We start from the raw sequence: 42,413 nt of genomic DNA, 5'->3' as shown, positions 1-42,413 counted from the left end.
CTAGCGAATTTGAAACGATGATTCTCAAACTTGGGCTGACGGCGAGTTTTTACGAGAAAGTTAAATTTATATGGAGAAGTTTGGTGGGCCGCGGAGGACTCGAACCTCCAACCTATGGATTAAGAGTCCATTGCTCTGCCAAATTGAGCTAGCGGCCCACCTCTATTTAGGCTTATTTTGGTGGCGTCCCCGAGGGGATTTGAACCCCTGTTGCCGGCGTGAAAGGCCGGTGTCCTGGACCTGGCTAGACGACGGGGACACCGAAAAAATTGGTGGGTCGGGCAGGATTCGAACCTGCGACTCTCGGCTTAAAAGGCCGATACTCTGCCAGCTGAGTTACCGACCCAGAGAGCGCGAGAAAACTAACACGAGGCCTAAGAACTGTCAAGCAATCTATAAAAAATATAACCTAAAGAGGTCTCTCTTTGAATCCCTAAAAGAACCTTAAAAAAGGGTCCCGTTCTTAAGGGAGACATAAATACCCAACAGGACTACTACTAATAGCCAGAAGACCGGAAGCCCTGAAGCCAGACTCCCCAAGGCCTCTAGCCCTATTAGGTTGGCGGGTTTATCTGGCTCAGACCTCTTTCCTGCGTGATAAGCCACCAGAATTGGATAGGCCATGATGACCAAGCCAACAACAAAGGTAAAGGCAAAAAGAGCGGTGCTTGCCCAGTCTATATTGAGTTTATATTGGTACGGATTGTAGCTGACCTGGGTCAGATAGGTCATGCGAAGGGCCTCTCTACTGTAAGACATAAGGAAGACAGTGGCCAATCCAAGGCCTGAAGCCCAATAGCTGTAAGCTAGGGGATTCCCCTGGGCAGCGACAAGAACGCCTAGGAGCCCGAGGGCCGAGACTAAAGAGGCTATAAACCAGGAATTGCTGACCAGAGATAATTCTTGTGGTCCAGCAAAAAGCCAAGTGATACCAATTCCGGCCTCAAGGGCAGAGAAAATAAGGGCTAGTTTGGCCCCCAGATCGGCCACCCAGGTCAAATAGTCCCGTCCGTAGTCTGGGCGTCCTTCAAAGTACCGGGCATAAAGCATCAGAAAAATTCCAGTTAACGCCCAAGAGGGAACAATAAAATGAAGTAGTCGGGGCAGGGAGAAGGCGTAAAGGCCCCCCCCATCACTCCTTACCTTTAGACCCTTGACCAGCCACTGTCTCCAGCTCTCGGGATGAAGTTGCTCTAGACTTAAACCGTGGATGGTTGTGGCGGCAAGGATCAGGGAGAGCAGTCCTAAAATGAGCCAAAGAGGATTTTTTTCCTTGTTTGTTCCCGTAAGATAAAAGGCATAAGCGCTATAGAAGGCCACGATAACTGCTATAAGGAAGACCCAGACCCATCTAGCCGACATAGTGTTGGCCGTGTACCAAAAAGGGTCGTATATAACCTGAACAAAAAGAAGCGGGGCTACTCCAAGGACAATAGCCAGAGAGAGATTGACAGTAGTGGCTCTAGCTAGCGAGGCAGAGAGCCTTTGCCAAAAGGCCCCTCCTTTTATCTGCCCCCAGAGGGCAAGGGTCATTCCTCCAACAACCAGGTTGACCATAACAATATGAAGGGCAAAGGTGAAAACCAAAAGGAACTGAAATATCAAGGGATAAAAAGGAAGCCCCATAGGATCACGAAGGGCATGAATATATTCGGTAACTGTCATTGTCCTACCTCCTTACTCTACCAAGGTGGCCAGATAGGTAGCCGCAGCCTCCATTTCGGCTTCTGTACCGGCAAATGGAGGCATATAAGGATAATCTCCCAAGGCCTCCAGTATGCCGTAGATGTCTTCAGCAGAACTCAAGCCCAATCGTTCAAGGAGTTTGGGGATGGGTCTTATAAGGCCGTCTTTTTCAAGACTGTGGCAATTACTGCATTGGTAAAGGATAATAATCCGACCCTGGGCCAGCTTTTCCTTCGGGGTTCCGGCCTCGGTCTGGGGACGAAAGTAGATATTTTTGAGGAAGCCATCTTTTTGGAACCTGGAGATCTCCTCGTTAACCTTTTTAGCCTCTATGGAGCGGGCAATGATCTGGTTTCCATACATGTATTTATTGATGATGTAGGGCCGCCTGACACCTTCCCGAAAGCCTTCCCCGGCCCCAATTCCTATAAAAAGGACCAACAGCATGACTAACCCTGTGGATATCCGGATCATTTGCGGACGAAACAGGCCGAAGAAGAGAAAATAAGCAAAGACTACTCCATAGACCCCGAAGGCTACTTTAAGGAGGGTCTTCAGCCCCGGCAGGGACCCGCCAAAGGCCAGCTCCTTGGCCTCAGGGGGAAGTTTCGATAGATACCAAAGGGCAAAAATGGCCCCTCCGCCGAGGCCAGCCATCCCCCAAATAGAGGCTTGGCGGATTATCTCCTGGCCGACGGTCTCGTCTTTGAGGCCAGAGGCGATTATTGTGGCGTACAGACCAGCGATGGCAAACATCAGAAAGGTCCGGGTGAAAAGCTGAGGCCAATAGGTTGAGTTGAAGAAACCGTCAAAGAAGTCGCCGGTCTTAAGCCATCGGTCTGGGGTAAGCATAAAGGCCAGGATTCCGGTAATAATGACCATGCTTATCCAGGCCGACCAAGCATAGATCCATCCGATCCTTAGATGGGTTCGATCGTCTATCTTACCCAAAGTATAGTAGTAGATGTATATGGTAATGACCTCGATGAGGAAGAAGACCCATTCGGTGGCCCAACCCCAGACATAATTGTGGATGAGGGCCGAGATAGACCTTGGGCTGGCCACCGTGGCGGCAAACCAGATCCCTACCCCCGTAAGTGAACCAATAACAAAGCAGAAGACTAAAATCAGCAAGGTATAGCGTTTAAGAAACTCCAAAAGTTCTGGCCGACCCTGGCGATAGGCCTTTTGTTCAATAGAGACATTGAACCAAAAGGCCCCGGTAGCCAGGTGGGAAGGAAGGATGTGAAAGCTGGCAATAAAGGCGATAACAAATGCTGAAGATACCGCTGGAACTTCCCAGACAGGATACATTTAACAGACCTCCACCTCCAGAATCTTTTTAAAGATTCGGCTGGTCAACAAAATTTATGAAGTCCTATCCTAATGAAGAGTTTGAGACGTTGTCCTCTCCAAAAGCTTATTTTTAATCTCTTGGGCCAGTCTTTCTGAGGCTTTCTCAATGACTAAGATCTCCTTGAGGATCGGGGTGGCCTCTGGAGGAAATTCTTCCCAGGATTTGATCTCATCAAGGACTTTGTTTCTGGCCTCCATAAGCCTCCCCAGATCCTTAAGTCTTTTTTCCCTGAGGGCCTTAAGCAAGGCTACCGAGAGCTCTTTTAGTTGGAAGAGGACTTCCAAGTGCTCTTTATTCTTGTTCTCCACGGGAAAACTCCTTTAGAAAGTTTTTTTTATTTTTAGATCGGTCAGGTTTCCAAAATGATAAGCTCTTTATGTTTTTAAATTTTTAAAAATCTTTGGTTTTCCTCAGAATATGCGGGATCCGAACTCGTAAAGAGGCCTAATAAGGCCTGGATAGAGAAGAAAAGAGAGGGTCAGGATATAAGTTAGGCCCGTAAGAAGACAGGCTTTTATCACTTCTTTTACCCCAGGAGGGTCCCCCGAGGCATTGAAGAAAGGCCTCTTTACTAGATTGCCTCCGTAGATTGTTGGCCCGGCAAGACTTACTCCTAATATCCAGGCATAGGCAGCCTCTGGGAGGCCGGCATTAGGGCTTAAGTGGTATCGGGCCTCTTTGAAAGCCCCGGTTAACCCTCTAAAGGCCCTTTGGGGGATAAGCAAGACTGCAGCCAAAGATATCAAAAGTACTCCTAGCCTAGCTGGAAGATAGTTGAAGAGATCATCAATCTTGGCCGCCGCCCAGCCAAAATCTTGATATTTCTTATCGCGATAACCAATCATCGAATCCAATGTACTGGCCATCTTAAAGATATAAAGCAGGGGAGGGCCCCCCAGGGCCAGATAAAAGAGAGGACTGATTAGTCCATCTATCAGGTTCTCGGCCACGGTTTCAATAGCTCCCCGGGCGATCCCCTCGGGTGGAAGCTTCTCCGTCTGCCGGCTGACCAGATAGGATAGCCTTTTCCGGGCCTCAGGGAGACTTCCCCTCTTTAAGGATTTGGCCACAGAGAGGACCTCTTCGATCAGACTCCGGGCACAGAGACCATAGTAAATGAGGACAGCCTCGAAGATAAACCCAAAATATGGATTAAGAGAAGAAAACAGCCAGAGGAAAAAGGCTGTAGAGAGCCCACTTAAAGATAATAATGAGATACAAAAGATCAGTCCTTGAATCCTAGGGGCCAGAGGAAGGCTTCTGGCCAGGTGTTCTCCCCTGGCTATGGCCAGTCCCATAAGTCTTACGGGATGAGGGAGATGAGGTGGATCGCCAATGATGGCATCGGCTACGGCACCAAGGAAAAGAGAAAGGGCCTTACCAGGGTAGAGTATCCAGGGGACCATCCTTAGCCGGTTTTGAGGAAGTTAAGAAGCTTTTCAGTGTCTAGATTTTTCTCGATTAGATCTGCCAGACGGTCAAATTCCTCCATTCGGAGCTCCGCATAGTTTAGTCTCTCTTTTTGAGGAGCCAGCCCCTTGGCCGATCTTAATCTGTTAATGATGGCCCTTCTTAACTGATCATTGTCAAAAAGACCATGGAGATAGGTTCCGAAGACAAAGGGCTCCTGACGCCAGCATCCAAGATCGGGCCTTTCCGGAAAAAGGGGATCGATATCCTTCAGAGGCCGGCTCCTTCCCATGTGGATCTCATATCCCCGGATGAGACCCTGGTAGCTAAAAGGGGCCATTGTTAACCGGGCTTCGAGACTGCAAAGCACTTTAGTAGGCTCAAAAAAAGTCTCCAGAGGAAGAAGGCCCAGCCCCTGGGCCTCTGGGACTTGGGCCTCAAGAGCCTCTGGATCCCGAATCCTCTCCCCCAACATCTGATAGCCCCCGCAGATGCCAATGACCATCTTTCCCGATTGGGCCGCTTGGACAATGGCTTTATCCAGCTCGTTTTCTTTGAGCCAGAGGAGGTCGCTGATGGTGGCCTTGGTCCCGGGGATGATAATTAAATCGGCCCCGGAGAGATCTTCGGGTGAGGTGACATATTCAAGGCTGACATCGGGCTCAAGGGCCAGGGGGAGAAAATCTGTAAAATTAGCTAGGCGTGGAAGCCTGATGACGACTATCCTTACTTCCGCCTCTTGGGAGACATTTCCTCGGACATAAACACCGTCTTCTTCATCGGCGATGAGGCCGTTTACATAAGGGATCACTCCGATAATAGGTACGGAGACAACTCTGGCAAACATCTCCAGGGCGGGCTCAAGTAAACTCACATCCCCCCGGAACTTGTTGATAATGAAGCCTTTTACAAGATCTCGATATCCAGTGGGGATAAGATCATAGGTGCCTTTAAGCCAGGCAAAGACACCTCCGCGGTCAATATCGCCAACAATAAAGACTGAGGCCCGGGCATAGGCTGCCATCCGCATGTTGACGATCTCGTGCTCCTGGAGGTTTATTTCCGCTGGGCTGCCAGCTCCTTCGATGACGATGACCTCATAGTCATTCTCTAGGGAGTCATAGGCCCGACGAACTAGCTCCCAGTGTTCCTGAAAACGTTGATAATAACTCCGGGCATTAAGGTTGCCAGCCGGTCTTCCCATGATGATTACCTGAGAGGTGGCGTCGGCCGTGGGCTTAAGCAGTATGGGATTCATTCGGGCCTCAGGGAGGATTCCAGCAGCTTCTGCCTGATAGGCCTGGGCCCGCCCAATTTCAAGCCCCTCTGGGGTCACTGCTGAATTCAAGGCCATATTTTGGGCCTTAAAAGGGGCCACCCGATAGCCCCGGCGGGCCAAAAGGCGACAAAGACCAGCACAGAGAAGACTTTTCCCCACTCCAGAGCCAGTGCCCTGGAGCATTATAGCTCGGGCCTTACCCATAGGATACCTACCTTGAGGATCAGATGGTCACTTTGGCTGCCTCTAGAATCTTGTCGGCGAAGTGAAAAAGGAAATCTCTCTGAGATCGATTGGCGTAGGCGATACATGAACACCTCAGGTTAACTCGACTTCGGATGAGGAGCTCAAATCTAACGAATCGCTCACCGAGCTCAATGGAAAAATAATAGGGACGACATTGGGGGTGGTGGCACTGGATCTCCGAGAGAAGGTCATCGGGGACCGGAAGCCAATAGAGACCATCCATGGGTGAGGCCTCACAATAACGCTCCAATTGTTCCCGGATACGATGGACCTCTTCGGTTTTTAGTTCATCAATCAAATATTGCCTCAAGATTGCTCTCCTTTTTCTTCAGTAGCTTCGCCTTCTTCCGACCCTTCGACTTCTCTTTTAATCTCTTTCATGAAGGTACGGACCTTTTTAGCCATATCTCGAAGGCGCATATCTGCCAGATAAAAAAGGCTTCCCTTCTCATAGGAGCCATCAGGGAGTCTTTGGCCGGCCGGCTTACCAGTGAGGATTTCCAGAGCTTCCTCTACACTTTCAACCGCCCAGATGTGGAACTGCCCTTTGGAGACGGCCTCCAAGATCTCTGACTTGAGCATCAAGTCTTTTAGGTTGGCCCGGGGGATGATCACCCCTTGTTCTCCTGTGAGGCCTCGATCCTTACAGACCCGGAAAAATCCTTCAATCTTCTCGGTGACTCCGCCCACAGGCAGAATTTCCCCCTTCTGACTTATGGCTCCGGTTACGGCAATTCCCTGTCTTATTGGGACTCCGGCCAAGGCTGAGATGATGGCAAAAAGCTCAGCCCCTGAGGCTGAGTCTCCCTCTACCAATCCGTAACTCTGCTCAAAGGTAAGCGAAGCCGTAAGGGTGAGTGGCTTGTCGTAGGCAAAACGATCCCTGAGGAAACCAGCCAGAATCATCACTCCCTTGGTGTGTATTTTCCCGGAGAGATCCGCTTCCCGTTCGATGTTGATGACTCCTTCCCGCCCAATGGCAATGTTGGCCGTTATCCTCGTTGGTCGTCCAAAGGCGTAGTCTCCAAGGTCGTAGACAGACAATCCGTTTACCTGACCTACAGCCTCTCCCTCGGTTGGGATTCGAATGAGGTCCTTAATGATGGCCTCATGAAGGTGTTCCTCAGGGAGTCGGGCTCGATTGTATCGTTCTTCGATAGCCCGATGGATGTGGGCTCTGGTGATGTAGGAGCTTTGATCTTCACGTGCCCAGAAGTCTGCTTCTTTAAGAAGATCATATATCTCCTGGATGCGGAGGGAGAGTTTATCCTGTCGGCCGGAAAGCTCGCAGGAGTACTCGATCAGCCGGGCGAGGCCAGTTTTGTCCAGGTGAAGGAGATTATCCCGGCGGACAATAGTGGCCACTGTGGCCAAAAACTGCCTAGTATGAACCTCATTGCGATCCACCCAGTGATCAAGGTGGGCCTTGACCTTGAATATCTCCCGGAAGGACTCATCAAGGAGAAAAAGTAATTGATAGATAAAAGGATCCCCCAGAAGGACTACCTTGGCCTTTAAGGGAATCGGTTCAGGTCTCAAGGTCTTGGTGGTAAAGAGACCAAATTGTTCGCCAAGGTCTTCTATCTTGATCTCTCCGGCTCGGATGGTCCTCTTAAGGCCTTCCCAAGAGAAGGGATGTTTAAGGATGTCTATGGCCTTTAGAATCAGAAAGCCACCATTGGCCCGATGAAGGGCTCCGGCCTTGATCATGGTAAAGTCCGTGACTAAGGCCCCAAAAAGGGCTCGCCTTTCAACAAAACCAAAAAGATTGGGATAGGTGGGGTTGGCCTCAAAGACCACCGGGGCCCCTTCGGTTTCGGAATTATCCACAATGACATTGACCTCATAGCGGGTAAAACTTGGACCCGGTGGAGGAAAGGGCATGGGCATGGGGATAGGGCCTGGGGGTTGGGCTGGGGGACGCGTTTTGAGTTCATCAATATGGGCCAGAAGATCGTCTTTGACCTCATCGAGATAGGTCTGAATGTCTGTTATCTCCTGATATCGCTCTTTAATATCCTGAATGAACATGCCGATGGCCTGAAGGGCTATCTCCCGGTCAAGCTCTTTGAGCCCTTGACGAAGTTCTTTTTCTAGCTCTTGGATACGCCTGGCGGTGGCGTTCAGCTCTTTTTGCAGGGCATCCCCGGTCCGTTTGATCTTCTCCCGTTCCTCTTCAGGCAGGGCCATGATCTCCTCGGGACTAAAGGGACTGCCGTCAGGCTTTATGGGAAAGATCATCATCCCCGTGGGTTCCACGCTCAGACCAAAGCCTTCGGCGCGGACTCTCTTCTCCAGTTCTTCGAAGATGCTGGCCCGTCGGCGGTTAAACTGCCGGATGATTTCTTCTTTGCGGTTGATGTAGGCCTCACCCTCAAAGAGCTCCGGGATTTTAGTCTTCAATGTCTCCACCAGTTCGGCCATATCTTTCTGAAATTCTCGCCCCCGTCCCGGGGGAAGTTCTATGGCCTTAGGGTGGTCGGGATCTTTGAAGTTGTGTACATAGCACCAGTCAGAAGGCCGAGGGAGTTGTTTGGCTGTTTCCGAAACAAGCCTTTTGGCGATATAGGCCCCTCCGGTCATGGCCGGTCCGGCCACAAAGATATTAAACTCCAGGTCTTTGATATTGAGCCCCAGATGAAGGGCCTTTACGGCTCGCTCCTGGGCCATAACCCCGTCTTCAAGGGGGGGAATATCTTCGGTTGAGGAGACTCCCAGAGAGTCTGGATCTATCTGGAGACGGAGCTGTTCCGGTGAAAGACGCAAATTTTCACCTCTGGTCATTCAAGACCTCCTTGCGGAATCTTTCAAGGATGACAAAGAAGAGCCTCTTGTGAATTCTCGGCTAATCTACCCAAGTCCCAAGGCTTTTGACAAGGAAAATAAGCTTAATTCAGAGGGGAAGACGTTTTAATCTCAGGGCATTGCTGACAACCGTTACTGAGCTGAGGGCCATGGCTAAGGCAGCAATAGCCGGAGACAATCTCAGGCCCCAGAAGGGATAAAATAGCCCGGCGGCCACGGGGATAGCCAAAATATTGTAGGCAAAGGCCCAAAAAAGATTCTCCTTAAGAATCCGAAAAGTGGCTCGGACTAATCTGATAGACCGGGGAACTCCCCGAAGATCACCCCCGAGAAGGGTTATATCTGCAGCCTCAAGGGCAATGTCTGTTCCATCACCCATGGCAATTCCTACGTCGGCCTGGACCAGGGCCGGGGCGTCGTTGACTCCATCCCCTACCATGGCCACTTGTTCTCCTCGAGCTTGAAATTCAGCGATTCTTTGGGCCTTTTCAGAGGGAAGGATCCCAGCAAAAAATCCGCTAAGGCCCAGATCCTGAGCAATGGCCCGGGCCGTGGCTTCGTTATCTCCGGTGAGCATTATCACTTTGAGCCCCAGGTCCTTAAGCTCAGAGACCACCTCTTTGGCCTCGGGCTTTAGAGTGTCAGCCAGACAGACAAAGCCCAGGGCCTTTTTGTCTTGAGCAACAAAGACCACTGTGCGGCCGACGAGGGCCTCTTTTGGGGCCCTGGAGAGAAGGGGCAGGAGGTCTACCCCTTGGGCCTTGAGAAAGTCTTCTTTCCCGACGAAAACGGCCTTTCCCTCAAGCTCTGCCTTTACTCCCAGGCCGGCATAAGCCCTGAAATTTTTTACCTGAGGGATATCAAGACCTTGGCTCCGGGCCTCTTCTACTATTGCCTGGGCCAAGGGGTGTTCAGAATGCTGTTCAAGGGCCGCTGCTATTTTAAGGATAATCTTTTCATCGCCTTCAGGGCAGAAGACAGCCACCACCTGAGGCTTTCCCTGGGTGAGGGTTCCGGTCTTATCAAAGACACACAAAGAGATCCTGGTGGCTCTCTCTAGGGCTTCGGCATTCTTGATGAGAATGCCCATTTCCGCTCCTCGGCCGGTCCCGACCATAATGGCTGCTGGTGTCGCTAGGCCTAAGGCGCAAGGGCAGGCAATGACCAGGACTGAGACAAATGAAAGAAGGGCGTTGGTAAGTTTAGGTTGGGGTCCCAAGAAATACCAGAGGAAAAAAGTCACTAGAGCAATAACCAAAACCGTGGGGACAAAGACCGCCGCCACTCGGTCAACAAGGCGTTGAATGCGGGCTTTTGAACCCTGAGCCTCTTGGACAACCCGGACAATATTGGCCAACATGGTCTCCCGACCGACCTTTTCGGCCTGAAAGACAACTCGGCCCCAGAGATTTAAGGTCCCTCCGATGACCCGATCTCCGGGCCCTTTTTCTACTGGTAAAGACTCTCCTGTAAGCATGGATTCATCCACAGCGGTCTGACCTTCAAGGATGAGGCCATCTACCGGAATTCTTTCCCCCGGCCGAACAACAACTAAATCCCCTTTACGGACAGAGGCCGCAGGAACTTCTAGCTCCTTTCCTTCCCTGAGTATCCGGGCCTTTTGTGGGGAGAGATCAAGAAGCTTTCTGATGGCCTCGGTGGCCTTGCCTCGGGCCTTCTGTTCAAAATAGCGCCCCAGAAGGACAAAGGAGATAATCATGGCTGCAGAGTCAAAATAGACATGAAGTGGAAGCCCAGCAGAGATAAATGGCTGAGGATAGATGGTTATTGTTGCCGAGTAGAAGAAAGCGGAGAGGGTCCCCAGGGAAACCAGGGTATTCATGTCTGCCGTCCGGTGCCTAAAGGCCAGGACCGCCTTCCGGATAAAGTCCCATCCGGCCCCAAACTGGACCGGCGCCGTCAGGAGAAGAAGCAGAAGGTAACGCCAATTCCGGGGTATTCCCTCAATCCAAGGGAAAATCCGGGGCATGGAGAGGATAAAAATCGGTACACTCAGGCCAAAGGCCAGATATAGCTGACGCTTTAGCCTTTGGAGATGAAAGGCGGCCTGTTCCTCTTCAGGTAGGCTGACCGTCTCCTCAATAAATCCTTTAAAGTGATAGCCTTCATTTTCAATGACCCTGATGATTTCTTCCAAACGAAGATCATGAGGGTTATAGATTATCTCGGCGGTTTGGGTGGCGAAGTTAACGCTGGCCTCTTTGACTCCTGGTGTTTTTTGGAGAGCCTTTTCGACCCTGGCGGCACAGGCCGCACAACTCATGCCCCCAATAGCAAAAAGCCCCTTTTTTTCTGGCAGATCATAGTCATTTATCCCCTGGGAAGGGGGCCTTTTGGGGATCATGGTCTAATCAACCAATTGATAACCGGCTTTAGATATGGCCCGGGCAATTTCTTCCCGGGGGAGGTCTTCCGGGGCCTCAAAGGTGGTCTTTCCTGACGAAAGGTCGATTTTAACGTTTTTTACCCCAGGGATTGCCTCCAAGGCCTTTTTAACCCTTTTAAGGCAGTGTTCACAACTCATTCCCGAAACCCTGATGGTCACCTGAACCAAATCTATCCTCCTTACAAAATATTTTATTCTAGACCCAAGGCCTCAAGATAGCTCCTGGTTCCCTCTTTAAGGCCATATGGCCTAGCTGCCTCTTTAAGAAATTCCGAATCTGGCGGAAAATCAAAAATTTTTAATATGGCCTGGGCCAGGGCGGAAGGATCTCTTAGCGGAACCAGGGGGCCATAGCGGCCACCGGCAAGTATCTCCCTGGGCCCGAAGGGACAATCCGTGGAGACTACCGGAGTCCCCAGGGAAAGGGCCTCAATGAGGACCGTGGGCAACCCCTCTCTTATTGATGAGAGGACCAGCAGATGGCTTTTGGCCATAAAAGAATAAGGATTTTTCCGGAAACCAGGCAGGCTGACGGTTCCGTTGAGTCCTAAAGAACCAATGAGTTCTTCAAGATGCCTTCGTTGTTTACCTTCTCCCAGGATGATCAGTCGAGCCGGGCGGCGTTCCCTTACCAGTTTGAAGGCCCGGATAAGGGTGGGAAAATCCTTTACCGCTGAAAGTCTTCCCACGGCCAGAATTACCGGTGGGCCTGGGACATCGAGCCAAGGATGTTCGGCGGGTTCTCGGGACATCCGTTCTATCCTTTCCATGACCACGGGATTGTTGACCAGACGGAGGCGATTCCGGGGGAGCCTGAAATTTTGGGCCAGATCTTCGATTACTCCCTGAGAGACCCCAAGGATGAGATCGGCTTGGTGATAGAGGGTGGCAATCTTTCGGGTCTTAAGACGCCAAGTAAGCCGTCTTAAAGGACCCTCTTTGAGACGTTGGGAGAGGACCGTCCCCACCAAGATGGCGAACCTGCAGGTTGGAGCTAGATTTTTGAGACCAAGTGCCAGACGATCATCTTTGAGCTTGGCTGTAATTAAGGCCTGTGGGGGGCGGGAACATAGATATTCCTTAAGTCCTTTTGTCGGATCCTCACCAAGCCCGATAATCTTGGCTGAATCCTCAAGTTCCTCTAAAAAAGGGCCCCTTTTTTGGACCAAAAGGTCCACGTTCCAACCCACTTCTTTGAGTCCAAAGGTCAGGTTGGAAAGTACCCGCTCTACACCGCCGTCGCCAAAATGGGTTATCATGATGGCCAGTTTTTTCTCCATAGTTTTGTCGAAGACTAGACCAGCCCAAAGGCCTGGAGATAAAGGGGTGCTGTCTGATGACTGTGGTATTTTCGGGCCCCTTTTTTGAGGATCTCTGGGGGTGGAGGGTTGATTAGTGTCTCCTTTATGGCCCGGGCCAAGGCCCGATCGTCTCCAATGGGGACAAGCTTTCCCAGGCTTCCGTCTTCAAGTATCTCCCTGGGGCCGCTTCCACAGTCAGTCGAGACCACCGGGGTTCCCAGGGCCAATGACTCAATTAAGACTGTGGGCAGGGCGTCCCAGCTGGATGAAAGAGCCAAAATAGAAGCCCTCTGAATATAGGGATAGGGATTGCTGACAAATCCCGGAAGATCAATTTGGCCAGTGATGGAAAGGCGTCGGGCAAACTCTTCTAAATCTCTGCGCAAGCTACCCTCTCCGAGGATGAGCAGACGAAAGTTTGAATCCTCAGAGACAAGACGCGAGAAGGCTCGAAGAAGGGTAAAAAAGTCCTTTTCTTGCTCCAGACGGCCCACTCCCAAAACAACCTTGGCCTGAGGATCGGCCCAAAAAGGATGAGACACGGGCTCCTGGGCCAGTTGATAGATAGTTTCATCGTAGGCAGGGTTGGGAATGGTCCAGATCTTCTCCTCTGGGATTTCCAAAAGCTTCCGGATGTCTTGGGCTGTGGCCCTAGAGATGGCAATAATTCCCTCGTTTTGGGGATAATAGATCTTTAGATCTCGAAGCCTTCTTTCCCTCTTTGGGGCCTTAAGATTTTTTAGTTTGACAGACATCGGTCCGTGAATGACGGTAAAGATTTTGGTATTGCTCCGGCTTAATTGGCGTGCCCTTAAACAGAGGACATTTTCGCGGATGCGATGGGTAAGAAGGACCTTGGGGCGTTCTTTAACCAGGTATCTGGCTATTTTTAAGATCTGAACAAGGGCGTTTGAGGTACCAAGATTGATTAACCTTGCCTCGGGCCTGAGATCTCCGATTAGATTTTTTCGGCTTCGGCGGATGAGAAGGTCAACTGTTAGGCCCTGCCTGAGAAACTCATTGGCTAGGTTGGCCGATATCCGAGCTACAGAACCACCATTTGTTGGCCCTACATAGATGGCAATCTTCATATTTCTGTCTCTCTCGGCTTTGTTAAAGATTAAAAATGACCTCTCTTTAAAAGAGACCCTGGTATAATGACATGTTATCTCAACGGCTTTCAAGGAGGCTTTCTTGGGTGACGAAGGTGTGGTCTTAGGTTGCGGGGCTCTAAACCTTGATCTTTTTTATGAGGTGGCTGACCTTTCTCTTTTCTCTTCCTTCGGGATCTCTCCCGGTGGGGAGGTCTGGGGAGGACGTAAAGAATTTCTAAGGCTCAAAGAAAGGCTCTCCCAAGCTAAGCTTATCCATAAGGATGGCGGAGGTTCTGCGGCTAATACTATCTTTACCTTAAGCCTTCTAGGGTTTAAAACGGCTTTTGTCGGTCGGGTGGGGCCTGATCCCGAAGGCCAAGAGGTCCTTCGACTTTTTGGGGAAGTGGGCAAAGAATACATCGAGAAAAGGGGCCAGACTGCCCTTTGTCTTTCTCTCATCGGGCCCCAGAGGGATCGGGCCCTCTTCGTCTGCCCCAACCCCGAGGAAGGAATTCCCGAGGATTTCCGGCCTCCCCTGGGGCTCCGGCACCTTCATCTTTCCTCTTTTGCCACTCCATCTGGGCTCTCCGGGCAACTAGACCTTATCTGTCGACTTCCCCATGGGGTGAGCCTCAGCTTTGATCCGGGAGAGATATACGCCAGCAAAGGGCTGGAGACTATATTGCCCTTGCTAAAAAGGGCCCGGATAGTCTTTATTACTCAAAGGGAGCTTGAGCTCTTGAATATTGGCCTCCAAGGACTTCATGATCTGGGGATAGAGGTGGTTGTGGTCAAGAAGGGGGCCAAGGGTGCCGAAATCTCCATTAAGGCCGGAAAGATCCCTGTCCCTCCGGCCAGGGTGGATAGAATCGTTGAGACTACCGGGGCCGGAGATGCCTTCGATGCCGGCTTTCTGGCTGGCTGGCTCAGGGGACTTGATCTCTATACCTGTGGCCAGATGGCGGCCAAGCTTGCGGCCTTAAGCCTTACCGGGTATGGAAGAGAAGGTCTAAGACGGGCCAAACGACTCAAAGAGGAGGTCTTTTCATGAAAAAAATTCTGGCAGCGGTATTGCTTTCCTTTTGGCTACTTATGGCCACAGACCTGGCTCTGGCTGGTTGCCCTAGCAAGGAGTCCATCAGTGGAGAGCTCAAACCTCTCTTCAACCACCCTATAGAGATCATCAGCGTTGAGCCCGGGCCTTTCTCGGGGCTGTGCGAGGTAGGCATTGCTGTTTCAAATGGTCCTAAACTGGTCATCTATACAGATGAGTCTGGACGCTATGTGGTTAATGGTCAGATTCTTGACATTAAGGCCAAACGCAATCTGACCAAGGAACGCTTGGCGGAGTTTAATCGTCTGGCAACCTCAGATCTCAAAGAGCTTGATAAGTTCGTAGCCTTTACTTATGGAGAAAGAGGCCCAGCGATCTACTTTTTTATTGATCCTAAGTGTCCTTACTGTCACAAAGCGGCCAAGGTCCTTAAAGAACTAGCCGATGAAGGAAAGCTCAAGATTAAGGTTCTTTTTATGCCCCTGGCCTTTCATACCGGGGCTAAAGAACAGGCCATCTCCATTATCTGTGATAACAAAGGCCTTGAGGGATTTATGGCTAACTACAAATCCAACAATCAGTGTCCAGAGGGTAAAAAACTGGTTGAAGGCAGTACCAAGCTGGCCCGGCGTTATGGGATTAGCGCAACACCGACAATTATCTTCCCTGATGGCCTGACCCAGGCAGGCTTTGTTCCTAAGGACCAACTCGAAGGACTTCTTAGGAAACACCTCCAACAGTAAAGATGGCCAGCTATCGAATCGGTTGGTTCACCACTGGCAGAGATCAGGCCGCCTATGATCTTCTAGATTGTGTTTTAAGGCGTCTGGCCGAAGGCCTCATCCCGGCCCAGTTGGTTTATATTTTTATCTCACGGGCCCCCGGAGAGGCTTCCGTTACTGATCAACTCTTTGCCCTGGCCCGGAGAACTGGGGCTGAAGTCTTTTATCTTTCGGCCAAGGAATATGCCCCAGATCTTCGTCAAAAAGACCGAGAGGCTTGGCGCCATCGCTACCACGAAGAGGTCTCCAGCCTCATCAGCCCCTATCCCGTTGACGTGGTTGTCTTGGCCGGCTACATGCTCATTGTCTCTGCCAAGATGTGCCGTGAATATCCGATGATAAACCTCCATCCGGCTGCCCCAGGTGGCCCGAGCGGGACTTGGCAGGAGGTCATCTGGAAACTTCTTGAAGAAGGGGCCTCGGAATCTGGGGTCATGATGCATCTAGTGACTCCGGAGCTTGACCAGGGTCCGCCTATTACCTATTGCACCTTTCCCATAAGGGGAGACCGTTTTGACGCCCTTGGGGAATCTTTTGAGAAGAAAAGGGCCCGCAAAGGCCTGGAAAAGATAATAGCCGAGGAAGGTGAGTCCGAACCCCTCTTTGCCGCCATAAGGCAGGAAGGTTTGAGGCGGGAGTTTCCGCTTATTGTCTATACCTTAAAGGCCTTGGCCGAAGGCAGGGTTCGTCTCAAGGACGGAGAGCTCTTTGATGAGAAGGGCAAGCCCCTCAAGGGGCCCTATTGTCTCAATGAGGAGATAGAAGAATATTTGCGGAGTGGAAAATGGTAGAGACCTCTGATCAAAGAGGCTTTGTCTGTCTTGACTGCGAAGGTCCCATAACCCAGAACGACAACGCCTTTGAACTGGCGGAGGCGTTTATTCCCCGAGGGGGAGATTTTTTCGCCCGGGTGAGCCGCTATGATGATTTTTTGGCCGATGTTGTCAGAAGGCCGGGATACAAGGCCGGTGATACCTTGAGGCTTATTCTCCCCTTCCTTAAAGCCTTTGGTCTGACCAACGAAAAAATGCGACTTTTTTCTAAAAAAAACCTCAAGCTTCTTCCCGGAGCGCGGGAACTTCTGACCTGGTTTTCTTCTAGGCAGCCGACCTTTATCATCTCTACCAGTTATCGTCCCTACCTTGAGGCCCTTTGTGAGGCCTGCAATTTTCCGTTAGAAAACGTCTTTTGTACCGAGGTTGATCTTGACGAGATCCAGTTACCAGAAGAGGAACATGATCTTCTCAAAGAGTTGGCCTGGGAGATTGTGGCCCAGCCTCTCCTTGACTGGCCTGAGGAGGCCAGGGGGCCGGAGGATCTTCCAAAAGAAATGAAGGCGACCTTTCTGCGCCTGGAGGAGATCTTCTTTGAGATTATTCCCGGCCTTTCTTCAGGAAGGTTTTTAAAGGAGGTCAACCCTATCGGAGGTCCGGAGAAAGCCCGGGCGACAAAAAAGGCCGCTCACCGCAGCAGCCTCAAACTTTCTCAGGCCCTTTATGTGGGGGACAGCATTACTGATACCCTTGCCCTTGAAGAGGTAAGGCGGGCTGGAGGTCTGGCCGTTTCTTTCAACGGGAACCGCTATGCTCTTAAGGTGGCGGAAGTGGCTGTAATTGCCGATGACGTGCGGGTCCTTGCCCTTGTGGCCGAGGCCTTCTTTAAGGAAGGGCATCGGGGAATCTTAAGGCTTATTGAAGGGAACTCTTTTTCCTTTGACCTCCCTCCGGAGATAACCGAAGGTCTAAGTGGGACATATGGAATATATCTAGTTTCCCGAGAGGAGTTTACCCGCCTTGTTGAAAGGAGCGAACAGGCCCGTCGGGCCGTGAGAGGATTAGCCATCGGGGCCCTGGGTTAACCCTTGCCTCTTTATTCGGCGGACTTATTTTTAGCCGGAGATGATTCCCATTCAAGATAGTATCCCCCGAAGATGTCCTCCAGTGGCTACCTGGACCTTGATAGGTCTCAACGCCCTTGTTTTTCTTTTGGAGATCAGCCTGCCGGAGAAGAGACTGGAGCAATTATTCTATCTCTTTGGGATAGTTCCGGCCCGATATACCCATCCGGATTGGGCGGTCTGGTTCGGTCTGCCCCTAGATGACTATTGGCCCTTCCTAACTTCGATGTTTCTCCATGGCAGCTGGGTCCATTTTATCGGCAACATGTGGACTCTTTGGATCTTTGGGGACAACGTTGAGGATCAAATGGGCCCTTGGCGTTATCTTATTTTTTATCTTCTCTGTGGCCTAGCCGCTGGCGTGGTCCATGTGATCCTTAATCCCCATTCTACAGTGCCCACCATTGGAGCCTCGGGAGCTATTTCAGGGGTGATGGGGGCCTACTATGCCCTTTTTCCTTTGGCCCGGATTATTGTCATGATTCCCATATTCATCTTTCCCTTTTTCTTCGAACTTCCGGCCATCCTTTACCTTGGCCTTTGGTTTCTCATTCAGTTTACAAGCGGCACCTTGAGCCTAGCCCTTCCCGGGGCCCACGGTGGGATTGCTTGGTGGGCTCATGTGGGAGGCTTCGTGGCCGGAATTGTTCTTTATCGTTTCTTCCTAAGCTCTGGTCGGCCCTGCCATTATTATCCTGATGAATCTATTCCTTGGGGAGTCAATTGGCCTCAAGGCCATCAAAATTACCACTAATGGTGGAGGAAAGGGATGAATGTTTTTGATATTTTCTGGCTTTTCTTTATGATTACCGCTCTTCAACCCATCTTAAGACAGCGCTTCCTCGAGGCAGCCCGCCAGAGGATGATTGCCAAGATAGAAAAGACCCGGGGCTCAAGGGTAATCCTTCTCGTTCATCGCCAGGAGACCATGAGCCTTCTGGGATTTCCTATCGTGCGCTACATTGATGTCAATGATTCCGAACAAGTCATTCGGGCCATCCATCTTACGGACAAAGACGTCCCCATAGACATCATTCTCCATACTCCGGGGGGCTTAGTTTTGGCCGCCCTCCAGATTGCTCGGGCCGTTAAAAGACACCCGGCCAAAGTAACGGCTTTTGTTCCCCATTATGCTATGAGTGGCGGAACCTTAATCGCCCTGGCTGCCGATGAAATCGTCATGGATGAACACGCTGTCCTGGGCCCAGTAGATCCCCAGCTGGGCCAATTCCCAGCGGCCTCTTTGGTCCGGGTGGTTAAAGAAAAGCCCCTTGATAAGATTGACGATCAGACCTTGATCATGGCCGATATGGCTGAAAAAGCTCTCAAACAGATGAAGACCAACCTCTCCGAGCTTCTCTCTGGGAGGTATGACCCCCAAAAGACCGAGGAGCTAGCCGAGATCCTTTCTCAAGGACGCTGGACCCATGACTACCCCATCACCTACGATGAGGCCAAACGTCTCGGCCTTCCAGTAAGCAAAGAGATGCCCACCGAGATCTATCAGCTGATGAGTCTCTTTCCTCAACCTGTAAGGCAGGCCCCTTCGGTAGAGTTTTTGCCTACCCCCCGAAAGGGTCACGAGGGAGGGCAGGGGGCTAGATTCCTTTTTTAAGGGAGTCGGCCTCAATAAAAGTCACCCGAACCGGAAGCCCTACGGTCTCAAGTATAGCAGTTTCTATCTGCGATATCTTCTCATGAAGACCGGGGATACTTTCAATGAAAACCGAAGGTATCATGGCAACTTTTATCTCTAATTCGTGGAGATGGCGCCTTTTTTTTACTTCTATCTCGAAGGGAACATTTTTGTCTCCCATAGTTTGGCAAATGATATCCGAAAGGAGGGTTCGCGATATCTTTACTCCTCGAATGACCAGAAGGTCATCGACCCGTCCAGAAATAGGGGCTATGCGGGGGCTTTTTCGGCCGCAGACACAGGTATCAAGGATGAGTTTGGTCCTATCCCCGGTACGGAAGCGTATGAGGGGATTGGCCTTAACGGAGACCGTAGTCACCACCAGTTCTCCTTCTTCTCCGGGAGGCAGGGGGGTTTGGCTTTCGGGATCGATTACCTCAGCAATGACGTGATCCACAGCTAGGTGCAGACCTTCTCGGGCCTTACATTCGTAGGCCATTCCTGGGCCAGCGGCCTCGATTATGCCGTAGCCAGACAGGGCCCTAATTCCGAAGCCTTCCTCAAGGGTTTGCCGATCCTTCTCGGTCAAGGTCTCGCCAACAAATATTCCCTGTCTTAGAAAAAGAGGTTTCTTGACCCCATTGGTCCGAAGCCAATCAAGGAGATGGAGCCCATAGGAGGGGGTGGTGATGAGGGTGCTGGTCTTAAAGTCTCCCATGACCAGGAGTTGGTTAGCCGGGGAAACAGGATCTGGGGGGATAACCACTGCTCCCAGGGCTTCGGCCCCTTCGCGGAGTTCCTCTCCCCAGACGGCCATCCCTCGATCCAGACAAATCTGGACAATATCGTCTGGTGAAACACCGCAGGCCTTGAGGAATCTGGTGACAAGATCCTTGCGAGCCAAGACGTCGGCCTTAGTGTAGCCGCGAACCACCGGTCGCTGATAGATACCCGAGAAGATGTGGATGCGGACAATATCTCTCAAGGGTACAGCAAAATGGTCATAAGGATAATTTTGGGCCAGATGTTCTCGGGTGGTAAACGGTAGCTTGCTGAGATCAGAGAGGCCTTTTATATCTTCGGGGCTTATTCCGGCCCGATCCATAAGTTTGCGATAAAATGGTACTCGTTCATAGACCCGGTTAATGGTGCTTTGGAGCAATTCGGCCTGCCATTGATTGATATCTTCCAAGCTAAGGTGTTCTATATCTCGGTCCATTATCAGACCTCCGCAAACTCTTTGTAATCCCGCCCCAAATAGGCCCGACGGACGTCTTCATCTAGGGCCAACTTTTTGGCTGAACCCTGAAGAACGATCCGTCCGGTCTCAAGGACATAGCCCCGATGGGCAATCTCTAGAGCCCGGCGGGCATTCTGTTCGACGATCAGGATGGTCACCCCCTGACGATTGAGCTCGAGGATCTTTTCCATGATGAAATCTACCAGTTTGGGGGCAAGCCCTAGGGATGGTTCATCTAATAATAGGAGCTTGGGGCGAGCCATGAAGGCCCGCCCGATGGCTAACATCTGCTGTTCCCCCCCGGAAAGGGTGCCGGCAAGCTGTCTTTCGCGCTCCTTGAGACGGGGGAAGAGATTGTAAACCTCATCCAGATCGGCCAAGACGGCCTTCTTCCCATCGCGTCGCCATCGGTGATAGGCTCCGAGCTCAAGGTTCTCGCGTACCGTAAGGGGAGCGAATATCTGCCGGCCTTCGGGTACCTGAGAGATCCCCAGACGAACGATCTGGTGTGGGGCTAGCCGATGGATGGGCTGGCCTTCAAAGAGAATCTCCCCGGATTGGGCCGCCACTAGTCCCGAGATACTCAGAAGAAGTGTGGTTTTACCGGCCCCATTGGCACCGATAAGGCAGACTATCTCACCCTTGTTAACATGGAGGGAGACATTTTTAAGAACCCTGATCTTTCCATAGGCGGTATAAAGATTGCGTATCTTAAGCATTTTTACCCTAGATAAACGGCGATGACCTCTGGGTGACGCTGGACTTCCCTAGGGCCACCTTCAGCAATTTTGCGTCCATGATCAAGGACGACCACCTCATCGGCCAGATTCATGGTCATGTTCATATCGTGTTCGACCATGAAGATGGTCACCCCCGAGCGACGGATCTCAAGGATGTGGCGGGAGAGTTCTTCCTTTTCCCGACCGTCAAGCCCGGAGGCGGCTTCATCAAGGAGGAGGATCTTCGGATCTGTGGCCAGGGCCCGGGCAATCTCTACGAAACGCTGGAGCCCAAAGGGCAGGTTGCTGACTAACTCCTGGGCCCTTTCGGCCAGACCGAAGCGCTCTAGTATCTCCAAAGCCTTTTTCCTGGCCGCCTTTTCCCTCTGCCACCAGGAAGGGATCCTAAAGACAGCTCCCCAAGTACTCACCCCGGCCCTCAGATATAGACCAATAAGGATGTTCTCTAAGACCGTCATGTTACTGAAGAGCTCCAGATTCTGGAAGGTGCGGGCAATGCCTCGCCGAGCTATCTCGTGGGGCGGAAGTCCAACTATAGACTGGCCTTCAAAGATGATCTCCCCGGCATCAGGACGATAGTGGCCTGTGATGAGATTAAAGGTCGTCGTCTTACCACTACCATTAGGCCCGATAAGGGCCTTTATCTGGCCAGGATAAAGATCAAAATCTACCCCGGCAACAGCCATAAGCCCTCCAAAGGCCTTTTCGAGCCCACGAACAGAGAGGATTACCTTGCTGGCCACAAACTCCTCCCTCTAATCATAGAAAGTAGGCCCCGAATAAGGCCTTCGGGCATGAAAATCATGACCAAGACCAAAATAAGTCCGAAAACTATGACATCGTAGTCCTCAAAAATGACCAAGATCTCCGGAAGCATGGTCAGCAGGGCAGCCCCGGCCAAGGCTCCCCAAAGGTTAGCCATACCGCCAATGACCACCATGGTGACCAGTTTGATAGAAAAAATAAAGCCAAAGGAGGCCGGAGAAATAAAAGTTACGAAATGGGCGTAGAGAATGCCTGCCAAGGCGGCCAAAACAGCACTCAAGACAAAGACGATCACCTTAAGCTTCATTGTGTCCACTCCCATGGCTTCGGCTGCGGCTTCGCTGGTGTGGATGGCTAAGAGGGAACGACCTAGGGGAGAATCGATAAGATTGACGGAAAAGAAGCAAATTAGAGTAAGAAGAGACCAAACCAAAAGAAAGTATTCTACTGACCGGGTAAACTCATGGCCAAAGAGGCGGAAGAGGGGAATTCCTACCAACCCTGAAGGGCCCCCGGTAAGATCAATCATCTCCTTAAAAAACACGTGGACGATAATTCCAAAACCAAGGGTGGCCATAGCCAGATAATGGCCCTTAAGTCTTAGGGTGGTTCTGGCAAGGACGAAGGCCACCAAGGCCGGGAAGGCGAGGGCGGCTATCCAGGCCAGGGGAGGGCTTATCCCGTAGGTGGCTGTGAGGATCCCGGCAGTATAGGCTCCCAGACCATAAAAGGCGGCGTGGCCTAGAGAGACTTGACCAGCGTAGCCCATAAGGAGAGAGAGACCGACAACGATGATTCCATTTATGCCTACTATTACCAGGACGTTGAGATGATAATCGTTTCGGACCAGCAGAGGGACCAATAGGGTAAAAATGAGCAGCCCCAAGACTCCAAGATGATGACGATTCAGCCCAGGAATCAAAGCTTTTTGACCTCCTTAGGACCGAATAGCCCTTTGGGCCTGATAAGAAGGACAATGATAAGAATGAAGAAGGCCACGGCGTCCTTGTAGGCGGAGGAAATGAGGCCCGCGGCCAGGGACTCCAGGGTTCCCAGAAGAAAACCGCCTAGCACTGAGCCAAAGCCGCTTCCCAGTCCTCCCAACACAGCGGCACAAAATCCCTTAAGCCCAAGCATGGTCCCCATGTCATAGGTGGCAAAGGTGATTGGAGAGATGACCATACCGGCAATGGCTGAGGTGGCCGCACTTAGCCCAAAAGATATAAAGACCAGCGGAGAGACGTTTATACCAATTAGGCTAGCGGCCTTCTGATTTACAGCACAGGCCCTCATGGCCTTACCCATGATGGTGGTTTGGAAGAACCACTGGACAACAGCTACAGCCACCAGACCCACCCCCAGGATCCAAAGGCCCTGAGGAACGATGGTGGCCCCGAGGATGAAGATCGGTTTTTCTCCAGTGAAAGGGGGCACGGGCAGAGGATCCTTGCCCCAGATGAACATGGCCATCCCTTTTAAGAGGATGGAGACCCCGATAGTAATAATGATTAGTACTAGAGGATTGGCTCCTCGGGCCGGCCTTATGGCCAGACGCTCCATAATAAGGCCGACCCCAGCGACAACCAACATCGTGACCAGGAAGGCCACAGGTAAGGGTAGGGGGGTGTGCTGGCAAAGGGTAGCCAGGATCATGGCCCCCAACATGACAAATTCGCCCTGGGCGAAGTTTATTACCTCCGTGGCGTTAAAGATAATAGTAAAGCCCAAGGCTATCAGGGCGTAGATAGCCCCATTGGTGAGTCCTGAAAACAGATATTGAAGAAGTTCAGTCATGAGAATTACGGCCCCGAAACCTGGTGCCGGAGTATGCCATAGGGATTGGAAGGGATCAAGAAAGGGGGAGCTCCACTCCCCCCTTTCTTGAGAGGCTAGTCTTTTAGGAGTTCCCAGTTACCGTTTTTGATTATCACCATGACAAAGGCCTCTTTTTCGTCAAGGCCGTTGTGATCCTGGGGAGACATATTGAAAATGCCGTGGATGCCCACAAAACCCTTGATATTTTCCAGGGCCTTTCTGATCTTTACCCGATCGCCCCCAGCTACCTTAAGGGCTTCTTTGAGGAGTCCAAAGGCATCGTAGGCATGGCCTCCAAAGGCCGAAGGTTCCTGACCATAACGGGCTTTATATTTAGCAATATAGTCCAAAAGGATGGGCTTCTGAGGGTCTGAGTCGGGGAGTTTGTCGGCCACCAAAATCTTGCCTGCCGGCAGGATAATGCCTTCGGCAGCCGAGCCGGCCAGCTCGATAAATTTCTTGGAGGCCACTCCATGACTCATGTAGAGGGGAACGTTGAAGCCTAGTTGGCGCATGTTTTTGGCCACAATGGCCGGGCCAGGGTTAGTCCCCCAGCAGATGACGGCTTGGGGGTTGAGAGACCTTATGCGAGTAAGTTGAGGAGTCATATCCACGTCTTTGGGGCCATAGATTTCGTCGGCAACTAATTCAATACCGTAGTCTGGGGCCAGTCTTTTAAGCTCCACTCGACCACTTTGACCAAAACCGGTAGAGACCGTGATAATGGCCACTCGAGTGAGCCCTTTTTTCTTCAGATGGTTATAGATGCGCTTTACGGCCATACGGTCTGTCTGCGGGGTCTTGAAAACCCAGGGTTTTACAGGCTCGGTGATTTTGACCCCAGCGGCACAGGAAATAAGGGGAACCTTATAACGTTCTGCAAAGGGAACTACAGCCAGGGTGGTTCCAGTTCGGCTGGGACCTATTATGGCCAGTACCTTATCCCTGGTCATGAGCTTTGTGGCCTTCTTGACAGCGTTTTTTTCCATCCCCTCGGTATCATAGATAATGACTTCTATGGGGTGGCCATTGATCCCCCCGGCTTTATTGACTTCTTCGACCAGCATCTCTAGGGTGTTCCTCTCTGGTTCCCCGATAAAAGAAGTGGGGCCGGTGATGGAAAAGAGCGCTCCAATTCGATAAGGCTCAGTAGCCTGCCCCTGGCTCCCCAAGGTCAGGAGAAAAAAGAGTGCCAGAAGGAAAAGTTTCTTCATAAGTCCCTCCTTTAAATAGATTCTAAAATTGCCGGGATGATAGCCTTCAAGGCGCTTTTATGTCAACGAAAAGGCCTTTAGGGGAGCGGACTCAAGTGATATCCTGAATTAAAGCCTTGACCAGAAGGAGGGCGGATCGTGGCTGAAGGGAGAAGAACCTTGGAGCCAGCTGCTGAAAGGTTTTCTCCCTCAGCTATTCCGGCGCCCATACTGAGAAGCCTCAGAATGATTCTCAAGGAAGAGGTGGCTCCAGAGGAGATGGTCAGCCGTTTTATTCAAGTGGCTGTCTGGTGTCTGAGATCAGGCGACCATCCTTTAAAACTAGGCATCTTCGAGCGTAGGAGGCAATTTCTGGCTCATGGGTGACCACTATTAAAGTCAGGTTCCACTCGTGGTTCATGGCCACAAAAAGATCCATAATCTCTTGGCTGGTCTTACTATCGAGGTTACCCGTAGGCTCATCAGCCAGAAGGAGGGCTGGGCGGTTGACTATGGCCCGGGCAATAGCCACCCGTTGTTGTTGGCCACCGGAGAGTTGGCCAGGGAGGCGAAAGGCTAGTTCAGCCAGACCTACAGCCTCAAGGGCCGATAGGGCCCGGGCTTGTCTGGCTCGGGAAGAAAGCCCTGCATATATCAAAGGAAGTTCTACATTTTCAAGTATACTCTGGCGGGGCAATAGATTGAAATGCTGAAAGACAAAGCCGATCTCCTGATTGCGAATCCTGGCCAGCTTATCCCTGGAGAGCCTGGAAACTTCAAGTCCCCTAAGGAAATATTGCCCCGAGCTAGGACGGTCAAGACAGCCTAGAATATACATTAAGGTGGATTTTCCAGATCCAGAAGGACCCATAATGGCTACCATCTCTCTGGGAGCAATGGAAAAACTGACCCCTTGCAGGGCTGGAATCTCTATCTCCCCTAGGCGGTATATCTTGCTCAAATCTTTGACCCTAACAATTGCTTCTGCCACGTATTAAAACCTTAGCCGTCGGTGAAGAGGGCGTCTTTTGTTTTTTGCTTTTTTTATCGATTGAATCACAACTTGATCTCCAACCTTAAGATTACCATTTAAGACCTTGAGGATTTCTGTATAGCGATCGTCAGAAAGACCAATTTTGATTACAACTGGCTTCAAACCCGAGGGGCCGAGTTTCCAGACTACAGATCCCTCCCGGCTAAGAGGAGCTGTAAGTCCTTCCGGACGGAAGTGGAGGGCTGCGTTGGGCAGGCGAAGGGCGTTTTCCTTTTTCTGGACTACAATAGAAACATTGGCGGTCATCCCCGGCCGGAGTTTGAGCTCAGGGTTGTCTACGAGGATGATTACCTCATAGGTAACTACGTTTTGGATTATTTTGGGAGCATAGCGAATCTGGGAGATAATACCTTGAAAGACTTCATCAGGATAGGCGTCTACTGTAAAGTTGGCCTGAAGCCCCTCTTTGAGCTGGCCAATATCGGCCTCGTCAATATCTGCTTGGACCTGCATGCGTGTAAGATCCTGGGCAATAACGAAAAGGCTTGGGGCCTGGAGACTGGCCACCACTGTCTGGCCGACGTCAACGTCACGGGAGATGACAATGCCGTCTACTGGTGAGGTGATAATTGTATAACTGAGGTTAGCCCGGGCCCTATCAAAGGCGGCCTTGGTCTCCAAGACCCGGGCTTTGGCTATTTTGACCTTGGCTTGGGCGGCCACAAGATCCCTATAGGCCCGATCAAGGTCGGCCTGGGAGATAAAATCCTTTTGGAGTAGAGTCTTTTGTCTTTGATAATTTCTTTCGGCCTCAAATAAAGTGGCTTGGGCCCCCTGGAGATCAGCAAGGGCGGCTTGGTGGGCAGCCTCGGTCCTTTTTACCTCGGCCTCAAAAAGGGCTGGATCAATGCGGGCAATGACCTCTCCCTTTCTCACTCGGCTGTTAAAATCAACATAGATCTCTTTTATGGTTCCCGTAACCTGGCTTCCAACTCTTACTAAGGTTACGGGGTTAACAGTGCCAGTGGCCGTTACCCGGACGACTATTGGGCCTTGGTCCACCTCTGCGGTCTGAAAACGTTTCTTCTCTGGCTCACTGTCGAGGAAGATGATCAGGGCCGCTAAGCTTGCAACCAACAAGACAGTTACTACGCTCTTTTTCATCTTTGGCCTTTTTGTTTTTCCGGTGCTGGCCGCACCGGGCAGGTTCCCGGTCAGGTGTGGGCATCGTAGGCGAAAAGGATCCGTTCCTCAAGGAGTCGGCGCTTAGGAGGCAAGGAAACGGGATCATATTTATCCAGGATCTTTTTAAGCTCTGTCCGAGAGGGGATGGTTTCCCAACCGTAGGCCAGGGCCTTCTTTTTCAAAGGATCAAGAACAGCGGCCTCATGGGCTGAGGCCTGGATGGCCAGAGGGATGATGTGGTCAGGCTCCAGGATCCTGGCTGCGGCAATCGTTCCTCGTTCCCGACTGACCACAGATCCAGGACCACAACGAATAATCATGGCTGGCTTTCCACTGATCCTTACCAAGAGATCAATTCGGGCTGTAAGGATCTTGTCTCCAAGGCGGATTTCAAGATCGACATTGGGTACAAAATCTTCCTTCTGGTAGCCCTTTTCCTTTACCAGAAAACGAAGAAGCTTCTGTTTGATCCTTTCCCGATCAAGATCAGGGACGGTCTTTCCAGTTAGAAAATCGACTATCTCTCCGGTTGGCCCCAAGCAACAATCACATTCGGACATAGCTCTTTCCTTTCAGGCAGAAAATAGCCGCCTCGGTGGCTTTAGGCAACATGACAGGAGAAATGTCCGATAAGATATATTATGTAAAATTAAGGTAAGATAAGAAGTAAGACTTCCGGGTCGTGGATCTTGTCTTTTCTTTCCGTCTAAACTAAGGGTGAAGTCCGGGATTAATTTTGAGGTCCCTAGTAGTCCTCTGGGCTATAGCCTTCTTCTGAGGAGCGATGGATATCGACCATTTTCATACCGCCAGGATATTCTTTGCTCTCATAGCGGACAATGCGGCCGATCTTCCTGGTGATGCTAGCGATCCTGAGGGCCTGCTCTTTGATAATCGAGAGCGGATTATACAGGGGGTGATTTTCGTCAAGTTCCATGAGGATGAGCTCGATTTTGCCAAGGATTATTTGCAATGGCTGGTTTAGTTCATGGGAGGCTGCTCCGGCCATCTCCAGAATCCCCTCAAGTCTGATTCTCTCCTGCTTTTCTCGTTGAAAGTCTTTTATCCGGAAGGCGACCCTGATCCTGGCAATGAGCTCTTCGTAATTTATAGGCTTCCTCAGAAAATCGTCAGCCCCGGCCTCAAGGGCATAAACCTTACCTTCCTTGGTATCAAGAGAGGTCACCACAATAAGGTAGGTATCTTTGAATTGGTCATCCTCTCGGACCTGACGACAGAACTCTATTCCATCCATCCCCGGCATCATCCAATCTACTACTACTACCGGGGGTTGAAATTGACGCAGGAGCGAAAGACCCTCCAGAGCCCCAGTGGCCGTAATAGATCTATAGCCAGCCGCCGAGAGCCTCTTCTCGAATACCTTAAGAAGCATTTCATCGTCATCGATAATGAGAACTAACTTTTCAGAGATACCCTTAGAATTGTTTTGGGCCATATTATTGGAATCCATTTTTTGACGATTAATGGCTGTGTTATGAATAATCTTTAAGATAGTTTTCTCCATCTAGATAATCATCAGGTTTAGATAGCCAGTTTTATAAGCTTAGAATCGAAAAAAAACAGGGAAACATTTAATAGTTAAGATAATTTCACAAGGGCCAAGATAATTATCCCCGCCCCCTCGTCAAGGACTGCCTTGGGAACTTCGGCAGAAAGTGAGTCTCCGGGTGGTCTCAAGAGGCCGGAAAAGGCTGCCCTGAGGCCTAAGTGATTCTTTCGGGCCATAGATAAGACCTCTTGGGGGTGATAAAAGTGGGCCAAGCTATAAAGGGGGTGCCCTTGAGATGCCTTTTTCTCATACCACCTTCCCCAGGAGGAGACTTTGTTAATGAAGGCCAGGCGAAGTTCCCCCCCCACCCTAAGTACCCGGGCCATCTCCTTGAATGATTGTTCTTCCCGTTCAAAAAAGCAGAGACTAAAGAGACAAAAAATGGTCTTTAGGACTCCGTCTTTAAAAGGAAGGGCCTCGGCCTGGCCGCAGACGACCCTTACTCCTCGATCTCTGGCCTTTTTGAGCATGGAGAATGCCGGATCAAGTCCTAGGCCAATCTTCAAGGGGCTGGCAAAACGGCCCGTTCCCACCCCAACCTCTAGGGACGGTTCCAGATGGGGGCCAAGAAGGCTTAAGGCCTTCAGCTCGAGCTGATAAAGAGGATTATCCTCATACCAGGCATCGTAGGCCTCTGCTGTAGCCTCAAAGGCTTGAGAGACTTGGCGATAGGAGATCATGGCTCATCGAGGACAGGGTCTTAATCTTTCAAGCTCCAGGACTCTCCCTTTCACCTTTTCGGCTATTTCGATAAAAATCTTCCCAATAAGACCTTGGGGGTCAAGGGCAGCAGGTCTGCCTTTATCTCCCCCTTCTCTTACGTGAGGCTCGAGGGGAATTTTTCCCAGAAAAGGCACCCTCAGCCGGGAGGCCATCTTCTCTCCACCGCCCTCACCAAAGATGTCTACCTTCTCTTCGCTGCCATCAGGACGCACTAAACGCAAGTAAGACATGTTCTCGACAAGGCCGATAATAGGAACCTTAAGATCCTCGAACATGCCCACACACCGGGCCACGTCTGAAAGAGCTACTCTTTGTGGTGTGGTCACAATTATAGCCCCCCTGAGAGGAAAGGACTGAGCCACGGTAAGAGGGGCATCTCCTGTGCCCGGGGGGAGATCGATGAAGAGAAAATCCAGGACTCCCCAAGCTACATGGGCCGCAAACTCTTTTAAGGCCTTCATGATTAGAGGGCCGCGCCAGATGATAGGCTGTCCCTCAGGGGCCAAAAGCCCCATAGAAACTATCTTAACACCGTATCTTTCCGGTGGCACCAGCATGCCATCCCGACTAAGGGGTCTCTCCCCCTCAAGACCCATGAGAATATGTACATCCGGGCCGTGGATATCTGCGTCAAGTAGACCTATTTTCAGGCCCTTTTGGGCCATGGCTACCGCCAAATTGACAGCCACCGTGGTCTTCCCCACCCCCCCTTTGCCGCTGGCCACAGCGACAATATGTCGGACATCCCTTATCCCCTGAGGCTCTTCCTCCGAAGGGCGGCCAAAGATCCTTTCTCTTTCTTCAGGGCTCATGGCGGTAAGCTCAACTTCCACCTCCCCTACCCCTTCAAGGGAGGCTATGGCCGAGCGAACCTCTTCACGGATCTGGTTTTTCAGGGGGCATCCAGCAATAGTCAAAGCTACGACAACCTTGACCTTGTCTCCCTCTAGGGTTATGTCCCTGATCATCTCCAGATCAACCAAGCTGCGTCCAAGCTCCGGATCCTTAACGGTTTTTAGCTTCTCGATAATTCTTTCCTTGCTGATCATCTACTTCTCCTCTCTTAGGTGCTATAAAGCCCCTTTTGGACCGCCTCTAACGCCTCCTTAACCGTTGGCCACCTTCCAGTAAAGATTTTTATGCCCAACCGTTTGAGAACCTCTGTGGCCTTGGGGCCAATCCGGGCACCAACCACAACTTTGGCCCCTTGTTCGGCTATCATGGTGGCCACCTTGATTCCAGACCCCTGAGCTTCAAAATAAGGATTGTCCAGGGTTTCAAACTCCCCGGTTTCTGGATCATAAAAGATAAAATAGGCGGCCCTCCCAAAACCCCCATCCATGGGGGCTGAAAGTCCTTTTCCCCGGGCTGCAAAGCAGATTTTCACCTCAGTCTCCTCACTTTTTGTGACTCATTTAAAACAAAGAAGATTAAAAGTAAAGAAGTTTTACAAGTATATTTTTCATGTGAAACAAAAGGTCGTTTCAGTTGGATTTGGCTGAGAGGGCCTTTTTCTTTTTTATGGCGTAGGTTGAAGCCTCCAGGCCAGCTATACATCCTTCTCCTAAGGCCTTGGCCACTTGGAATGGAGGGCCACAGATGTCACCGGCAGCATAGATCCCAGCTACATTAGTCTCTTGTTGGCGATTGGTGGTAATGTAGGTGAACTTTTCAGGATCAAGCATGACTCCTAAGGTGGCGGCCAGTTCCATGGCCCCTTTGGCCCCTAGCTCGATAAAAAGTCCGTCAAGCTTAAGTAGGGAGCCATCATCCAGGATGACTCCTTCAAGGCTCTCCTGGCCTTTGAATTCCTTGACCCACCGGCCCAACAAAAGCTCTACATCACTGTCTCGAAGCTCTTTTTCCAGCTCCGGAGCCACTTTGAGTTCTTTGGCTATCAGATAGACCCGAGAAGCATACTTAAGGAGGGTAAGTGCTCCAGAGACAGCGGCACTACCGTCGCCAACCACGGCCACTGTGGCCCCTCGATAAAAATTGGCATCGCAGTCCACACAATAACTGACCCCCTTACCAATAAATTCCTTTTCTTTTTTAAGCCCCAAACCCTTGCGGCTGACGCCAGTGGCAAATATAAGGGTTAAGCCGTAAAATTTACGGCCGCTTTCAGTCTCAATCAGGAAGATATCCCCCTCTTGGGTCGTTTTGACTACATCTTCAGCGACAACTTCAGCTCCAAAGTGACGGGCCTGCTCCAGACCAATGGCCAGAAGCTCGTCACCGCTTCTTTTTCCCGCCAAAAAACAGAGATTCTCCAGATGGGCCCGGTAAAGGGCACTGGCCTCGGGGCGACCCAAAAGGGCTACCCGGATCTTTTTCCGAGCGGCGTGAATGCCAGCCTGAAGTCCAGCCGGACCAACGCCAATAATAAGGACCTCATAGAGATCAGTCTCCTTCATTCTTGCCCTCCTCGGGAAAATGCACTTCTTCCACCCCTTCAGGGCTAGTAGATATCCGATAGTTCTCATCCAGCCAGCTTCCAAGATCGATAAGTTTACACCTCTCGGAGCAAAACGGACGGAAGGGATTACCCTCCCAGGGAGCCCGTTTTCCGCAGATTGGACAGCGAACCTTGTGGACCTTTAGGCTACAACCCATATAGTTCGATCCATCAGCCCGAAGATCACCTTTGTAGAGGTACTGCCCAGAATCATCTCCTTAAATCCCCCCTGACCCCGCCGTCCTAAGGCTACAGTGCCGTAGTTTCCCTTTTGGGCTTCATGGATGATGTCCCCGGCTACATTGGTGCTCCCAGTCTTAATCTTTACTCTGATCTGCCCTTCAGAAAACCGGCCTTCCTCTAGGATCTTTCTGGCCTCCTCAAAAAAACTCCTCGCTCTCTCCTCTTCTTTTTTGATGATCAATTCTTCAATCTCTGCCAAGAGCACTTCTTCTTCGTGGGCCATAAAGGGACGGAAGGAGGGGATTACGTGATAAAGAGTGATTTCGGCCTCCTGATCTCCAGCCAGGATAAAACCTACATGATCAATGACTTTTAGGCAATCCTCGCAGAGGTCAACGGCCAAAAGATAACGGCGGTTGATTACCTGGCCGTCTATTAGCCACACAGGGACATCACTCTGGGCCTGGATTAGTTTGTAGGAGACGCTTCCCATAAAGGAGGCCGCCATTCGAGAAAGACCGCGCCTGCCGACGGCAATGGCGTCATATTTGCCAACTCTGGCTTCAAACAAAAGATCCTTGGCTATATCCGAACGCTGAACCATGGCCTTAGTGTGAATCCTCTCAAGGGAAAGGCCCCTTGAGACCAGGAACTCTTTGCCCCTAGTGACTATATCTTGGGCTAGGCTGAAGTGTTTGGCCCCTATTTCTTCGACCAGCTTCCAACGTTTTACCTCATGGATGGCAGGATGGGCCTGACGAAGATGAGAAGGTACAGGAGGAGCAATAGAAATGAGGGTTATTTCAAAGTCTTCTCGACGAGCAAAGATTTCGCTTAAATAGACAAGGACTCGTTTGGCATTGGCAGAGCCATCAATAGCTACGAGAATATGTCGGGAAAGTTCATCAGTCATAAATTCAAGTATAGGTAACCTCTGCCAACAAGACAAGAGCTATTGTAACTATTAACAACAATTGACAGGATATCTCCATCTGTTACAAGCTCCCTATGGAAGGAACTCTTACCATCTTCCTTTCTCCCCATCGGCCGGAGTTTTTGCCTTTTATCGAGAGTCTTCTTGATGGTAAGGACCTAGTTATCCTTGAAGAGCCATCAAATCCCGCCTTGAAAGATTACTTTGGCGATCGTCTCGATCTTGAGGCTCTAGTCGAAGACCTTGAAGCCGGTTTCCCTGTATACACCAAACGGCTTTCTCAGACCTTGAAGGGGATCTGGCAGAGAGGGACCAAGATCTGCCAGATAGAGCCTTACTTCGAAGGTCTATTTGAGATCCAGTCTCTTATAGAAGAAGGGCTTTCTCCTCAGGAGATCCTCGTTCTGGCTCCTAAGTTAAAAGATATATATGAGACTGAACATCAAGCTACTGAGGCCCTGCTTAACTTCTATGCCGTCTTAGGAGGAAACTTTGAGACCATGGTTTCAAGGGTTAAGGAGTTTGCCAGGACTGATGCCCTTAGGATTCGCTTGCGGGATCGACTCCGGGCCCGGGCCATCTCTGCTCTTCTTAAGGTCTGCCGGCCTAAAGCGGTCTTTGTGGAGGCTGGCTATATCCATGGCTGTCTCTCTTATTTTTTAGCCTCCCAGATCAGAGATCTTAAATATAGACTTTATTCAGAAAATCTCCTTCTTAAGGGCACCCGGAGTTTGAAACAAATATATCCAAAGATTCCGGACTCCTTTCTTCCCGCGCCTGGAGACGGACTTACTGCTTCTTACCTCTTCGGGACTAACTCCGAGAAACGGGATCTCCTTGCGGCTCGGAGCCTGGTTTACATAAAGCTAATCGCCAAAGAGGAGCTCCTTCCCTCCAATGACAACCCCTTCCCCCATCTCCTCGATGAAACTCGCTGGAAGATGTTTGTCTCCAGACTTTCATATAGGCAATGTGCCCAACTTATGGCCCGGATTCGGTTCTTAGGAACACTAGAGGCCAGAGAGATAGCCTTAAAGGAGGCCCAAAGGTTAGACATAAAGGTCGACGATCTGCCCCCGCTTCTTTGAGATTACAACCAGAGCCTGGGCGTCGTAGAGTATGGGACCTTGCTTCGAAGGCCCTGAAGAGGTCCTCCTGTCCGTCTTCTGAGCTTGGTAACCGAGATTATTTTTCTCGGCCTTAAGATAACTTAGCTCAGAAGTGATGGAAAAATTGACACTTTCGACTCGCATTGTTTAAAGTCTTTGCCGACTTAACCGATAAAAGAAATGAGGACAGGGCCATGAATATATTCAATAATCACATACAGCATGTTATTCGCACCTACGGACGCCAGATGGGACGCGGCTTTCAGGCCTTGCGCCGTTCTGATTCTGCACCTAAACTAGACTTGGTTACCATCACCCCCGAGGGGAAAAGGCGTCAACTTCTTGACAGGTTGACCAATCAGATCATGGAACGCCTCCTTAAGGGAGGAGGAGAAATCCCTCAAGAGGCCCTAAACGAGGTGGCCCTTCAAGAGGGATTAGATGTAGTTTCAGGAAAAATTAAAGACGGAAAATTCATTTTCCGATTATACCATCCTGAACAAGGGGAGGTCATCAAAGAACTTGATCCTGAACAAATGGCCGAGGTGGCTAAGAGAATAGCTGGTCGAAAGTTAAAAGAGTTAGAGGAGAAGAAGATATGAAAATCGTAGATTTGTATCAAAGGTTAGGGCAGACAAATCCCTTGGAGCAGAGTCGTCAGGCTCAGGAAACCAATCAAGCCGCGGTCCAAAAGAACCGAGAGGCTCAAGGCCAGCCCCCACAAGGAGATCGGGTGGATATCTCTCAGACATCCAAAGACATCAAAAAAGTCCAGGCTGTTCTGGAAAACACCCCGGATGTTCGGGTTGATAAAGTTCGAGCCATTAAGGAACAGATAGAAGCAGGAACGTATCAGGTGGATTCCAAAAAGGTCGCCCAGGCCATGTTAACCGATCTACTCAAGGACCTAGGCTAACCCCCTGCCCTCCTAGAGACGAGAGGGGATCTTTTTCTTCCCCTCTCGTTTTTTTTCTTTTAAACGACTTTTTCGTTGGGGTAAATCTTTATGGAAGTGGATGGAGGGCACGGCGGGATTCGAACCCACGACCTCTGGCTCCGGAGGCCAACGCTCTGTCCTACTGAGCTACGTGCCCTCTAAACAAGCATTTTTAATTAACCACCTCTTTAAATCTTGTCAATCTTGGCCCACACTAGCCTTAATTTCCCGTTTGGGTTGGTATTTTTTCATGATGTAGGGGATAAGCCCTCCTTCTTTAAGGAGATTGCGCATAAATTTTGGAATCGGCTGGCATCTGTAGGTCCTGTTCTTAGTCAGGTTGCGAATCTCTCCGGCTTCAGCGTCTATCTCTATCTCGTCCCCGGCCTCGATATCTTCTGCTGCCTCGAGGCTTTCAAAGATGGGAAGCCCCATATTGAAGGCATTGCGGTAGAATATGCGGGCAAAACTTTTGGCGATCACACAGGAGACGCCCGCAGCCTTAATGGCAATGGGAGCATGCTCTCTGGAAGATCCGCAACCAAAATTGGTTCCAGCGACAATAATATCTCCCGGACGCACCTTCTGGGCAAAGTCAGGATCGGCGTCTTCCATGCAGTGTTTGGCCAACTCTGCTGGATCAGAAGTATTTAGATATCTGGCCGGGATGATGACGTCGGTGTCGATATTATCTCCAAACTTAAAGACACGGCCCCGAAATTTCATCTTGACCTCCTATTCCTTAAGTCCCAATTCTTCAGGGCTGGCAATGTATCCTAGAATAGCACTGGCAGCGGCTACTGCTGGGCTGGCCAGATAGACCTCGCTTTCAGGATGACCCATACGACCAACAAAATTTCGATTGGTAGTCGCCAGAGCCCTTTCGCCTCTGGCCAATATACCCATGTGGCCTCCCAGACAGGGGCCACATGTAGGGGGACCAACCACGGCTCCAGCCTCCATAAAAATACGGAGATAGCCTCGTCTTAGGGCCTCAGACCAGACCAGAGGGGTAGCCGGGATAATAATCAATCTCAAATTGGGATTGACCTTACGGCCCTTAAGGATTTTGGCGGCTATGGCCAGATCCTCCAGCCGTCCGTTGGTACAGGAACCGATAAAAACCTGATCAAGATCAATATGGCCAACTTGAGATATAGGCCTGGTGTTTGAGGGAAGGTGTGGAAAAGCTACCTGGGGCTCTATTTGGGAGACATCGTAGTCTCTTTCCTCGAAATAACGGGCCTTTTTGTCGCTTTTAAAGATCCGAAAATCCCTTTTGGCCCGACGGCGGACCCAGTTAAGGGTGATCCGGTCAGGTTCAATAAGTCCAGCCTTACCCCCGGCCTCAATGGCCATATTGCTCATGGCAAAGCGATCGGCCATGGGAAGTCGGCGGATGACCTCTCCGGTAAACTCCATAACTTTATAAAGGGCCCCGTCGACTCCAATATCTCCGATGGTGTGAAGGATGAGATCCTTACCGGTGACCCAAGGACGAAGCCTCCCATGATAGACAAACTTTATGCTCTCCGGCACCTTAAACCAAGTCTTACCCGAGATCCAGGTGGCTGCCAGATCTGTGGAGCCCACACCGGTAGCAAAGGCCCCTAGAGCCCCATAGGTACAGGTGTGAGAATCGGCCCCAATGACTACATCGCCTGGCAGGACGAGCCCTTTTTCTGGCAGGAGCACATGTTCAATCCCCATACGTCCACCATCATAGTGGTGGACTATTCCCTGTTGGCGGGCAAAATCCCGAAGCATCTTGGCCTGTTCAGCGCTTTTGATATCCTTGTTGGGAACAAAATGGTCTGCCACTAGGGCGATCTTTTCCCGGTCAAAGACCCGGACCACCCCGGTCTCTTTGAAGACTCTGATGGCTATAGGGGCGGTGATATCGTTGCCTAGGGCCAGATCAACATCCACCTCTATGAGTTCTCCCGGTTCAACCCAGTCTCGGCCAGCATGACTAGCCAGGATCTTTTCAGCAATAGTCATCGGTTTGGGCATAACTTTCCTCCTGCTAGACTTTTGCCGAACACATCCCCTGGGCCTTGAGGCGTTCGGCCTTCTTCTTGAGACGTTCCAATCGATTAAGGGCATTGAGATAGGCCTTGGCTGAGGCCACAATGATATCGGAGTCTGCCCCCTGTCCCATAACCACCTGACCAGCCTCTTCCAGGCGCACCGTAACCTCCCCCTGAGCATCCGTGCCACCGGTAATGGAGGTCACAGAAAATTTAAGCAACCGGCTGGTGGTTCCGGTAATTTGGGCCAGGACATTGTAGGTTGCATCAATGGGGCCAACCCCAAAGCCAGCCAGGCGTTTTAGGCCTTCTCCTTCGATGGAGACCTCAACGGTAGCTGTTGGGATAGTCGTAGTTCCGGAGATTACGTTGAGATATTTAAGTTCAAACCTATCCGGCAGGCGAAAGACCTCATCGGCCACAATGGCCTCAATATCTTCGTCAAAGATCTCTTGTTTCTTATCCGCAAGTTCTTTGAATCTTCTAAAGACCCGCTCAAGTTCTTCCTCAGCCAAGCGATAGCCCAGATCTTCCAGCTTGGCCTTCAAAGCGTGGCGCCCAGAGTGTTTGCCAAGGACAATGGCACTTTTAGTCCAGCCTACGTCCTCTGGACGCATGATTTCATAGGTGCTTCGTTCCTTGAGGACCCCATCTTGGTGGATGCCAGATTCATGGGCAAAGGCATTGGCTCCGACCACGGCCTTGTTTGCCTGGACGACCATTCCCGTAAGATGGCTCACCATCCGACTGGTGGGTACAATCTGCCGGGTATCAATGTCGGTATGATAGGGAAAGACATCGTGGCGGGTCCTGAGGATCATGACGATTTCTTCCATAGCAGCATTTCCGGCCCGCTCTCCGATCCCATTGACAGTGCATTCTATTTGTCTGGCTCCGGCCCGGATAGCAGCTACCGAGTTGGCTACTGCCAAGCCAAGATCATTGTGGCAGTGGACACTGATAATAGCCTTGTCGATATTGGAGACGTTTTCTACTAGGTAGGAGATGATTCTCTCGTACTCATGGGGGACGGTGTAGCCCACTGTGTCTGGAATATTGATCACCTTGGCCCCGGCAGCAATCACGGCCTCCACCACCTGGGCCAGGTAGGACAACTCGCTTCGGGTGGCGTCTTCAGCCGAAAACTCCACATTTGGGGTTAGAGAAGCCGCATACTTGACAGCCTCAACAGCCAGTTCCAAAACTTGATCTCTGCTCTTGCGGAGTTTGTGTTTCAGATGAATGTCACTGGTAGCAATGAACGTATGAATTCGAGGTGAGGCTGCCCCCTTTATGGCCTCCCAGGCAACGTCAATATCTTTTTTGTTGGCCCGGGCCAAGGCTGCCACCTCAAGGCCCCGAACCTCATCGGCAATCCGTTTAACCCCTTCAAAGTCACCAGGAGAGGCCACAGGGAAACCGGCCTCAATAACGTCGACCCGCAGACGTTCAAGCTGTTGGGCAATACGAAGCTTTTCTTCTACATTCAGGGAAACCCCTGGTGATTGTTCACCGTCCCTCAAGGTGGTGTCAAAAATATAGACTCTTTCAGACATGATCAGTCTCCTTCAAAGAATTTAGAATAATTTTAATTTAGGTGTGGCCCTCAGACAAGCCAAGGAAATACTCAGGGGGCCAAGGCGGATTCCTCTTTGCCCCTTAAAAGCCGGGATAGCAATAAGAGAGGACCAGAAAGGACGTAGGCGATTCCTAGAAAAAAAAGGGTCACCTGGGGTTCGGTAGCCACGACAATAAAAAGGAGGACAAAGGCCACCAGGGTGTAGAAAGGCCGTCTTTGGAGAAAACCCATGGTTTTGAAACTATAGTAGCGAATATTACTGACCATCAAATAGGAGAGCAAATAGATCATTACCAGGACAGAGAGGTGTTTTATCGGGCCAGTAGTCCCGAGATAATGGGAAAAAAGAACAGTAGTGGCCACCATCCCGGCAGCTGCTGGACTGGGCAGGCCAATAAAATATCTTCGGCTGCCACCACTTTGGATATTGAAGCGGGCCAGCCTCAGAGCAGTAGTGGCTACATAGAGAAAGGCCGCCAACCAGCCAAACCTCCCATAAGGCTTAAGGGCCCAGAGAAAGGCCAAAATTGCCGGAGCCACACCAAAAGATACCAGATCTGACAAGGAATCATACTCTGTTCCGAACCGGGAGACGGTGTGGGTGGCTCGGGCTACCCGCCCGTCGAGGATATCGAAGATGGCCGCACAAATGATGGCTATTGCCGAACGGATAAAATCTCCACTTATGGCCGCAATAAGGGCGTAGAAACCCGAAAAAAGGCTGGCAGTAGTAAAAAGACTTGGCAGGAGAAAGATCCCCCTTTTGGCCGCAGGCTCGTGATGTTTGTGATGATAGCGATCCCTGTTACCCATGTTCTTCTTTTAGCCTCTATAAGGGAGATAGGCAACCGGGGTCTCTCCAGCCTTCACCCGATCTCCTTTTTTTACCAAAATTTCGGCCCGGGGCGAAAAATATAGATCAAGGCGAGATCCTAAGCGGATCATACCAAAACGTTCTCCAACCCTAAGACTTTCTCCGGCCTTTGTCCACCGGACAATCCTGCGGGCCAGTATCCCAGCCACCTGGACAGTAAGGATTTGCTCGCCATCGGAACGTTCCTGGAGGAGAAAGGCCCGTTCGTTTACCTGGCTGGCCTGGGGTTTGTTGGCTGGCAGAAAACGGCCCTGATGGTGGCTATAGGAAAGAACTTTTCCTGTAGTTGGGGCCCGGTTGATATGAACGTCAAAAACAGTCATAAAGATGCTCAGTTTCTGGGCATAATCTTTAAGGACTTCAGGCTCATAGGCCCTGGTAAGTTGAATAATCCGTCCGTCGGCCGGGGCAATAATAAAGGCTGGATCTCGAGGAGGATACCGGGGAGGGTCCCTAAAAAAATAGGCCATAAAAATAGAGCCGGCCGAAGAAGCCAAAGAGAGCCTCTTCTGGCCGAGTCTCCAGGCCCCCAGAGCCCCCAGCAAAAAAGCCCCCACGAATGGAAGCCCCTCTCGGTTTATCTTGGTCTTAAAAAACATGGTCTCTTTTTAAAGAATCCCAGACGGAGAGCAAACTAAAAAGGCGGCTTTAAGCCGCCTTTTCGCCCCCCTTTAAGAAGAATTATTTTTTTCCCTTGAGCCAGGGCATCATGGCCCTCAACTTGGCCCCTACCTCCTCCAGCTGATGTTCTGCTTCCTTTCTCCTTAAGGCCTTCATTACTGGACGATTGGCCTGATTCTCAAGGATCCACTCCCGGGCAAACTTTCCAGATTGAATCTCTTCCAAAATGCGTTTCATCTCCGCTTTAACCGAATCGGTAATGATTCTCGGGCCTCGCGTAAGATCTCCATATTCGGCGGTGTCACTAATCGAATAGCGCATAAAAGCTAAACCACCCTCATAGATGAGGTCTACAATAAGCTTCAACTCATGACAGCATTCAAAATAGGCGATCTCCGGCTGATAGCCAGCCTCAACCAGGGTCTCGAATCCGGCCTTAATTAAGGCTGAAACCCCGCCGCAAAGGACACACTGCTCTCCGAAAAGATCGGTCTCGGTTTCTTCTCGAAAGGTCGTCTCGATAACCCCTGCCCTGGCCGAACCAATCCCCTTGGCATAGGCCAGAGCCCGCTCTAGGGCCTTGCCAGTAGCATCTTGGTAAACAGCTACCAGAGCCGGAACCCCTGCTCCCCGCTCATATTCCCGACGGACTAGATGACCAGGGCCCTTGGGAGCAACCATGGTCACATCTATATCCTCAGGGGGAACAATCTGACCAAAGTGAATGTTAAAGCCGTGGGCGAACATGAGCATTTTACCCGGTTTGAGATTCGGCCTAATGGCCTCTTCATAGAGGGCAGGTTGGACCTGATCGGGCACCAGAACCATGATCACTTCTGCAGCCGCACAGGCCTCAGCTGCAGAGACCGGCTTAAAACCAGCAGCCACCGCCCTTTCGTAGTTTTTGGAGCCCGGCCTCTGACCAACAACAACCTCAAGGCCACTGTCGCGTAGGTTTTGGGCGTGGGCATGGCCCTGACTCCCAAACCCGAGAACAGCTATTTTTTGCCCCTCAAGGAGAGTTAGATCGGCGTCCTGTTCGTAATATATCTTCATGATAAAACCCCTTTGTTAAAGAGTCTTTTTCTCCCTTTGCATGGCAATAATGCCTGTCCGAACGATTTCTTTAATCCCAATGGGACGCAAGAGTTCGATGACAGCCTTGAGTTTTGACTCCGGCCCAGTCACTTCCAGGGTATAGGTCTTAGGGCTGACGTCGACTACTTTACAGCGAAAGATGTCACACATCCTCAGGACCTCGGCTCGGGTGTTCTTTTCGGCCCGAACCTTAATAAGGGCCATCTCCCGTTCCACAAACTCCCCCTCTTCGGTCACATCAACCACCCGATAGACATCTATAAGACGTCGGAGTTGTTTGATAATCTGTTCGATGATCATATCGTCACCATGGGTGACAAGGGTGAGATGGGAGAGAGTAGGATCCAGGGTTTCGGCTACACAAAGGCTGTCGATATTAAACCCCCGCCCACTAAAAAGTCCGGTTATCCTTGAGAGGGCCCCCGGAGTATTCTCCACCAAAACCGACAAAGTATGCTTCTTTTCCATGCCCCGCTCCTTCTAAACCAGAATCATTTCCGTGGTGGCCTTTCCGGCCGGAACCATAGGGAAGACGCCTTCCTCTGGGGCGATGATAAAATCAAGGATCACCAAGGAATTGATCTCCAAGGCCTTCTTAAGGGCCGGTTCAACATCGTCTGGGTGGGTAATCTTCATTCCTGTAGCCCCATAGGCCTCGGCCAGTTTTACAAAATCCGGCACCAGCTGAAAGGCCGTGGCCGAATAACGACGCTCGTAAAAAAGTTCTTGCCACTGCCTGACCATTCCCAAGAAACCATTATTTAGGATGACGATCTTTATAGGCAGACGCTGTTCCATGGCTGTAGCCATCTCCTGGATATTCATCTGGATGGAGCCATCACCAGCCACATCAATGACTAACCTATCCGGTCTGGCGAATTGGGCTCCAATGGCGGCCGGGAATCCGTAGCCCATGGTTCCCAGGCCACCTGAAGAAAGAAGAGTTCGTGGTTCATCAAACTTATAGAACTGAGCAGTCCACATCTGGTTTTGGCCGACCTCTGTGGTAATAACAGCCCGGCCTTTGGTGAGTTCGTAGAGCTTTTCGATGACAAACTGGGGCTTTATAACACCTTCTTCCTGTTTATAAGATAGAGGATAACGACGGCGCCAGAGATCGATCTGCTCCCACCACTCCTTAAACTGCTCCTTCCAGACCTTGGCAGGCCGATCTACTTCTTTGACGATCTCTAGAAGTTTTTCGATGGCCAAGCGGCAATCTCCGACAATAGGGACATCCACCTTAACGTTTTTCTGGATGGAGGTAGGATCAATATCGATGTGGATGATCTTTGCCATTGGAGCAAAGGCATCTACCTTTCCTGTCACCCGGTCATCGAATCGAGCCCCGACGGCCAAGATGAGATCGCTATTGGCCACCGCCATGTTGGCATAATAGGTACCGTGCATC

44 protein-coding genes and 4 tRNA genes are annotated in these 42,413 nt (G+C 50.8%); 9 read left to right on the top strand and 39 right to left on the bottom strand.

Translation table 11 applies throughout. The annotated features are described in order from the left end of the window. Positions 1-81 precede the first annotated feature (81 nt). The 14 genes from ACXJJX_RS05540 to ACXJJX_RS05475 form a co-directional block, all read right to left on the bottom strand. Positions 82-158 (bottom strand) — tRNA-Lys (locus ACXJJX_RS05540). Positions 159-181: 23 nt separating this feature from the next. Then, positions 182-259, bottom strand: a tRNA-Glu gene (locus ACXJJX_RS05535). An 11-nt stretch (positions 260-270) separates the two neighbouring features. Beyond that, positions 271-346: transfer RNA gene (locus ACXJJX_RS05530), tRNA-Lys, on the bottom strand. A gap of 98 nt (positions 347-444) precedes the next feature. Then, the gene (locus ACXJJX_RS05525; RefSeq protein ID WP_456432989.1) at positions 445-1,665 is read right to left on the bottom strand and encodes a hypothetical protein; all 1,221 of its coding nucleotides are present in this window, start codon (positions 1,663-1,665) and stop codon (positions 445-447) included. Positions 1,666-1,677: 12 nt separating this feature from the next. After that, the gene (locus ACXJJX_RS05520) at positions 1,678-3,000 is read right to left on the bottom strand and encodes a cytochrome ubiquinol oxidase subunit I (protein WP_456432987.1); all 1,323 of its coding nucleotides are present in this window, start codon (positions 2,998-3,000) and stop codon (positions 1,678-1,680) included. Between the two features lie 69 nt (positions 3,001-3,069). Beyond that, positions 3,070-3,351 carry a hypothetical protein gene (locus tag ACXJJX_RS05515; protein WP_456432985.1) on the bottom strand — a complete coding sequence of 94 codons (282 nt, stop codon included), beginning with the start codon at positions 3,349-3,351 and terminating at the stop codon, positions 3,070-3,072. A 102-nt stretch (positions 3,352-3,453) separates the two neighbouring features. Further along, the gene (gene cbiB, locus ACXJJX_RS05510) at positions 3,454-4,449 is read right to left on the bottom strand and encodes an adenosylcobinamide-phosphate synthase CbiB (protein ID WP_456432983.1); all 996 of its coding nucleotides are present in this window, start codon (positions 4,447-4,449) and stop codon (positions 3,454-3,456) included. A gap of 2 nt (positions 4,450-4,451) precedes the next feature. Continuing rightward, the gene (locus ACXJJX_RS05505) at positions 4,452-5,936 is read right to left on the bottom strand and encodes a cobyric acid synthase (protein ID WP_456432981.1); all 1,485 of its coding nucleotides are present in this window, start codon (positions 5,934-5,936) and stop codon (positions 4,452-4,454) included. 19 nt (positions 5,937-5,955) lie between these two features. Further along, positions 5,956-6,288 (bottom strand): hypothetical protein, encoded by a 333-nt coding sequence (locus ACXJJX_RS05500; protein WP_456432979.1) that lies wholly within the window; start codon positions 6,286-6,288, stop codon positions 5,956-5,958. Next, positions 6,285-8,762 (bottom strand): Lon protease family protein, encoded by a 2,478-nt coding sequence (locus ACXJJX_RS05495; RefSeq protein ID WP_456432977.1) that lies wholly within the window; start codon positions 8,760-8,762, stop codon positions 6,285-6,287. The genes ACXJJX_RS05500 and ACXJJX_RS05495 overlap by 4 nt, the downstream gene beginning before the upstream one ends. A 109-nt stretch (positions 8,763-8,871) precedes the next feature. Further along, complete coding sequence (locus tag ACXJJX_RS05490) at positions 8,872-11,148, bottom strand: heavy metal translocating P-type ATPase (RefSeq protein ID WP_456432975.1); 2,277 nt, start codon at positions 11,146-11,148, stop codon at positions 8,872-8,874. A 3-nt stretch (positions 11,149-11,151) separates the two neighbouring features. Continuing rightward, complete coding sequence (locus tag ACXJJX_RS05485) at positions 11,152-11,349, bottom strand: heavy-metal-associated domain-containing protein (protein ID WP_456432991.1); 198 nt, start codon at positions 11,347-11,349, stop codon at positions 11,152-11,154. Between the two features lie 32 nt (positions 11,350-11,381). Beyond that, positions 11,382-12,449, bottom strand: a complete 1,068-nt coding sequence (locus ACXJJX_RS05480; RefSeq protein WP_456432973.1) for a glycosyltransferase — start codon at positions 12,447-12,449, stop codon at positions 11,382-11,384. Positions 12,450-12,484: 35 nt separating this feature from the next. Next, positions 12,485-13,582, bottom strand: a complete 1,098-nt coding sequence (locus ACXJJX_RS05475) for a glycosyltransferase (protein WP_456432971.1) — start codon at positions 13,580-13,582, stop codon at positions 12,485-12,487. 103 nt (positions 13,583-13,685) lie between these two features. Between ACXJJX_RS05475 and ACXJJX_RS05470 the strand changes: the two genes are divergently transcribed. From ACXJJX_RS05470 to ACXJJX_RS05445, 6 genes are read left to right on the top strand one after another with little or no spacing between them, the layout of a single operon-like run. Next, on the top strand, positions 13,686-14,636 hold the full coding sequence (locus ACXJJX_RS05470) for a carbohydrate kinase family protein (RefSeq protein WP_456432969.1): 951 nt from the start codon (positions 13,686-13,688) through the stop codon (positions 14,634-14,636). Then, positions 14,633-15,382 carry a DsbC family protein gene (locus tag ACXJJX_RS05465; protein WP_456432967.1) on the top strand — a complete coding sequence of 250 codons (750 nt, stop codon included), beginning with the start codon at positions 14,633-14,635 and terminating at the stop codon, positions 15,380-15,382. The genes ACXJJX_RS05470 and ACXJJX_RS05465 overlap by 4 nt, the downstream gene beginning before the upstream one ends. A gap of 2 nt (positions 15,383-15,384) precedes the next feature. Then, positions 15,385-16,212: a phosphoribosylglycinamide formyltransferase gene (purN, locus tag ACXJJX_RS05460; protein ID WP_456432965.1), complete on the top strand. Its 828-nt coding sequence runs from the start codon at positions 15,385-15,387 to the stop codon at positions 16,210-16,212. Continuing rightward, positions 16,206-17,279, top strand: coding sequence for a hypothetical protein (locus ACXJJX_RS05455; protein WP_456432963.1), 1,074 nt, complete (start codon positions 16,206-16,208; stop codon positions 17,277-17,279). The genes purN and ACXJJX_RS05455 overlap by 7 nt, the downstream gene beginning before the upstream one ends. Before the next feature lie 40 nt (positions 17,280-17,319). Next, entirely contained in the window at positions 17,320-18,072 is a 753-nt protein-coding gene (locus ACXJJX_RS05450) for a rhomboid family intramembrane serine protease (RefSeq protein WP_456432961.1), read from the top strand. Positions 18,073-18,087: 15 nt separating this feature from the next. Further along, on the top strand, positions 18,088-18,933 hold the full coding sequence (locus tag ACXJJX_RS05445; protein ID WP_456432959.1) for an SDH family Clp fold serine proteinase: 846 nt from the start codon (positions 18,088-18,090) through the stop codon (positions 18,931-18,933). Here ACXJJX_RS05445 and ACXJJX_RS05440 read toward each other — a convergent pair. The 16 genes from ACXJJX_RS05440 to ACXJJX_RS05365 all read right to left on the bottom strand — a co-directional run bounded on the left by ACXJJX_RS05440 (position 18,917) and on the right by ACXJJX_RS05365 (position 32,733). Next, a complete protein-coding gene (locus tag ACXJJX_RS05440) occupies positions 18,917-20,173 on the bottom strand; it encodes a phenylacetate--CoA ligase family protein (protein ID WP_456432957.1) in 1,257 nt (418 codons plus the stop codon). The two genes, ACXJJX_RS05445 and ACXJJX_RS05440, sit on opposite strands and share 17 nt — an antisense overlap. A gap of 2 nt (positions 20,174-20,175) precedes the next feature. Continuing rightward, positions 20,176-20,913: an ABC transporter ATP-binding protein gene (locus ACXJJX_RS05435; RefSeq protein WP_456432955.1), complete on the bottom strand. Its 738-nt coding sequence runs from the start codon at positions 20,911-20,913 to the stop codon at positions 20,176-20,178. Positions 20,914-20,915: 2 nt separating this feature from the next. Beyond that, positions 20,916-21,677 carry an ABC transporter ATP-binding protein gene (locus tag ACXJJX_RS05430; protein WP_456432953.1) on the bottom strand — a complete coding sequence of 254 codons (762 nt, stop codon included), beginning with the start codon at positions 21,675-21,677 and terminating at the stop codon, positions 20,916-20,918. Then, positions 21,662-22,621 (bottom strand): branched-chain amino acid ABC transporter permease, encoded by a 960-nt coding sequence (locus ACXJJX_RS05425; protein WP_456432951.1) that lies wholly within the window; start codon positions 22,619-22,621, stop codon positions 21,662-21,664. Before ACXJJX_RS05425 ends, ACXJJX_RS05430 begins: the two co-directional genes overlap by 16 nt. Further along, entirely contained in the window at positions 22,618-23,493 is an 876-nt protein-coding gene (locus ACXJJX_RS05420; RefSeq protein WP_456432949.1) for a branched-chain amino acid ABC transporter permease, read from the bottom strand. Before ACXJJX_RS05420 ends, ACXJJX_RS05425 begins: the two co-directional genes overlap by 4 nt. Positions 23,494-23,588: 95 nt before the next feature. Then, a complete protein-coding gene (locus tag ACXJJX_RS05415; RefSeq protein WP_456432947.1) occupies positions 23,589-24,728 on the bottom strand; it encodes an ABC transporter substrate-binding protein in 1,140 nt (379 codons plus the stop codon). Positions 24,729-24,999: 271 nt separating this feature from the next. Further along, the gene (locus tag ACXJJX_RS05410) at positions 25,000-25,668 is read right to left on the bottom strand and encodes an ABC transporter ATP-binding protein (RefSeq protein ID WP_456432945.1); all 669 of its coding nucleotides are present in this window, start codon (positions 25,666-25,668) and stop codon (positions 25,000-25,002) included. 33 nt (positions 25,669-25,701) lie between these two features. Further along, positions 25,702-26,865 (bottom strand): efflux RND transporter periplasmic adaptor subunit, encoded by a 1,164-nt coding sequence (locus tag ACXJJX_RS05405; protein WP_456432943.1) that lies wholly within the window; start codon positions 26,863-26,865, stop codon positions 25,702-25,704. Between the two features lie 50 nt (positions 26,866-26,915). Further along, positions 26,916-27,446, bottom strand: coding sequence for a type I restriction enzyme HsdR N-terminal domain-containing protein (locus ACXJJX_RS05400; protein ID WP_456432941.1), 531 nt, complete (start codon positions 27,444-27,446; stop codon positions 26,916-26,918). Between the two features lie 185 nt (positions 27,447-27,631). Then, a complete protein-coding gene (locus ACXJJX_RS05395; RefSeq protein ID WP_456432939.1) occupies positions 27,632-28,411 on the bottom strand; it encodes a response regulator in 780 nt (259 codons plus the stop codon). Positions 28,412-28,485: 74 nt separating this feature from the next. Further along, positions 28,486-29,136, bottom strand: coding sequence for a class I SAM-dependent methyltransferase (locus tag ACXJJX_RS05390; RefSeq protein ID WP_456432938.1), 651 nt, complete (start codon positions 29,134-29,136; stop codon positions 28,486-28,488). 3 nt (positions 29,137-29,139) lie between these two features. Beyond that, entirely contained in the window at positions 29,140-30,228 is a 1,089-nt protein-coding gene (locus tag ACXJJX_RS05385; protein ID WP_456432937.1) for an Mrp/NBP35 family ATP-binding protein, read from the bottom strand. A gap of 14 nt (positions 30,229-30,242) precedes the next feature. Then, positions 30,243-30,566 carry a NifB/NifX family molybdenum-iron cluster-binding protein gene (locus tag ACXJJX_RS05380; RefSeq protein ID WP_456432935.1) on the bottom strand — a complete coding sequence of 108 codons (324 nt, stop codon included), beginning with the start codon at positions 30,564-30,566 and terminating at the stop codon, positions 30,243-30,245. Between the two features lie 97 nt (positions 30,567-30,663). Then, positions 30,664-31,596, bottom strand: a complete 933-nt coding sequence (locus ACXJJX_RS05375) for an NAD(P)/FAD-dependent oxidoreductase (protein ID WP_456432933.1) — start codon at positions 31,594-31,596, stop codon at positions 30,664-30,666. After that, positions 31,583-31,795 carry a DNA gyrase inhibitor YacG gene (locus tag ACXJJX_RS05370; RefSeq protein ID WP_456432931.1) on the bottom strand — a complete coding sequence of 71 codons (213 nt, stop codon included), beginning with the start codon at positions 31,793-31,795 and terminating at the stop codon, positions 31,583-31,585. The genes ACXJJX_RS05375 and ACXJJX_RS05370 overlap by 14 nt, the downstream gene beginning before the upstream one ends. Beyond that, positions 31,780-32,733: a universal stress protein gene (locus ACXJJX_RS05365; protein WP_456432929.1), complete on the bottom strand. Its 954-nt coding sequence runs from the start codon at positions 32,731-32,733 to the stop codon at positions 31,780-31,782. The genes ACXJJX_RS05370 and ACXJJX_RS05365 overlap by 16 nt, the downstream gene beginning before the upstream one ends. 95 nt (positions 32,734-32,828) lie before the next feature. On the opposite strand from ACXJJX_RS05365, the gene ACXJJX_RS05360 reads away from it, so the two are divergent. The 3 genes from ACXJJX_RS05360 to flgM all read left to right on the top strand — a co-directional run bounded on the left by ACXJJX_RS05360 (position 32,829) and on the right by flgM (position 34,779). Continuing rightward, positions 32,829-33,842 carry a hypothetical protein gene (locus tag ACXJJX_RS05360; protein WP_456432927.1) on the top strand — a complete coding sequence of 338 codons (1,014 nt, stop codon included), beginning with the start codon at positions 32,829-32,831 and terminating at the stop codon, positions 33,840-33,842. A gap of 215 nt (positions 33,843-34,057) precedes the next feature. Further along, complete coding sequence (locus tag ACXJJX_RS05355; protein WP_456432925.1) at positions 34,058-34,465, top strand: DVU0524 family FlgM-associated protein; 408 nt, start codon at positions 34,058-34,060, stop codon at positions 34,463-34,465. Beyond that, entirely contained in the window at positions 34,462-34,779 is a 318-nt protein-coding gene (gene flgM, locus ACXJJX_RS05350) for a flagellar biosynthesis anti-sigma factor FlgM (protein ID WP_456432923.1), read from the top strand. The genes ACXJJX_RS05355 and flgM overlap by 4 nt, the downstream gene beginning before the upstream one ends. Positions 34,780-34,880: 101 nt before the next feature. On the opposite strand, the gene ACXJJX_RS05345 is transcribed toward flgM, so the two are convergent. The 9 genes from ACXJJX_RS05345 to ACXJJX_RS05305 all read right to left on the bottom strand — a co-directional run. Beyond that, positions 34,881-34,957: transfer RNA gene (locus ACXJJX_RS05345), tRNA-Arg, on the bottom strand. A 41-nt stretch (positions 34,958-34,998) separates the two neighbouring features. Further along, positions 34,999-35,526, bottom strand: coding sequence for a 3-isopropylmalate dehydratase small subunit (gene leuD, locus ACXJJX_RS05340; RefSeq protein WP_456432921.1), 528 nt, complete (start codon positions 35,524-35,526; stop codon positions 34,999-35,001). Between the two features lie 9 nt (positions 35,527-35,535). After that, a complete protein-coding gene (gene leuC, locus ACXJJX_RS05335; RefSeq protein ID WP_456432919.1) occupies positions 35,536-36,813 on the bottom strand; it encodes a 3-isopropylmalate dehydratase large subunit in 1,278 nt (425 codons plus the stop codon). A 13-nt stretch (positions 36,814-36,826) separates the two neighbouring features. Then, entirely contained in the window at positions 36,827-38,386 is a 1,560-nt protein-coding gene (locus ACXJJX_RS05330) for a 2-isopropylmalate synthase (RefSeq protein ID WP_456432917.1), read from the bottom strand. A 71-nt stretch (positions 38,387-38,457) separates the two neighbouring features. Continuing rightward, entirely contained in the window at positions 38,458-39,222 is a 765-nt protein-coding gene (gene pssA, locus ACXJJX_RS05325; protein ID WP_456432915.1) for a CDP-diacylglycerol--serine O-phosphatidyltransferase, read from the bottom strand. A 9-nt stretch (positions 39,223-39,231) separates the two neighbouring features. Further along, positions 39,232-39,882 (bottom strand): phosphatidylserine decarboxylase, encoded by a 651-nt coding sequence (locus ACXJJX_RS05320; protein ID WP_456432913.1) that lies wholly within the window; start codon positions 39,880-39,882, stop codon positions 39,232-39,234. Between the two features lie 82 nt (positions 39,883-39,964). Then, positions 39,965-40,960, bottom strand: coding sequence for a ketol-acid reductoisomerase (gene ilvC, locus ACXJJX_RS05315; RefSeq protein ID WP_456432911.1), 996 nt, complete (start codon positions 40,958-40,960; stop codon positions 39,965-39,967). A gap of 15 nt (positions 40,961-40,975) precedes the next feature. Beyond that, a complete protein-coding gene (gene ilvN, locus ACXJJX_RS05310) occupies positions 40,976-41,470 on the bottom strand; it encodes an acetolactate synthase small subunit (RefSeq protein WP_456432909.1) in 495 nt (164 codons plus the stop codon). A 12-nt stretch (positions 41,471-41,482) separates the two neighbouring features. Next, positions 41,483-42,413 (bottom strand): thiamine pyrophosphate-dependent enzyme (locus tag ACXJJX_RS05305; protein ID WP_456432907.1); only part of this gene is annotated, 931 nt, incomplete at its 5' end.

Source organism: Thermosulfuriphilus sp. (assembly GCF_054026695.1).
This window is presented reverse-complemented; position numbering and strand designations above follow the sequence as displayed.

What these genes read in the sequence shown, in the direction of transcription:
- ACXJJX_RS05525 (WP_456432989.1), bottom strand. Translation starts at nt 1,665, where the DNA reads ATGACAGTTACCGAATATATTCATGCCCTTCGTGATCCTATGGGGCTT.
- ACXJJX_RS05520 (WP_456432987.1), bottom strand. Translation starts at nt 3,000, where the DNA reads ATGTATCCTGTCTGGGAAGTTCCAGCGGTATCTTCAGCATTTGTTATC.
- cbiB (WP_456432983.1), bottom strand. Translation starts at nt 4,449, where the DNA reads ATGGTCCCCTGGATACTCTACCCTGGTAAGGCCCTTTCTCTTTTCCTT.
- ACXJJX_RS05505 (WP_456432981.1), bottom strand. Translation starts at nt 5,936, where the DNA reads ATGGGTAAGGCCCGAGCTATAATGCTCCAGGGCACTGGCTCTGGAGTG.
- ACXJJX_RS05495 (WP_456432977.1), bottom strand. Translation starts at nt 8,762, where the DNA reads ATGACCAGAGGTGAAAATTTGCGTCTTTCACCGGAACAGCTCCGTCTC.
- ACXJJX_RS05490 (WP_456432975.1), bottom strand. Translation starts at nt 11,148, where the DNA reads ATGATCCCCAAAAGGCCCCCTTCCCAGGGGATAAATGACTATGATCTG.
- ACXJJX_RS05480 (WP_456432973.1), bottom strand. Translation starts at nt 12,449, where the DNA reads ATGATAACCCATTTTGGCGACGGCGGTGTAGAGCGGGTACTTTCCAAC.
- ACXJJX_RS05475 (WP_456432971.1), bottom strand. Translation starts at nt 13,582, where the DNA reads ATGAAGATTGCCATCTATGTAGGGCCAACAAATGGTGGTTCTGTAGCT.
- ACXJJX_RS05465 (WP_456432967.1), top strand. Translation starts at nt 14,633, where the DNA reads ATGAAAAAAATTCTGGCAGCGGTATTGCTTTCCTTTTGGCTACTTATG.
- purN (WP_456432965.1), top strand. Translation starts at nt 15,385, where the DNA reads ATGGCCAGCTATCGAATCGGTTGGTTCACCACTGGCAGAGATCAGGCC.
- ACXJJX_RS05455 (WP_456432963.1), top strand. Translation starts at nt 16,206, where the DNA reads ATGGTAGAGACCTCTGATCAAAGAGGCTTTGTCTGTCTTGACTGCGAA.
- ACXJJX_RS05450 (WP_456432961.1), top strand. Translation starts at nt 17,320, where the DNA reads ATGATTCCCATTCAAGATAGTATCCCCCGAAGATGTCCTCCAGTGGCT.
- ACXJJX_RS05445 (WP_456432959.1), top strand. Translation starts at nt 18,088, where the DNA reads ATGAATGTTTTTGATATTTTCTGGCTTTTCTTTATGATTACCGCTCTT.
- ACXJJX_RS05440 (WP_456432957.1), bottom strand. Translation starts at nt 20,173, where the DNA reads ATGGACCGAGATATAGAACACCTTAGCTTGGAAGATATCAATCAATGG.
- ACXJJX_RS05435 (WP_456432955.1), bottom strand. Translation starts at nt 20,913, where the DNA reads ATGCTTAAGATACGCAATCTTTATACCGCCTATGGAAAGATCAGGGTT.
- ACXJJX_RS05420 (WP_456432949.1), bottom strand. Translation starts at nt 23,493, where the DNA reads ATGACTGAACTTCTTCAATATCTGTTTTCAGGACTCACCAATGGGGCT.
- ACXJJX_RS05415 (WP_456432947.1), bottom strand. Translation starts at nt 24,728, where the DNA reads ATGAAGAAACTTTTCCTTCTGGCACTCTTTTTTCTCCTGACCTTGGGG.
- ACXJJX_RS05405 (WP_456432943.1), bottom strand. Translation starts at nt 26,865, where the DNA reads ATGAAAAAGAGCGTAGTAACTGTCTTGTTGGTTGCAAGCTTAGCGGCC.
- ACXJJX_RS05400 (WP_456432941.1), bottom strand. Translation starts at nt 27,446, where the DNA reads ATGTCCGAATGTGATTGTTGCTTGGGGCCAACCGGAGAGATAGTCGAT.
- ACXJJX_RS05395 (WP_456432939.1), bottom strand. Translation starts at nt 28,411, where the DNA reads ATGGAGAAAACTATCTTAAAGATTATTCATAACACAGCCATTAATCGT.
- ACXJJX_RS05390 (WP_456432938.1), bottom strand. Translation starts at nt 29,136, where the DNA reads ATGATCTCCTATCGCCAAGTCTCTCAAGCCTTTGAGGCTACAGCAGAG.
- ACXJJX_RS05385 (WP_456432937.1), bottom strand. Translation starts at nt 30,228, where the DNA reads ATGATCAGCAAGGAAAGAATTATCGAGAAGCTAAAAACCGTTAAGGAT.
- ACXJJX_RS05375 (WP_456432933.1), bottom strand. Translation starts at nt 31,596, where the DNA reads ATGAAGGAGACTGATCTCTATGAGGTCCTTATTATTGGCGTTGGTCCG.
- ACXJJX_RS05370 (WP_456432931.1), bottom strand. Translation starts at nt 31,795, where the DNA reads ATGGGTTGTAGCCTAAAGGTCCACAAGGTTCGCTGTCCAATCTGCGGA.
- ACXJJX_RS05365 (WP_456432929.1), bottom strand. Translation starts at nt 32,733, where the DNA reads ATGACTGATGAACTTTCCCGACATATTCTCGTAGCTATTGATGGCTCT.
- ACXJJX_RS05360 (WP_456432927.1), top strand. Translation starts at nt 32,829, where the DNA reads ATGGAAGGAACTCTTACCATCTTCCTTTCTCCCCATCGGCCGGAGTTT.
- ACXJJX_RS05355 (WP_456432925.1), top strand. Translation starts at nt 34,058, where the DNA reads ATGAATATATTCAATAATCACATACAGCATGTTATTCGCACCTACGGA.
- flgM (WP_456432923.1), top strand. Translation starts at nt 34,462, where the DNA reads ATGAAAATCGTAGATTTGTATCAAAGGTTAGGGCAGACAAATCCCTTG.
- leuD (WP_456432921.1), bottom strand. Translation starts at nt 35,526, where the DNA reads ATGAAATTTCGGGGCCGTGTCTTTAAGTTTGGAGATAATATCGACACC.
- leuC (WP_456432919.1), bottom strand. Translation starts at nt 36,813, where the DNA reads ATGCCCAAACCGATGACTATTGCTGAAAAGATCCTGGCTAGTCATGCT.
- ACXJJX_RS05330 (WP_456432917.1), bottom strand. Translation starts at nt 38,386, where the DNA reads ATGTCTGAAAGAGTCTATATTTTTGACACCACCTTGAGGGACGGTGAA.
- pssA (WP_456432915.1), bottom strand. Translation starts at nt 39,222, where the DNA reads ATGGGTAACAGGGATCGCTATCATCACAAACATCACGAGCCTGCGGCC.
- ACXJJX_RS05320 (WP_456432913.1), bottom strand. Translation starts at nt 39,882, where the DNA reads ATGTTTTTTAAGACCAAGATAAACCGAGAGGGGCTTCCATTCGTGGGG.
- ilvC (WP_456432911.1), bottom strand. Translation starts at nt 40,960, where the DNA reads ATGAAGATATATTACGAACAGGACGCCGATCTAACTCTCCTTGAGGGG.
- ilvN (WP_456432909.1), bottom strand. Translation starts at nt 41,470, where the DNA reads ATGGAAAAGAAGCATACTTTGTCGGTTTTGGTGGAGAATACTCCGGGG.